The following is a 55,236-nucleotide window of genomic DNA, read 5'->3' on the forward strand; positions in this document are numbered from 1 at the left end:
CGCGATCAACAACCTGTTTGACTGCTTCAGTTTTAAACTCTTCAGGATAACGCTTACCGCTCATGGGCACCTCTCTTTAAGTCATCTTAAATGACTCTGAGGTGTCTGTTAAACGCGTGGCGATTCATTCATCAGTAATGTCGATTGAGACAGTAAGCCATCCTTCATCACTATGAATTGTAAAAAAGCTATATCCATTCACCCATACAGGACAATGTTCTCCTTTGCCATCAGTATACCAACCAGTAACTTTATTAGTGCCAAGTAATGTGAGAAGTTCCTTTGATGGTTCAACTTTAAAGCCTGAAGTAAGTTTTCTGTTTTTATTGAAAGGATTGAACTTGGCTTCACGAATGCGTTCAGGTGACAATTTTTTTGTTGTTTTCGCTGAGTGGTGGTTGGGGCATAAAAGCACTAAATTATCAGTCGCATGCTCTCTAACTTCAGCATATTCCTCAATGTGGTCATACTGAAAAAAAGGCATTCCACATATGGCGCAACCAAACCCGCATTGCTTTCTAACTTCTCTTTTGATTTCAGCTGGTATAGATGGTCTATTTTCTGACATGAGCTATTCCTTATAAATCAATCGCGTGAGTTGGGTTTGATACAGCCAATGGATTAAATTTGACAGCGTCTTCAAGATGATCCAGTGCAAAGTGCGCATATCGCATAGTCATTTTGATGTCTGTATGCCCAAGCACCCGTTGCAGGACCAGGATATTCCCGCCATTCATCATAAAGTGGCTGGCAAAAGTATGGCGCAGCACGTGGGTCAGTTGCCCGGCAGGTAACTCGATACCTGTCCGCTGCAGCGCAGAGCGGAACGCACCATAGCAATCACTGAACAAACGGCCATTTTTGTTATCAGGCAGAGCGTCATACAGGGCTTTGCTGACAGGAACGGTGCGGTTTTTTCGCCCTTTGGTATTGATATAGGTGATTTTGTACTTCGACAGCTGGCTTTTTTTGAGCCCTTCGGCTTCAGACCAGCGTGCGCCCGTGGCGAGACAAATCCTGACCACGTTTTCCAGATCCGGGTTGTCATGACGCCGACACTCGGCCAGTAACCGGGCGATTTGCTCCTGCGTCAGCCAGGCCATTTCCATCTCTTCCGTGCGGAAAGGGCGCATATTTTTCAGCGGATTTTCGCCTTTCCATTCCCCCAGACGATTCAGCTCGTTGAATACCGCCCGGAAGTAGGCCAGCTCAAGGTTAAGCGTGCGGGGGGAAACTTCTTTTACCCGGGCAGAACGGGCGTATTCACCTTTCAGTCGCTTTTCCCGGTAGCGGGAAAACATCTGCGCATCGAAATCCCTCGCGAGCGGTTCGCCCATACACTCAAAGGCATGGTGCATCGCCAGCTGGCGTTTAAGACCGTCTTTCAACGTAATGCCGTGAGCGCTATACCAGGCGTCAATCAGCGCTTTTAAGGTGCGGCGGTCCTCTTTTTCTTCCTGCCACGGGTTTTGAACGGTGTACTGTTCAAAGGCCAGCGCTTCGCCTTTGGTGGCGAATTTCTTTCTGATGCGCTTACCCTTTGCCCCGTTGGGGTAGATCTCGCAAAGCCAGCCACCGGCAGGATTTTTACGGACCGCCATCAGTTAACCTCGCTGTAGACACCCACCACACGGCCAATCGTTTTTATCTCCTCGATACCGCATTCAAATGGGATCTTTCCGCCCGCGACGTGGAGTTTTTTACCCGGCAGGAGCGTCAATTCGCGGATGCTGGTGGTGCCTTCAATCTCAACCAGCCACAGCCCGTCGGTTAACGATGCGTCTTTTTCAACAAAGTGAAGTTTTCCCTCAGCCCGGACGGCGATGCCGCGGGTGAGTTGTTTACTGAAGAAATGGGAGTCGATACTCAAAGTAGTATTTTCTTCCAGTCGACCATCACTAAGAGTGAATGACGCGACAGATACAGGATCGCCCGGCGCAGGCTGACCTTCAAACTGAGAACCTTGCCCGGTCATCAGCCAGCGCAGGCTGGCGCCCGTATCCAGGGCGCACTGCACGGCGAAGTCATAAGAGATAGTGCCGCGTGCGTAGCGGTTCTGCAGCGAGCTGGCGGCAATATTGAAGTGGCGAGCAAGCTGGATTTTTTGCGTAAAACCATATACCTGACAGATTCTATCGAGCAACTCTTCATTATTCACTTGAGAATCTAAAATCAAAATATATTCCTTTGGGTGTTTACTAATACTCAATTGGGTATTAGTATCATTGCAAATTCGGGCAATCAGCGGCAGACGTTGGCAAACAGAGGCTAAAGATTGCAGTCATTATCAAAATGGGAATCATGCAACATGGCTTCTGAAATCGCAATCATCAAAGTGCCAGCCCCTGTGGTGACGCTGCAGCAATTCGCCGCGCTGGAAGGTGTTTCTGAACGTACTGCCTACCGCTGGACGACAGGCGATAACCCCCGGGTCCCCATTGAGCCGCGCACTATCCGCAAGGGCTGCAAAAAAGCAGGTGGCCCCATCCGTATCTATTACGCGCGCTGGAAAGAGGAGCAGCTACGTAAGGCGTTAGGCCATTCCCGCTTCCAGCTTGTTATCGGTGAATAATTCACGTTGCGGGAAACGAAGCGAGGGGTGATATGGCGATAGAAGCAGCTCAGGCAAGCGTTCCGCTCAGCGTCGGGGCGCGTCTGTCCGGACTTAACCACGTGGCTGAACTGCGCGCCAGATTCTGGGGCAATAGCGAGAAAGAGCTGACGCGGTTTTTTGCAGAGCTGCGTGATAAGCGCGATCCCTGTTATGAAGAGAACACCCGCGCGCTGGCCGCCATCTTCTTCCTGGCGAAATTACCCGCTACCCGTCATGCGTGCGAGATCGGTGAACTGACGACTGACGAGAAAAGGGCGCTGATTACCGCCATGAACCATTTTCGTGCAGTCGTGAGCTTATTTCCCGAACGGCTGACCATGCCGATGTAACCCCAACCAAACGTAATGGCGTAAACCCGCCGGGCATTCTATTGCCTGAATTTAAGGAGAACGAGTAATGCGAAATAGCGAAAACCGCACGTCCCCGATCGAGGGAGACAAACTGGTACGTCTGCTGGCGCAGGCGAAGACCGAGGAGCGAAGAGCACGTGCGCTCGCGGTTTCACAGCGCCTTGAGGCGCTGGCCAGCCACATTTACAAAACCGGCATGAGCGGTGAAGACGTGGCTGAACTGCTGTGTCACGAAGCGGCCCGTTACGAGCGTGAATCCCAGGAGCTGCACTGATGGCGGATTTTATCGATCTGGTGCAGGAGCGTGAACTGGCAGAACGCGAGCGCCACATTAACAGCGCGCGCCGTCGACCTGTGTCGCCATCGCGTTTGCTCTGCGAAGCGTGCGATGCCCCGATCCCCGAGGCACGCCGTATTGCCGTCCCCGGCGTGGCCATGTGCGTTACCTGCCAGGAAATGACGGAGCTGAAAAACAAACACTATCGGGGAGGGTGAATTGGCTATCTCCTGTGCTTATCCGTGGAATGCGCCACGGACGGCCATTGCCAGCCCCTATCTCACACACTCTCAACTGCAGCGTCGCGATCGTCTGTTCGCGGCGCTGCTGCAAGCCAGAAAAGCCCTCTCTTTGCAGCCTGAATGCGTCCGTTCCGAAGTGTGGCGGATGGTTGACGCCATCGAACAACAGCAGGGCGCACCGCGAGCCAATACGTTTCTGATCCGCTTCTGTAAAGGAATATTACCCCGCCTGCAGCGGGTTGCTGAGCAATATAGCCGGGTCGGCGTGCACGAGAGCGTCTCCGCGGCGGTTTTTGATGGCCACTTCGACACGCCGCTGCGGCAATACCTTGCCTCGCGGATGGTTGATATGGTCGTCCGCTTCAACCGCCTTCCGGATATGTCCCGTGCGGATATCGATCTGCTGGGGGCTGACATCGCCCGCTTTATTCGCGCCGAGCTGGCAAATATGGACGATGCCGGCATGGGTGAATATCAAACGCTGCATGCCTGGTACCAGCGCGCCGGTGTCATTACCCGTCAGTTCAACGTGCTCCCTCCCCACTGGGAGCGCGTGTCAAAAACCGTCTTCTGCAAAGAGGACGTTGCCTCGGCGGTGATCCGTATGTTTTCAGAGGCCTGGTGGCGCGGTCGTCTGCGTCGGATGGCGGCCGCCTGGCGGGAGCATCTGCAGATCGCCATCGGTCACGTCAGCAAAAAGAAATCTGCCTATGCGAGCAAACGGTGCATCGCCGAGTGGCGCGAGCAGAAGCGCCGTACGCGTGAGTTCCTGAAGGGACTGGAGCTTGAAGATGAAGAGGGTAACCGTATCAGCCTGATCGAAAAATACGATGGCTCGGTGGCCAACCCCGCAATACGTCGCTGTGAACTGATGACCCGCATTCGCGGGTTTGAAAATATCTGCCATGAGCTGGGCTATGCAGGCGAGTTCTACACCTTAACCGCCCCCGCGAAGTATCACGCGACCGTGCAGGCCGGTTACCGTAACGGCAAGTGGAACGGCGCCAGCCCGGCAGATACACAACATTATCTCAACCGACTCTGGGCGCGTATCCGGGCGAAGCTGCACCGGGAAGGGATTCGTATTTTCGGGATCCGGGTTGCTGAACCTCATCATGACGGTACGCCCCACTGGCATATGCTGGTGTTCATGCGGCCGGAGGATACCGGGCGGGTTAGACGCATCATGAATGACTATACCTGCGAAGAGGATGCCTTCGAGTTACAACGCGACAGGGCAAAAAAAGCCCGTTTTCATGCCGAAGCCATTGACCCGGAGAAGGGCAGCGCTACCGGCTATATCGCCAAATACATCGCGAAGAATATCGATGGCTATGCGCTTGATGGCGAAACTGATGATGAAAATGGCGAGCTGTTGAAAGAGACCGCTCCCGCCGTTTCCGCCTGGGCGGCCCGCTGGCACATCCGTCAGTTTCAGTTTATTGGCGGTGCGCCGGTGACGGTCTACCGGGAGTTGCGCCGTCTCGCCGACCGCGAGACGGCGCATGGCCTGAGCGTGGAGTTTGCCGCCGTGCATGACGCGGCGGACGCCGGAGACTGGGCGGGGTATGTGAACGCCCAGGGCGGGCCGTTTGTCCGTCGTGACGATCTGCAGGTACGTACGCTCTACGAATCGAAGGAAGAATATAACCAGTACGGCGAGGAAACCGTCTGTATCCGCGGGGTCTATGATGCGGCCATTGGGGCCGGGTCACCGGTTTTAACGCGCCTCAAACAGTGGAAGATTGTACCGAAGCGGGCCGTTGACCTTAAGGGCGCCACCGCGCCCTCTTGGAGTTCTGTCAATAACTGTACGGCGGGTGATTTTACTCATCTGCACCGACACCGCGAGTTGCCCCCGCCCTACCTGGATAAGGCCAGTTCAATCCTTGAACGTACCGGGCATTTAAGGCATCAGGTCGCCGGAAGTATGCGCTAATCTCCATCGATATCATGCACATACCGCAAACAGGTCTGATTTTTTGCTTCACTCTTTTTATGATTACGTGCTACTGTATGTTTATACAGTATCTCGTGGTGGAGGTTGTGTGGACAGAGAGTTGAATGAGCAAGTCATGATTGAACGAGTCGAGATGATTGCGCGACTGACGACGGAAGGAACATGTCAGGAGAGAGATCGTGAAATTGCCCTGAATCTTATTGCTGAGATAGCGAGAGGGAATTTAATCAAAAACAACGCGTTTACCGTTGTTTTCTCGGCATCGCCTGTTCCAGAACGAATCAAAAAAGAAGGCAATGTGCGGGTCAATATTACCCTGGATAAAGATCAGCACATTGGCCCTTCCGTCGTGGAGGCCTTCCAGTGCGAACTCACCCGCAGAATAAGGCCTCTGTTCCCGTCAACGCGGGTGACGGTGAAAGAAGGCTCCATGACGGGCGTCGAGCTGCTGGGCATCAACGGCGAGGCCGAGCGCGAAGCGTTAGACAACATTCTTCGGGAAGTCTGGGAAGACGAGAGCTGGCGCTAGCGTCTGCCTTTTCCCGGGCAACAACCTTCATTCAGATTTGAGCCGCGTTCTGTCGTACGCGGACAGCCTGTTGTGTCCGCGATTGTCCATCCGCCTGCGGTAGCGGAAAGGACGCTGGCTCTGGAAACTCTACAGTACCTGGAAATCCGGATGTTGGAGCGTCTGATGAAGATCTATGCAATGCAGGGGGATACGCTTGATGCCATCTGTGCCCGTTATTACGGGCGCACGGCAGGCGTAGTCGAACCCGTTCTGAAAGCCAATCCTGGCCTTGCTGAGTATGGCGTTGTCTTACCCCATGGTACGGCAGTAGACATGCCAGAGGTCGATAGCGCACCCAGAAAAGAATCCGTGAACCTATGGGACTGAGTCTGGAGAAAGTCACCACGTTTATTGCCTACTGGCTGGCCGTGGCGCTGGCCTGGTTCGGGGCGATGTCTCCCGAAAAAGTGGCGCTGTACGTGGGAAGCCTCTGCGCCATTTTTACCGCGCTGACGAATTACTGGTTTAAGCGAAAAACCTGGCGCTATCTCAAATCTCTGGGCCTCGATAAGAAGAGTATTCGTGAACTCAATCATTAAGCGTTGCAGCGTCGCCAGCGTCCTTGCCCTGGCGGTGCTCATGCCTGACTTTCGATTACTGCACACCTCGCCTGAAGGGCTGGCGTTACTTGCCGATCTTGAAGGCTGCCGTCTTTCGCCCTACCGCTGTAGCGCGGGCGTATGGACGTCAGGCATTGGCCATACGGCAGGCGTTGTACCGACGCAGGCGATCACCGAGCGTGACGCGGCGGCGAACCTGATCGCCGACGTTCTGAAGGTTGAGAAACGGCTTGCCGCATGCGCGCCGGTGGAGATGCCACCCCGGGTTTATGACGCGCTGGTCAGTTTTGCCTTTAACGTGGGAACCGGTGCCGCCTGCCGTTCGACGCTGGTGGCGTTTATTCATCACAAACAGTGGCCGCAGGCCTGCGATCAGCTGACCCGCTGGGTGTATGTCAACGGGAAGAAGAACGCCGGGCTTGAAAACCGTCGGGCCCGTGAAAAGGCCTGGTGCATGAAGGGGGCGGGATGAAATCTCTCCTGCTGATGCTGGCTGTGCTGATGGCCATTATCCTGTGGTTTCGTCATGACAATCTGAACCTGTCCCGCTCCTTTGCCAAAGCCAACCAGATCGCCGCTGAACAAAAAAACACGATTAACGCGCTGAACCATCAGCTGGCCGTATCGCAACGGATGGCCAGAGAAAATGAAAACGCGCAGGTCAGGCTCCGCGATGCGCTTGCCGTTACCGCTGAGGAGATGGCAAGGCGCGAAGCGGCTATCGGGAGATTGATGAATGAAAATGAAGCACTACGCCGCTGGTATCACGCTCAGCTGCCTGATGTTGTCCGCAGGTTGCACACCCGCGCCGCCTGCGCCTCCGCCGCACATTGTTTACAACGCTTGCCCAAAGGTGAGCGCCTGCCCGATGCCGGCAAGTGAGCCTGTCACTAACGGCGATCTGAGCGCCGATATTCGAAGGCTTGAGCATGCCCTTATCGCCTGCGCCTTGCAGGTTGAAACCATTAAAGACTGTCAGGATAATCTCGATGCACAAACTCAAGAGCCTGCGTCAGGCATTAATTGACGCTGTACCACAACTGCGCGCAAACCCGGAGCGCTTACGGATGACCGTCGGCAGCGGTAACATCGATGCGCGTCTGGCGGCCTCGCTCTCGTTCGAAAAACAATATGAGCTGAAGGCGAACGTCAGCGGTTTTTCCGGTGACAGCGAGGGGATTTTCGTCCCGGTGCTGGCCTGGCTTCGGGAAAACCAGCCGGATATTTTTACCCTCGATGAGGGACGAAAAAAGGGGTATCTCTTTCAGGTTGTCTTCAATGACGATGAAACCTCAGATATCAGCTTCAGCCTGCAGTTAACCGAGCGGATACTGGTGTCTGAGAATGAAGGGACCTTGCTTGCCACCTATTCTCCGGAGCCGCTGCTGCCGGAACCCGTCACGCGTCCGATGGAGCTATACGTCAACGGTGAACTGGTCAGCCAGTGGGAGGCCTGACGTAACCGCGCTGATGGCCAGCCCACAGCCCTGTCGGCTGGCCATACTTGTTGTTTCATCCCGCATAAAACCCCGCCTCGTTGCTGCCGATCGCCCTGAGCGGCATTCTCTTCTTATGAATACGCTAACTTCCATGCACGGCATCGCTCGCGCGATCCGCAATCTTATTCGTCTCGGTGTTGTGACCGATGTCGACCTCAAACGAGGGCTCTGCCGCGTCCAGTCCGGGGGGATGAAAACCACCTGGCTGAACTGGCTGACCTGCCGCGCAGGCCGCTCGCGCGTCTGGTGGGCACCGTCCGAGGGTGAACAGGTCTTGCTGCTGGCTATCGGCGGTGAGCTGGATACCGCCTTCGTGTTGCCAGGCATTTTTTCTGACGACCATCCGGCGCCGTCTGAGTCGCCTGACGCGCTCCACGTCTCGTTTCCTGATGGGGCGGTTATCGAGTATGAGCCCGGCAACGGTGCGCTAACGGCGACCGGCATCAAAACGGCAACCATCACCGCATCGGAATCGCTGACCGCGACCGTTCCGGTGGTACAGGTGAAAGCAGAGACCCGTATCACGCTGGATACGCCTGAAGTGGTGTGTACCAACAAGTTAATTACCGCCTCTCTGGAGGTGCAGAAGGGCGGGGTGATGGCCGGAAATATTGAACATTCCGGCGGTAAATTCACCTCTAATGGGGTGCAGGTGGACAACCATGCCCACGGCAGTGTGCAAAGCGGCGGAAGCTGGACTAAGGGGACGCAATGACGGTGCGCTACACGGGAATGAACAGTCAGACCGGGCTCAGCATTTCAGAGGCGGAACATATCAGGCAAAGCGTGCGCGACATTCTGGTTACGCCAGTTGGCTCACGTGTTATGCGCCGGGAATACGGCTCCTTGCTGGCGGCGATGATCGACAGGCCCCAGAGTCCGGCGCTGCGCCTGCAGATTATGGCCGCATGTTATTCCGCGATCCAGAAATGGGAACCGCGGATCAGCCTGACGGCGATTGCTTTCGAACGGTCGGAGAGTGACGGGACGCTGTATGTCGATATCACTGGCACGCGACCCTCTTCCGATCGCTCCTTTTCTCTCACCATTTCACTGAGTTAAACGCTATGGCTATTGTTGATCTGAGCCAGCTCGCCGCGCCTGATGTCGTGGAGGAGGTGGATTATGAAACGCTGCTGGCAGAACGAAAGGCCACCTTTGTCTCACTCTTTCCTGAGGCGGAGCAAGAGGCTATCGCACGCACGCTGACCTTAGAGTCAGAGCCGATTGTGAAGCTGCTGCAGGAAAACGCGTATCGGGAAGTTATCTGGCGCCAGCGCGTCAACGAGGCCGCGCGAGCGGTCATGCTGGCCTACGCCACTGGCAGCGATCTCGACCAAATTGGGGCAAACGCTAACCTTCAGCGTCTGGTGATTACGCCTGCCGACGACACGACCTTCCCGCCCACGCCGGCTGTGATGGAGTCTGATACTGACTTTCGTCTGCGTATCCAGCAGGCGCCGGAAGGGCTGAGCGTGGCCGGTTCGACAGGCGCTTATCAGTTCCATGGCCGCAGCGCGGATGGCCGGGTGGCGGATATTTCCGTGATCAGCCCCCAGCCCGCGAACGTCACCGTTTCCGTGCTCTCACGGGAGAATAACGGCGTGGCGTCTGAAGAGCTGCTTACCCGTGTTCGCAATGCGCTGAACGATGAGGACGTCAGGCCAGTCGCCGATCGCGTGACCGTCCAGTCGGCCAAAATTGTCGACTACACCATTGCGGCCTCGCTGTTCCTCTTCCCCGGCCCGGAAAGCGAACCGGTGCTTAACGCGGCCAGAGCCCGGCTGCAGGCTTATATCACGGCGCAGCATCGGCTGGGACGCGATATTCGCAAGTCTGCCATTTACGCTGCTCTTCACGTTGAAGGGGTGCAGCGCGTGGAGCTGACCGCCCCGGCAGCCGATATCGTGCTCGATGAAACTCAGGCCTCATGGTGCAGCCACTACAGCGTAACCGTGGGGGGGAGCGATGAGTGATACCCGTCTTTTACCGGTTGGATCGTCGCCTATTGAGGTGGCGGCCGCGCGCGCCTGCGCGGAGATAGAAAAAACGCCGGTACCGCTGCGCCATCTCTGGAGCGCGGATACCTGCCCGGCGAATTTACTGCCGTGGCTGGCGTGGGCGTTTTCGGTCGATCGCTGGGACGAGAACTGGCCGGAGGCCACCAAACGGGACGTGATCCGCGCGGCATGGTTTATCCATGCCCACAAGGGAACCATCGGCGCCGTGCGCCGCGTCGTGGAGCCGCTTGGTTATTTGATTAACGTCACCGAGTGGTGGCAAACCAACGATCCGCCCGGCACCTTCCGCCTTGATATCGGCGTATTAGACACCGGTATCACCGAGGAAATGTATTACGAGATGGAAAGGCTTATCGCTGATGCGAAGCCTGCCAGCCGCCACCTTATCGGCCTGAATATCATCCAGGACATTCCGGGTTATCTCTTTACCGGTGCCCTGAGCTATGACGGCGACATCATTACGGTTTACCCCGGATAAGTGAGAGCATAATGACAGTGAAATTTAAAACGGTTATCACCAAAGCCGGTGCAGAAAAACTGGCTGCAGCAACCGTTCCGAACGCGAAGAAAGTGAACTTCACCGCAATGGCGGTCGGCGACGGTGGCGGTGCGTTGCCCGTTCCAGATGCCAGCCAGACAAAGCTGGTGAAGGAAGTCTGGCGCCACGCGCTGAATAAAATCAGCCAGGACAAGAAGAACAAAAACTACGTTGTGGCGGAGCTGCTGATCCCGCCTGAGGTGGGCGGTTTCTGGATGCGTGAGATGGGTCTTTATGACGATACCGGGACGCTGATTGCCGTCGGGAATATGGCTGAAAGCTATAAGCCCGCGCTGGCAGAGGGGTCAGGACGCGCGCAGACGCTTCGCATGGTTATCATGGTGAGCGATATTTCCTCCGTCGAGTTGACGATAGACACCTCAACGGTGATGGCCACGCAGGATTACGTCGACGGGAAGCTGACGGAGCATGAGCAGTCCCGCCGCCATCCGGACGCCACGCTGACCGCAAAAGGGTTCACCCAGTTAAGCAGTGCCACCGACAGCGCGTCTGAGGTGCTTGCTGCAACGCCGAAAGCGGTAAAGGCGGCGTACGATCTGGCGAACGGGAAATATACCGCAGCGGATGCAACCACGGCGCGTAAGGGGATCGTTCAGCTGAGTAGCGCCACTGACAGCGTGTCTGAGGTGCTGGCGGCAACCCCGAAGGCGGTGAAGACTGTGTATGATCTGGCAAACGCCAAGTACACCGCGGTGGATGCCACTACGGCGCGTAAGGGGCTTGTCCAGCTCAGCAGTGCGATTGACAGTGTGTCGGAGGTGCTGGCAGCGACGCCGAAGGCGGTTAAATCCGCAAACGACAACGCTACTGCAGCCAATATAAATGCCAGTGAGCGAGTCAGTAAAGCCGGTGACAGTATGACCGGAACATTAAATCAGGACGCTGTAGCACAGGCCACCTACAACTTAACGGCACTTTCCAACGCCACGACAGGCAATAAAAATTATCTTCGTAAAATGCGCGGCGGAGCGACGGACACTATCTGGCATGAAACCGTTCAGGGGGGCGAATACCGTCTGGCGACAGGCAGTACCGATTCGCAGGAGGAGCTGGCGATTAGCACTAATACCGGCCTGAGAGTGAGAGGTAATTTAACCTCACAACTTGGCGGATTTTATTCAGGGAATACGAAAAAATTCTCTTTTTATTCATCAAATACCTCTGACAAGAATGCAGCTCTGCGCCTCTGGGGAAATGTAGACCGCCCATCTGTAGTCGAACTGGGGGATGACACCGGCTACCATTTTTACTCTCAGCGAAATAAAGATGGCTCGCTATTGCTTCAGGCAAACGGCGCCGGACAATTTAGCGGTTATTTACGTTCAAACGGAGAAGTACAATCCATTTCCGCAAATAGTTATCGGATTGCATATGGAAACTACGGGTGTTTCTGGCGCAACGACGGTAATAATCTTTATCTGATGCTGACGAATAAGGGCGATGCTTACGGAAACTACAATTCATTGCGTCCATTACGGGTTAGCCTGGAAACAGGGGCATTACAATCTGAGACACCATTTACTGTAGGCAACACCATTTTCGCCACTAAGGAAATTACAGCGGGTTATGCCGGTGCACTTGCATGGGCAGAACAGTACAAAACAAAAGCAGCTTTTTTTAACTCATATTCGACAACCGGAGCGAGTGAATACCATCCAGCCTTAAAACAACAGGCAAGCATTGCCGGTGTCAATTCATGGGCTTTTTCAATGGGGTCTCTTGTCGCTGATACCGCTCTTTCATGGCATTTGCACATGAAAGGCAGTGGCGGTCAGGATGTCAATTATAAATGGGATACCAGTGGTAATTTTAGCGCGCCAGGCCAGCTCATTCCCGGAAGTTTTGCTAATTTCGACTCCCGTTATTATACCAAAGGGCAAAGCGATGCGGGTTATATGGCAAAAACCGGAGCATACACAAAAGCCGAAAGCGATGCTCGTTATAATCTGAAAAACACGGCCAGTAGGGCGGCAAGCGGTTGGGAGAAAGACAATACTACAGGAATTATGAAGCAGTGGGGGATTGCAACACGTACAGCGGACTCTACACGGATAACCTTCCCAACTGCGTTTCCAACTACTTGCGTCAGCGTGCAGCTAACACTGCTTTATACCAATGGGTTCCATGATCAGAATATTTATGTTCAAAATCCTGATGCTTCAGGTTTTACCTACATTGCTGGTAGTGGTGAAGTCAAAGTGTATTTCGAAGCGAGAGGTTATTAATATGGGATATGTTTATTGTCACGCTACGGGTGCTTTTTATAATGATGCTCTGGAGGCAGACTACCGTTCCGCCGGTTCGTGGCCGGATAATTATGTAACTGTGCTGGATGACGATTATGAATCATTGATGGCAGGGCAGGCTGTTGGGAAAATGATTGTTTCTGATAATAATGGTTATCCTGTTCTGACGGAACCACCGGAACCGACACACGAAGAACAAGTAAATCAGGCATCGTCACAAAAATTATTTTTGATGAAAACGGCGAATGAAATTATTACTCCGCTCGAGGATGCAGTCGAGCTCGGAATTGCCACCGATGAAGAAGCGGCCACGCTGCTACTCTGGAAGCGTTACCGCGTATTGTTAAACAGACTGGATCTCAGCAAAGCGCCAGATATTCAATGGCCAGAACGCCCGGCCTGACCCCAAGCCCTCCTCCCGGAGGGCTTTTCGTTTGTTGTGTAATCCTTTCCCCAACCCCAATACGTCGCATCCAACGCGCGCTCCACAGAAAATACCCTCACCACTAAACCACGGAGTTAAACGGATGGGCGACTATCACCACGGCGTGGAAGTCATCGAAATCAACGATGGCACACGCACCATTTCCACCGTCTCGACGGCAATCATCGGTATGGTCTGTACGGCCAGCGATGCTGACGAACAGACATTCCCTCTTAACGAGCCAGTGCTCATTACCAATGTACAATCCGCGATTGCGAAAGCCGGGAAAACAGGCACGCTGTCCGCTTCCCTTCAGGCGATTGCCGATCAGTGCAAACCGGTTGTCGTTGTTGTTCGCGTGGCCGAAGGTGTCGATAACCCGGAAGACCCGGAAGCCGCACAGAAAGAAACCATTTCTAACATCATTGGTACCACCGACGAAAACGGCAAATACACCGGCCTGAAGGCACTTCTCACCGCCAAAACGGTGACCGGCGTTAAACCACGTATTCTCGGCGTACCGGGGCTGGATTCGCAGGAAGTGGCGACCGCGCTGGCAGCAACGTGCCAGAGCCTGCGTGCGTTTGGCTATGTCAGCGCATGGGGCTGTAAAACCATTCCTGAGGCGATCAACTATCGCAAAAACTTCAGCCAGCGTGAGCTGATGGTTATTCACCCGGATTTCCTGGCATGGGATACCACCACGAACGCCACCAAAACGGCCTGGGCGACCGCACGCGCACTTGGCCTGCGCGCCAAAATCGACCAGACCACCGGCTGGCATAAAACCCTGTCCAACGTCGGTGTTAACGGTGTTACCGGGGTGAGCGCCTCTGTCTCCTGGGACCTGCAGGAACAAGCCACCGATGCCAACCTGCTTAACCAGGCGGGCGTGACCACGCTGATTCGCAATGACGGTTTCAAATTCTGGGGCAACCGTACCTGCTCTGACGATCCGTTATTCCTGTTTGAAAACTACACCCGTACCGCGCAGGTACTGGCCGACACCATGGCGGAAGCGCACGCATGGGCGATGGATAAACCCATTACCCCAACGCTTATCCGCGACATCATTTCCGGTATCAATGCCAAATTCCGTGAGCTGAAAACCAATGGCTACATCGTTGACGGCTCCTGCTGGTATGACCCGGAATCGAATGACGTGTCGACCCTCAAAGCGGGGAAACTGTATATCGATTACGACTACACCCCTGTTCCGCCGCTGGAGAATCTGACCCTGCGCCAGCGCATCACCGATACCTATCTGGCAGACCTGTCAGATTCGGTTAACAGCTAAGGAGCTGCAGCATGGCGTTACCACGCAAACTTAAATATCTGAATATGTTCAACGATGGCCTGAGCTATATGGGCGTTGTTGAGTCTGTCACCTTACCGAAGCTCACCCGCAAGCTGGAGAAGTATCGCGGCGGCGGTATGCCGGGCTCGGTCTCTGTCGACCTCGGCCTGGACGATGATGCGCTGGCGCTGGAGTGGACCATTGGTGGTCTGCCGGACGTTGCTCTGTGGGCGCAGTATGCCTCGCCAGGCGCGGACAGCGTGCCGCTGCGTTTTACCGGATCCTTCCAGCGTGATGATACCGGTGAAATCTCTGCGGTGGAGATCGTGATGCGTGGCCGTCACAAAGAGTTTGACGGCGGCGAGAACAAGCAGGGCGAAAGCGGCACGACCAAGATGTCCACCGAGTGCGCTTACTACCAGCTCACTATCGATGGCAAAGAGGTTATCGAGATTGACATCATCAACATGGTGCTGAAAGTCGACGGCGTCGATCGTCTGGCGGAACACCGTAAGGCCATCGGCCTGTAACCCTTAACCGGCCGCAGCTGCTGGCCGGTTACTTACCCTTTTGAGAGTAACGAAATGGAAAATATCAACGAGACTGTTATCAACGAAAGCGAAAACCCAAACACCGTCACGCTTGATAGCCCCGTTCTGCGCGGCGAGCAAAAAATCGAAAAAGTGACCGTCGCAAAACCCAATGCGGGCACTCTGCGTGGCGTATCGCTGGCGTCGCTGGCGCAATCTGATGTGGATGCCCTGATTAAAGTGCTGCCGCGAATGACCTCTCCCGCGTTGACCGAACATGAGATTGCACGTCTGGATGCCTCCGACCTGCTCTCTTTTGCCGGTAAGGTGGTCGGTTTTTTGTCACCGACTTCGGCTCGCTGAAATTTCCTGAAAACCTGTCGGTCGACGATCTGATGGCGGATATCGCGGTGATTTTTCACTGGCCGCCGTCAGAGTTGTACTCCCTGAGCGTGACCGAACTCCTCATATGGCGCGAAAAGGCGCTGCAGCGAAGCGGAAACCACCATGAGTAATAATGTCAGACTTCAGGCGCTGCTGGATGCAGTCGCCAGGGCAAGCCGACCGCTCAAAGCTATCCACAATGCCAGTCTCTCTCTTGAGGGAGAGATCGGTGAATCGCAGGCGGCGCTGCGCGCGCTCGATGAGCAGGCGGCCCGCGTCGATGGATTCAGAAAAACAAGCAGTCAGCTCACCATGACGGGGCAGGCGCTTGCCCTGGCGAGACAACAGACGGCGGCGCTGGCACGTGAACTGAAAAACACGCAAAACCCCACCCGTGTGCAGAACGATGCGCTGACGGCAGCCCGCCAGTCTGCCGCCGCCCTGAAGCTTGAGTACAACACACTGCGCCAGTCCGTCCAGCGTCAGCGCGGCGAACTTGCGCAGGCGGGGATTAATACCCGGACCCTGGCAGCAGATGAACGTCGTTTAAGAAAGAGCATCGGCGAAAAAACGCAGCAGCTCAACGGACAACGAGAGGCGCTCGCCCGGGTTAATCAGCAGCAGGAGCGGCTCAATGCCGTTCAGCGTCGCTACGAATCCGGCAAACGTGTTGCCACGCGTGTGCATCAGCTTGCTGGCACAGGCGTGAGCATGGCAAAGACGGGCTTTGACCAGACGTCCCGGTTTATGGCGCCGGGTATCAGTGCTGAAAAGCAGATGTCCGCTATTCAGGCCAGTCTTGGTCTGGAGAAGGGGGATGCCAGACTTGAGGCTATTCGTCAGCAGGCGCGGGACGTCAGTGCCGGTACGGGAACCTCAACGGAGGCGGTCACCCGGGCGCAGACCGAGCTGGTTCGTTCAGGATATGACGCCGATGGTGTGCTTGCGGCCACGCTTCCTGCGGTTAATCTCAGCCTCGCGGGAAATGTCGATGCCGCAAACGCCGCCGACATCATCAGCAATGCACAGACCGCGTTCAACCTGGCCAATACCGATGCTGAGCGTGTCGCAGACGTGCTGACCCGCGGATTTACCTCCTCTCACACCAGCCTTACCGAGCTGGGTGCTGCCGTGGCCTCTGTTGCGCCAACTGCCAGCGGCGCTGGCGTGAGCCTTGAAGAGACGACCGCGCTGCTTGGCATTCTGATGGAAAAGGGGATGAAAGGGAGCACGGCTGGCGCCGGGGTCAGCGCTGTGCTGAGCCATCTGCAGATGCAGAACGGTCAGGGTTCTGCCGCGCTGAGTGAACTGAACGTACAGACCCATGATGGACAAGGCAATTTGCTGCCTGCCGAGCAGATCCTTGAAGCCCTCTCCGCATCCTTTGAAAAGAGCCAGCTCGGTACCGCGCAGCAGATGGCGTACCTGAAGACCATTTTCGGTCAGGAAAACGCGCAAGGCGCTGCGGTACTGGTCTCCGCCGCGGGTAATGGAACGCTGTCTGAGAAACGTAAGCAGCTCCAGGGGGCAAAGGGCAGTACCGCGCGGGTAGCTGCCGTTCAGTCCGATAACCTTGCCGGTGATATAGGCAAGCTTCAGGCGGTGTGGAACGGCCTGAAGATGGATGTATTTGATAAGGCGGATGGCGCCCTGCGTACCCTGACCACCACCGCGACCGGGTGGATCAGTACGCTCTCTCTGTGGGTGAATGCCAACCCCGCACTGACGCAAGGCCTGGTCGGGGTTATCGTCGGCGCGCAGGCGTTTGCCGGCATAGTGGGCGGGTTGGGCATGGTCGTTGCGCCGATGGTGACCGGCCTGAACCTGGTCATTACCGCCGCCGGGATGTTAGGCACCGCCTTCAGCGTGGTCGGCGGCAGCATCATGGCGATCCTGGGTGCCCTCAGCTGGCCCATCATTGCCATTGGTGCGGCGATTGCGGCGGGTGCATTACTGATTTTTAAATACTGGGAACCAGTCAGCGCCTTCTTTACCGGGGTGATGGAAGGGCTTTCTGTGGCTTTTGCTCCACTGGGCGAGCTGTTTTCTCCACTTCTGCAGGCGTTTGGTTTCATCTCAGAGAAGCTGGGCGGGATCTGGCAGTGGTTCACCGACCTGATTACGCCAATCAAAACGACTCAGGAAACGCTCGACAGTTGCAAAAACGCGGGGGTGATGTTCGGTCAGATGCTCGGGGAGGCGTTGATGGCACCGCTTAATCTGTTCAACACTCTGAGCAGCAAGGCGACCTGGCTACTGGATAAACTCGGTCTTATCAAAACAAAGTCGGACAACATCGAGCCCGCTGCGGCTAACGCAGAGGCGGCTTCCTCTGCGCCGGGCAGTGCGTATATTCCGCCGACATCGACCTATGGTGGCTATCTGAAGTATCAGCCAGCGCTCGCCACTGGCGGACGCTCTTACGTCGATCAGAGCAGGAGCGAATATCACTTCACGCTGCAGGGAGATATGACATCCGGAGCGGACCTCAGCCGCCAAATTCAGGATGCCCTGGACAACAGAGACAGACAGAAAGCGGCGGACCAGCGATCCCACTTTATGTATGAGTAAGGAGAGAGAAAATGTTAATGGTGCTGGGGCTGTTTGTCTTTGAGCGACGAACCTTGCCGTATCAGTCAATGCAGTTTTCAAAGGATTACCGCTGGGCCTCTAACGATCGCATCGGGAAGCCCAAAGCCTGGCAGTATCTGGGTGAGGGCGATACATCCCATACGCTCTCCGGAACGCTTTATCCTGAAATTACCGGAGGGCGATTGTCCCTGAAAGCCATCGAACTGATGGCGAATGAGGGGCGTGCCTGGCCGCTGATCGACGGGACGGGCATTATTCATGGCATGTTTGTGATTGATAAGGTGACGCACACCCATACGGATTTTTACAGCGATGGTACGGCGCGGAAAATTGATTTTACGCTTTCTCTGAAGCGGGTTGACGAATCGCTGATGGCGATGTTTGGCGACCTGAGAACACAGGCTGAAGAGCTGGTGACCAGCGCGCGTACCGAAATTGGAGGGCTGCTGGGATGATCACGGAAATGAATATCCGGGCAGGGGAGAAAATCGCCCCCGATTTTATGCTCAAGCTTAATGGCCGTGATATTACGCAAAATTTTAGCCATCGCCTTATCCGCTTGACCATGACTGACAACCGAGGCCTGGAAGCCGATCAGGTGGACATTGAGCTGGATGATTCCGACGATCTGTTAGACCTGCCGGCTCGCGGCGCGTTTATAACACTATGGCTGGGCTGGCAGGGTACCCCTCTGGAGCCGAAGGGGAATTTCACGGTCGATGATATTGAATTTCGGGGGGCGCCGGACCGGTTAACCATTCGGGGGCGCAGCGCCGATTTTCGTGGCAAGCTCAACGTTCGCCGCGAGCAGTCATGGCATGACACCACCCTCGGCGCAATTGTTGATACCATCGCGCAGCGCAACCAGCTTAGCGCCAGCGTGGCGGCGGAATTTTCATCCATAGCCATTGCGCATATCGACCAAACTCAGGAGTCCGATGCTGCGTTTCTCTCCCGCCTGGCTGAACGCAATGGCGCGTTTGTCGCCGTTAAGGAAGGGAAGGTGCTTTTCATGAAAGCGGGCGGCGCCGTGACGGCCAGCGGCAAACCGGTTGCGTTGAAGGTGATTGAACGCGCCGATGGTGATAAACACAGCTTTTCCATCGCCGATCGCGAAGCATATTCCGGCGTGACGGCCAAATGGCTGCAAACGAGCGATCCTAAACAACAACACCCAAAGGTCAGCATCAATCGTCTGCCACCGGCGGCAGCGACAGGCGCGTTACCTCATCCGGATGCCGCAGCCGTATCCGGCAGCACGGAGCAAACGCCGCAGGAGACGTTGGTTGGCGCCGCCGATAACGTCTTTGAGCTGACCACTATTTTTGCCTCCGAAGCGCAGGCACTCAGAGCGGCTGAAGCCAAATGGCGTGCTTTACAGCGCGGGGTAGTGAAATTTTCTATCCAGCTGGCGCTGGGAAAAGCTGACCTTTTTCCCGAAACACCCCTTCAGGTGAAAGGCTTCAAGCGGGCGATTGACGAGCAAGCGTGGATCGTCAGCCGGGTCGTTCACACCCTTGACGGAAGAGGCTTTACGACGGAGGTGAATCTTGAACCTGACATTGCCGACGAAAAATTTTCCATCGAAAGCGAGTAGTACGCTTTTAATTTTACGCTTTTGGGGTATTATTAATTCACAAAAAGTGAATTAAACGGAGGCGGTATGTTTCATTGTCCTAAATGCAAGCACTCGGCACATGCGCGAACCAGTCGCTATTTGAGTGAAAATACCAAAGAGCGTTATCACCAGTGCACCAACGTTGATTGCAGCTGTACGTTTGTCACCATGGAGTCGGTAGAGCGCCTGATTGCAGCCCCTGGCATGCCGGAACGTGCCCGGGCGCCCTCGGTGAACCGCAGTTAACGATAGCCGCATCAGTCAAAAAAACCGCCTCGTGCGGTTTTTTTTATCTCTGTAAGAACTCAGCGATACCGCCATTTCATCGCCACTGAAAATTAAGCCAACAAAAAAGCCACTCATGTGAGTGGCTTAATCATATGATTGTAAAGCTAAAATTTGGTGGCCCCTGCTGGACTTGAACCAGCGACCAAGCGATTATGAGTCGCCTGCTCTAACCACTGAGCTAAGGGGCCGTGGCGGTGGATTATAATGTAACTCCCCGCAGCAATCCAGCCATTCACACCCGCCTGCTGTTTTTATAAACAACGCATAATCAATCCTTTATACTTCCATGATGATGTATCAATCGGGAGTAAATATGATCAACGATATTCTGGCCCCGGGATTACGGGTGGTGTTCTGTGGGATCAACCCCGGTAAATCCTCGGCGCATACCGGTTTTCACTTTGCTCATCCGGGGAACCGCTTCTGGAAAGTGATCTACCAGGCCGGGTTTACCGACCGGTTACTCAAGCCTGAAGAGGAGCAGCATCTGCTGGATACGCGCTGCGGGATCACCATGCTGGTGGAGCGACCAACCGTGCAGGCGAGCGAAGTCAACCTGCATGAGCTGCGCACTGGCGGGCGGGAACTGATTAAGAAGATCGAAGACTACCAGCCTGCCGCGCTGGCGATTCTGGGGAAACAGGCCTATGAGCAGGCGTTCAGCCAGCGCGGGGTGAAATGGGGGAAACAGGCCATCACCATCGGCGTGACGCAGGTATGGGTGCTGCCAAACCCGAGCGGACTTAACAGGGCAACGCTGGATAAACTGGTGGAAGCTTACAGGGAGCTCGACGAGGCGCTGGTGGTGCGGGGGCTTTAGGGGGCTCTGCGGCCTGATTCCCTCACCCTGGCCCTCTCCCACAGGGAGAGGGAATAAACAAAAAAAAAGCTCCCGATTGGGAGCTTTTTGCTGTTTACCTGGATTAATCGTCCAGGAAGCTACGCAGCACTTCAGAGCGGCTCGGATGGCGCAGTTTACGCAGCGCCTTCGCTTCGATCTGACGGATACGTTCGCGGGTAACGTCAAACTGTTTACCCACTTCTTCCAGCGTGTGGTCGGTGTTCATATCGATACCGAAACGCATACGCAGTACTTTCGCTTCACGGGCGGTCAGGCCAGCCAGAACGTCGTGCGTGGCTGCACGCAGGCTCTCGGTGGTGGCAGAGTCCAGCGGCAGCTCGAGGGTGGTATCCTCGATGAAATCACCCAGATGCGAATCTTCATCATCACCGATTGGTGTTTCCATGGAGATTGGCTCTTTGGCGATCTTCAGCACTTTACGGATCTTGTCTTCCGGCATCAGCATGCGTTCAGCCAGCTCTTCCGGCGTCGGCTCGCGACCCATCTCCTGCAGCATCTGGCGGGAAATACGGTTGAGCTTGTTGATGGTCTCAATCATATGCACCGGAATACGGATGGTGCGCGCCTGATCCGCGATAGAGCGGGTAATTGCCTGACGGATCCACCAGGTCGCATAGGTGGAGAACTTGTAACCACGACGGTATTCAAACTTATCTACCGCTTTCATCAGACCGATGTTGCCTTCCTGAATCAGATCCAGGAACTGCAGACCGCGGTTGGTGTATTTCTTGGCGATAGAGATAACCAGACGTAAGTTTGCTTCAACCATCTCTTTCTTCGCACGACGGGCTTTCGCTTCACCGATGGACATACGACGGTTGATGTCTTTCACCTGCTCGATGGTCAGGCCGGTCTCTTCTTCAATTTGCTGCAGCTTCTGCAGACCGCGATGCACGTCTTCTTTCACGTCGTGCAGTTTTTCAGACCACGGTTTGTTCATCGCGATAGCCGCGTTGAACCAGGTTTCGCTGGTTTCGTTGCCGGTGAAGAGGGTGATGAAGTTCTTCTTCGGCATTTTGCACTGCTCAACGCACAGCTTCATGATGATGCGTTCCTGGGTACGTACGCGATCCATCATCACGCGCATGCTGTTCACCAGGTAGTCGAACTGTTTTGGCACCAGGCGGAACTGTTTGAAGACTTCAGACAGTTTCAGGATCTCTTCCTGGGCAGCAGCGTGACTGCGACCTTTGGCTTTGATGGTGTCACGCGTCACTTCGTACTGAGTACGCAGCTCGGCGAACTTCTCACGCGCCAGTTCCGGGTCGATGCTGTTGTCATCATCGGCGCTGTCGTCGTCGCTCTCTTCTTCATCTTCGTCTTCGTCGTCATCCATCTCTTCCTGAGACAGTTCAGAACCGACGTGAGTGGCGGTTGGGGCCATATCTTCTTCAGCGTTCGGGTCGACAAAACCGGTGATCAGATCGGACAGACGCGCTTCTTCCGCTTCAACACGATCGTACTGCTCCAGCAGATAGGTGATCGCTTCCGGGTACTCAGCAACAGAGCACTGAACCTGGTTGATCCCGTCTTCGATGCGTTTTGCGATGTCAATTTCGCCTTCGCGGGTCAACAGTTCAACGGTACCCATTTCGCGCATGTACATGCGGACCGGGTCAGTGGTACGCCCGATTTCAGATTCCACGCTGGACAGTACCTGTGCAGCAGCTTCTTCCGCATCTTCGTCAGTGTTGTTGGAGGTTTCAGCCAGCAACAGATCATCGGCATCCGGTGCTTCTTCCATCACCTGAATGCCCATGTCATTGATCATTTGGATGATGTCTTCGATTTGATCTGAATCGACGATATCTTCCGGCAGATGGTCATTGACCTCGGCATAGGTCAGATAGCCTTGCTCCTTACCACGTTGGACAAGAAGTTTCAGCTGTGACTGCGGGTTTTGCTCCATAAGACGGTATCCACACTTAATTCGTTTGATTGGTGTCGGCGATGGTTTGCCAACCTTTAAAGCGAGGGCGTACTTATATTTTTGCCGCTGCCTCTCAGTGCGGCTGCCGGGGGCTTCCCGATCGATATTCGGCACTTAAGCCGTTAAATACTTTTGTCTTTTTGCTTATTTCTTCGCCAGTTCCTGGTTTATCATCCAGAGCTCCCGGCGTTCTTCGCTGCTCAAACCGTGTGTGCGCTCGCGAGCAATCAACTCTTCCTGGCGCAGCTCGAGCATCGAATCAAACATATGGTTGAGTGAGTCGGTGAACGTTTTTTCTGCAATGTCCTTATCTGCTATATCGTCCCACATCGACAATTTTTCAAGGGTAGCGGCCTCTTTTGTGCCGCGATAATGTTCTAAAAGTTGTCCGGTGGTCAGACCTGGCTGAGACAAACATGTGTTGACCAGTTCTGAAAATAAGCCAAGTCCGGGCAATTTTTCGTGGTTCAAACCCGCCAGCGATGGCACTTGCGGCGCAAGTTCGGGGTTTTGGACCAGTAACCCTATCAGTATACGCATGGTTGTGCGTTTTAGCTGAGGCGCGGGGCGAACCGTGCCGTTTTCAGCCTGTTTTGGCATTAAACGTTCAAGCTGGCTGTCATCCAGAATGCCGAGCTTGTTGCCTAACTCCTGACGCAGATAGATGCGCAGCGTTTCGCCGGGCACCTGGCTGATTAACGGCAGCGCCAGCGTGCTGAGCTGCGCGCGCCCGTCAGGGGTACTTAAATCAACCTGCGGCATCAGGCTGTTAAACAAGAACGTGGAGAGCGGCTGAGCCTGCTCCATCCGCGCTTCAAACGCCGCTTTGCCCTCTTTACGCACCAGCGTATCCGGGTCTTCACCGTCGGGCAGGAACATAAAGCGTAACTGCCGCCCGTCGGTCATATAAGGTAGCGCAGTTTCCAGCGCACGCCAGGCGGCATCGCGCCCTGCGCGGTCACCGTCGTAGCAGCAGATGACGTTGTTGGTCACCCGAAACAGCAGCTGAATATGATCGGCCGTGGTGGATGTGCCCAACGAGGCTACTGCGTAATTGATGTCATACTGCGCCAGCGCAACGACATCCATATACCCTTCGACGACGAGAAGGCGCGGAGGTTCCGCATTTGCCTGCTGCGCCTCATAAAGGCCGTAAAGCTGGCGGCCCTTATGGAAAATGTCGGTTTCCGGGGAGTTGAGGTACTTGGGCAGGGCATCACCCAACACGCGCCCACCAAACCCAATCACCCGGCCACGCTTGTCGCGGATCGGGAACATCACCCGTTCGCGGAAGCGGTCGTAGCTTCGTCCCTGGTCGTTGGTGACCAGCATGCCTGCGTCGATCAACGATTTACGATCTTCGCTATTGCCGCCAAAACGCTTTAACACGTTGTCCCAGCCGGGCGGGGCGTAACCAATAGCGAAACGCGCAATAACATCGTCGCTCAGTCCGCGCTTGTTCAGATACTGACGCGCAGGCTCAGCCGCAGAGTGCTTAAGAGACTGTTGGTAAAACGAATTCAGGCCATCCATCAGTTGATACAGCGTTTGACGCTGATGGCGCTCTATCTGGCTTGGTCCACTGCCCGCTTCATACGGCACTTCAAGGTTGTGCATCGCCGCCAGCTCTTCGACGGTTTCAACGAACTCGAGCTTGTCGTAGTTCATTAAAAAATCGACGGCATTACCGTGTGCGCCACAGCCGAAGCAATGGTAAAACTGCTTTTCACCGTTGACGGTGAAGGAGGGGGTTTTTTCGTTATGGAAAGGACAGCACGCATGGTAGTTCTTGCCCTGCTTTTTCAGCTTTACCCGCGCGTCGATAAGATCGACGATGTCGGTTCTTGCCAGCAGGTCATTGATGAAAACGCGTGGGATTCGTCCGGCCATATGCCCCAAAAGTTTTTAGCAACTCATAAACGAAAACAAGCCGCGCATTCCTTCCGGAAGCACGGCCTTACGACTATTACTCTGTCTGTCAATTGAGGACTGTCGCCCTCAACGGATTAGTACAGACGAGTACGGCGTGCGTTTTCGCGAGCCAGTTTCTTCGCGTGACGTTTCACTGCAGAAGCTTTAGCGCGCTTACGTTCAGTCGTTGGTTTTTCATAGAACTCACGACGACGAACTTCAGCCAGAACACCTGCTTTCTCGCATGAACGTTTGAAGCGACGCAGTGCTACGTCGAACGGCTCGTTTTCACGTACTTTAATTACCGGCATGTAACTCTCACCTTTGATAAATTCGGTTTGCCGCTGGCATCAACGCCAGCTTATTTCAAAATGGTGCGGAATTTTACTGCAAATGCTGCTGCTTTGTAAAGCACCGACGCGTTTTTGAAAGGGACTTTTATAAGGGGGAAGAGTATACACGAGCGGATGTCCTGGGGCGAACAAAGTTTTACATCAACCCGCCCAGGCTCTACACTGCGCGGTACTGAAACGAGGTAAAACAAGTCATGCGTGTACTGGGTATTGAAACATCCTGCGATGAAACCGGCATCGCCATTTACGACGACGAAAAAGGGCTTCTTGCCAACCAACTGTATAGTCAGGTGAAATTGCATGCTGACTACGGCGGCGTCGTGCCTGAACTGGCCTCTCGTGACCACGTACGTAAAACGGTTCCCCTGATTCAGGCGGCACTGAAAGAGGCCGGCTTGAACTCAACTGATATTGATGCCGTCGCCTACACGGCAGGCCCGGGTCTGGTCGGCGCGCTGCTGGTCGGTGCGACGGTGGGCCGTTCCCTGGCCTTCGCGTGGGATGTTCCGGCCATTCCGGTTCACCATATGGAAGGGCATCTTCTGGCACCGATGCTGGAAGAGAATCCGCCCGAATTCCCGTTTGTGGCGCTGCTGGTCTCTGGCGGCCATACCCAGCTGATTAGCGTGACGGGTATTGGCAAGTATGAGCTGCTGGGCGAGTCGATTGATGACGCCGCCGGAGAAGCCTTCGACAAAACCGCTAAGCTGCTGGGTCTGGATTACCCGGGCGGCCCGATGCTCTCGAAAATGGCGTCGCAGGGCACGGAAGGGCGTTTTGTCTTCCCGCGTCCAATGACCGACCGTCCGGGGCTGGATTTCAGCTTCTCCGGCCTGAAAACCTTTGCCGCCAATACCATCCGCAATAACGATGACAGCGAGCAGACCCGTGCGGACATCGCTCGCGCATTCGAAGATGCGGTGGTCGATACGCTGATGATCAAGTGTAAACGCGCGCTGGATCAGACCGGCTTTAAGCGCCTGGTGATGGCGGGTGGCGTCAGCGCTAACCGTACGCTGCGTGCGAAGCTGGCGGAGATGATGCAAAAGCGTCGCGGGGAAGTGTTTTATGCGCGCCCGGAATTCTGTACCGATAACGGGGCGATGATCGCCTACGCCGGGATGGTGCGCCTGAACGCTGGCGCAACGGCGGATCTGAGCGTCTCTGTACGCCCACGCTGGCCGCTGGCGGAGCTGCCGGAAGCTTGACCGACGCTCCCGTCTTAGCGGCGGGAGACGTTTACATCCCGATCTCAAACATCTGGTTCTTGATGATCAAAGAGTAAAGCTGGCAGTCGTTTTGTACGTCCAGCTTTTCCATCGCCCGGACCTTATGTGCGCTGACCGTTTTGATGCTTAAATGCATAAACTGTGCAATCTCCTTCAAATTTAACCCCTTACATATCAGGCGTAGCACGTCAATTTCCCGCGGAGAGAGTTTCTCCACGTCCGTCTTTTCATGACGGAAAAGCATATTCACCAGCTGGTTTTCGATATAAATCTCGCCTTTCAGGACCGTGGTAATCGCCTGGCTTAAGGTTTTCTCGTTGATATCACGTGATAAGTACGCTCTGACTCCTTCCTTTAGCGCCTGACGGATAAGCGTGGCGTTTGCATAAGGCGAGAGCAGGATAATATTAAGCGCAGGATAGGTCTGTTTAAGCCATCTCAAGAGCTTCAGCCCGTCCATTCCCCCGAGCGGAGGGCGGCTGAGGCTGGTTGTCAGCGAATAGCCAAGAATAGCGATATCCGGATTATGCTGGCCAAGAAGCGACTGAAGTTCAGCGGAGGCCGCTGCCTCACCGATCAGAACGCACCTCTGATCCATGCCAACGGCGGGTAACGAGAGGGACTGCATCATGGAGGATAAGCCGCGTCGAATTAACGAGGATTCTTCAGCGATAACGATTTTAATGTCCATAATGATGCGTCGTATTAACCCTTTCATGAAATGGCGGGGCCAACGGCGGTTGGAGCACCTCGCAAGATATAATGTTATTAAAATTCATTTTGCGGTAAAGTCGCAGCAGCAACGAGAATATTTTTAACGCCGACGGCTCTTGATTATTTCATAATGATTAAGCTTTACGTTTTTTGTATCTAAGTGTATCGTTGCATTGCGAAATATAAATTTACGCAGTATGGAATTTTCTTAATTATTTAGAGAAAACTCTGTTCATCAGAGTAGGCCACTCTTATTCTTCGCGGTCCGTGTGTCAGTGATACTGAAAAAGGAAAAATTTCAATTCACACAGGAACCGTGATTATCATGAAAAAAAGCGCTTTATCTCTTTTTATTTGTGCAGCAATTTCATTCTCTGCTGCGGCTGAAACTCTGGTGCAAAATGAATTTGCACAGGATAATGCCACCTACACCGCAATTGTGCTCAAGCTAAAACCGACGACAGGTCTGTTAAAAGCCACAAACAATAAAATTACCTTGAGCGACGCTTCCCTGACAACAACAAATATGTTCCGTCCGACCAACTTGCGTAGTTCTACTCAATCCTCTGAATTGACGGAGCTTAATAAACGCTATGGTTTTGACCGTTATCTGCGCATTGAGTTACCGAAAGATAAAAGTCAGGATAAAACATATATTAACCATATTATCACCGAGCTTGAACAAAATCAGAACGTAGAGTTTGTGTACCCGGAAGCCGAGCCGGTATCGCTGGATGACACGGCCCTTACGCCACAGTTAAAGTCCTCACTGAATGATAATTTAACGTCTGCTGCCGTTCCGGATTTCCGCAATAAGCAGGATTATCTCAAAGCACCGGATGTTAAGCGCACCGGTTATTATATGGGGGGCGTCAACCGTGACAGTGTTGATCGCTATGCAGGCAGTGCGGGTGAAGGGGTAACGATTATTTCGGCGGAGATTGATGCCTGGAATACCAGCCATGCCAACTTACCGCCGATGAGCCTCAGCTCTGGCAAGACGACGTATGTTGCAAGCCATGATCACGACACCGCTTCAGTGGGGATTATGGCGGCGAAAGATATGGGCACCGGTATTCGCGGTTTAGCCTGGAAAAGCCGGATGGGGTATGCGGCCTCCGCGAGTAATAACCTCTATAATTTAATCCCCCAGCTAAAAGCGGGTGATGTGGTGCAGATCGGGATACAAGTTGCGGGGGGTTATCCATCGGGTTGTCAGAAGGATTGCTGGGTCGCAATGGAATCCCAGACCGCCTATTACGATATTATTAAGGCGCTGACCGACAAAGGTGTTCACGTTATTGAGGCAGCAGGTAACGGGAATATCAATATGGACAGCCCAGGGTTCCGGGGGGAGTATGACGTGAATGTCCGGGACTCCGGGGCTATTCTGGCGGGTGCGTTTTGTGCGAAAGACGGTAAAAAAGCGTCGTTCAGCTCCTATGGCTCGCGCATTACCAGTTCTGCCTGGGGCTGCTGGGATGTGGTGACCACCGGTTATGGCGATCTGTATAAAAACGCTGGCGTTAACGATTCCTATACCGCGACTTTTGCCGGAACCTCTTCCGCGAACCCGATTATTGCGGGTGTGGTAGCAAGCCTGTCAGGCATCGCCAAAGCCAACGGTATTACCGTGACACCGCGTCAGATGCGTCAGATTCTGGCGGAGACCGGTACGCCGCTGGCGAACGGGGATTCGGCAAAAGTGGGGACACAGCCTGACATGGAGCGCGCGGTAGCCCGTATTATGGCGCTGAAAGACGGTAACACCCCTGTCGCTCCGGCCCCAACCGCTGCGGCAGGCGCGGATTACACCATGGTCTCCCCGACCACGGGCGTGAGCACCTACCCGCTGGATGGCAGCAAGAGCCTGAATGCCAAATCCTATAACTGGAGCGTGACAAAAGGGGCGGAAACTTTCTCGCTGGAGGCGAACCTGAACGGCACGCTGGTGAAGAGCGTGGATAGCGCGCATGCCTATGCCGTTATTCCTGCCAACAGCGAAGGAGAAGCGGTCTTCACGCTGACCACAACCGGCGCGGATGGCCGGACCGCGACGGACAGCATGACCATTAAGGTCACTAAGCCGGCGGTACCCGCGAAAGACGACACCCCGGAAAAAGATGACACGCCGGTAAAACCTGCCGCACCGGCCTATAACGCCAAAATCGCTTACCCGACCAAATGCACCAAAGTCTCTTACAACGGTAAAATTTGGTTCAACCAGTGGTATGTCAACCCGGGTCAGGAAACCCCGGGAACCGGCGGCCAGTGGGGCGCGTGGCGCGAGCAGGGTTCTTCCAGTAACAGCTGTAAATAACCCTCACGGCCTGGCATTGCGCCAGGCCTTTTTTCAGATCCGCAGCATCCCTTTCTCTTCCAGAAACGCAATAATCGTTGCCAGACCGTCACCCGCTTTCAGGTTGGTAAAGGTCCACGGACGCTCGCCGCGCATGCGGTTAGTGTCGCGCGCCATCACCTCCAGCGAGGCACCCACGTACGGCGCGAGATCGGTTTTGTTGATCACCAGAAAATCGGATTTGGTGATCCCCGGCCCGCCCTTGCGCGGGATCTTCTCCCCTTCGGCGACGTCGATAACGTAGATCGTCAGATCCGCCAGCTCCGGGCTGAAGGTGGCGCTCAGGTTATCGCCGCCGCTTTCGACGAAGATCAGATCCAGATTGCCGAACTTCTCGCTGAGCGCTTCCACTGCGGCCAGGTTCATCGAGGCATCTTCGCGAATGGCGGTGTGCGGACAGCCGCCCGTCTCTACGCCCACAATGCGCTCCGGCTCAAGCGCGCCCGCTTCGGTCAGAATGCGTTGATCCTCTTTGGTGTAGATATCGTTCGTCACTACCGCCAGATGATACGTGTCGCGCATCGCCTTGCAGAGCGCTTCCAGCAGCGCGGTTTTGCCCGAACCGACCGGGCCGCCCACGCCAACGCGCAGGGGATGTTTGTAATCAGCCATGTTGCATCCTCAGGAACGGAATAACCGTGAATATTGTGTTTCGTGGCGGGCAGAGGCGATGGCGGAAAGCGGCGTCGCCGCGCCCAGTGCCTCATCGTCACGTAAAAATGCCTGTTCAAACCCGGCGGCAAAATGGTCGCTGAGTTCAATAATCAGCTGTTGTGCGGCCTGTTGCCCAAACGGTACCAGCTTGACGCCAGCCATTACCGCGCTCTCAATCCAGCTGTAGCCCAGACTCAGGGCCAGCTCGTGCGCGCTAATACCCCAACGCACGCCAAGCCACGCCATGCCGCTGAGCTGGCTTTGCATAAACAGCGGCTGCCAGAGGGGCGGGCAGTCCGGCTCCCAGCTTTTGATGAGCCGCGTAAAGGCGGCGCCGCGATTGCGTTCTTCTTCCCGCAGTTCACGGGTTTCCCGGCAGGCGAGCAGGTATGACGTCCAGCGTTTTGCTGCCGCCAGATCGCCCTCTTCACAGGCCCGGTAGAGCCGGGCAAATAGCGGCAGGTCGACGCAGAAAAAGCTCTGCTCCATCTGCAGGGTTTGCCAGTTTTTGAACGCCTCTGCGTCGGTAACCCAGCCTGTCTCGACGGCCCACTCCAGCCCCTGCGACCAGGTAAACGACCCGACCGGCAGGCTGCTACTGGAGAGCTGCATCAGACGCAGCCGTTGGCGGGCGAGTTCCATCAGCTCATCAGCGCCAGCAGGGCAGAGACGATAAGCCCACCGCCAAAGGTTTTACGCAGTCCGTCGTGACGGCGCAGCAGTAACCCGGCGGCGAAGCTGGCGCACAGCACCGTGGAGCTGGCCAGCATAAAGCCGCTGGTGAAGAGCCAGAAGCTGTGGCCGGACATCTCCACCCCGTGCGCCCAGCCGTGGAACATCGCCAGGGCAGGCACCGCCAGCAACAGACGATTTTCAGTTTTAAACATCATCACGCCGCAGACGCCCAGCGAGGCGATAATCAGCATCTCCATGCCGCTAAAGCCGCCGAGCAGGCTGCCCGCAATGGCACCGACAAGCATCATCCCGAGGGTGGCAAAAGGCAGCAGCAGCTTGCGGCCGCTCAGCGCGGAGAGCACGCCCGCACCGGCGAGCATCAGCAGGTGATCAAGTCCGGTCAGCGGGTGGAAAAAACCAGCATGGAAGCTGTCGGCACCGTGTCCCGGATGTGCCAGTGCAGGCAGGGAAAAGGCCAGCAGTAACAGGGGTAAATACTTACGCATGATTAATCCTTAATGTGAATGAGCGTGAGAGTGGCTATGGCTGTGGGCCTCGCTGGTGTAGGCCCCCGCTTCAGGTTCAAACGGCAGGCTGGCGAAGGTGACCGCCAGCCCAAACTGGCGCAGCATGTCGTCGAGGACGTGATCGTGGTGATAGCGCAACTCGCCGGGCATGATTTGCAGCGGCACGTGGCGGTTGCCCAGGTGATAGCAGGCGCGGGCGAGGAGGAACGGATCGTCGCAGCGCACCACGGAGACGGACTCCGGGGCGGCAATCACTTCGATGACTTCGCTGCCGTCTTCGTTACAGAGCAGGTCGCCGCCGCGCAACAGTACACCGCGCGGCAGCATGAGCCCGGCTTCGCGGCCGTCGTTCAGCGCCACGCGGGCGCGGCTTTTCACCCGCACGTCAATCGGCAGCGTGACGCTGGCGGTAATCGGATGCGCATGGTCCAGGCGTTGGGTTAAATAGATCATCATCACTCCTCAAAACAGAAAATAGCGTTGCGCCATCGGCAGAACGTCAGCCGGTTCGCTGGTTATCAGTTCGCCGTCGACGCGCACTTCATAGGTTTGCGAATCGACGGTGATATTTGGCTGCAGGCCGTTGTGGATCATGTCGGCCTTTTTCACCGTGCGGCAGCCTTTGACCACCGCCGTGGCGCTCTGCAGGTTGAGCTGTTGCGCTATCCCCTGCGCGGCCGCAGCCTGCGAGACAAACGTCAGCCGGGTGGCGTGACGTGCGGCACCCAGTGCGCCAAACATCGGACGATAATGGACCGGTTGCGGCGTGGGAATCGAGGCGTTGATATCGCCCATCGGAGCGCAGGCGATCATCCCACCCTTGACGATGGTGGCGGGTTTCACGCCAAAGAACGCCGGGGACCAGACCACTAAATCCGCCAGCTTGCCCGCTTCGATGGAGCCCACTTCATGGGCGATACCGTGCGTCAGCGCCGGGTTAATGGTGTATTTGGCGATGTAGCGCTTCACGCGAAAGTTGTCGTTATCGCCAGTCTCTTCCGGCAGTGCGCCGCGCTGCACCTTCATGCGGTGCGCCACCTGCCAGGTGCGGAGAATCACTTCGCCCACGCGGCCCATCGCCTGGGAATCAGAGGAGGTCAGCGAGAATGCGCCGATATCGTGCAGCACATCTTCCGCAGCGATGGTTTCCCGGCGAATACGCGATTCGGCAAAAGCCACATCCTCGGCGATATCCGGGTCGAGGTGATGGCAGACCATCAGCATATCGAGATGTTCATCGATGGTATTGACCGTATAGGGCAGGGTCGGGTTGGTGGAGGAGGGCAGAATATTCGGGTGCGCACAGGCGGTAATAATATCCGGCGCGTGGCCGCCACCGGCCCCTTCCGTGTGGAAGGTATGGATGGTGCGCCCGCCGATGGCCGCCAGCGTGTCTTCGACGAAACCGGATTCGTTCAGCGTGTCGCTGTGCAGCGCCACCTGAATATCCATCTCTTCCGCCACTTCCAGCGAGCAGTTGATGGCCGCAGGCGTCGCGCCCCAGTCTTCGTGGATCTTAAGCCCGATGGCCCCGGCGGCTATCTGCTCGCGCAGGGCATCCGGGTTAGAACCGTTGCCTTTACCCAGCAGGCCGATATTCACTGGCAGGGTATCGGCAGCCTGCAGCATGCGGGCGATATACCACGGCCCCGGCGTGCAGGTGGTGGCGTTGGTCCCTGCCGCGGGACCTGTACCGCCGCCGATCATCGTCGTGACGCCGGAAACCAGCGCCTCTTCGGCCTGCTGTGGGCAGATCCAGTGGATATGAGTGTCGATCCCGCCAGCGGTGACGATCTTTCCTTCGGCGGCGATCGCTTCCGTGGCGGCACCGATCGGGATCGTCACCCCGGGCTGAATGTCCGGGTTACCGGCTTTGCCAACGGCAAAGATCCGCCCGTTCTTCACGCCGATATCCGCTTTCACGATCCCCCAGTGATCGACAATCAACGCGTTAGTCAGCACCAGATCCACGCAGTCATCCGCGGTCATCTGCCCCTGGCCCATACCGTCGCGGATCACTTTCCCGCCGCCGAATTTGACCTCTTCGCCGTAGACGGTGAGATCGTTTTCGACTTCGATCCACAGCTCGCTGTCGGCTAAACGCACTTTATCGCCGGTGGTGGGGCCGAACATATCGGCATAAGCCTGGCGCGAAATCTCAGCCATTTTTCACTTCTCCCATCACGTCACCCCGGAAACCGAAAATGCGCTGCGCCCCGGTGACCTTCACCAGCGTCACTTCGCGCTTCTGGCCGGGTTCGAACCGCACCGCGGTGCCTGCCGGGATATTCAGTCGAAAGCCCCGGGTGGCTTCCCGGTCAAATTTCAGCGCCGGATTCACCTCGTAAAAGTGATAGTGCGACCCTACCTGGATAGGTCGGTCGCCGTGGTTTTCGACGATGATATGCCGGGTTTCTCGCCCGACGTTGAGGGCAATATTGCCGGACTGGATCTGGTATTCGCCTGGGATCATCACGCGCTCCTTACACGATCGGGTTATGCACGGTGACGAGTTTTGACCCGTCCGGGAAGGTGGCTTCCACCTGAATATCCGGGATCATCTCCGGTACGCCTTCCATCACCTGATCACGCGTCAGGACGTGACGGCCCGCTTCCATCAGCGAGGCGACGGTTTCGCCATCGCGCGCGCCTTCCATAATGAAGGCGCTGATCAGCGCGACCGATTCCGGGTAATTGAGCTTTACCCCGCGCGCAAGGCGGCGTTCGGCAACCAGCGCGGCGGTGAACAGCAACAGCTTGTCTTTTTCTCTGGGGGTCAGTTCCATAACGTTTCTCTTATGTCTGCCAGATACGCGGCGAACAGGCGGTTTTGGTGGTGAGAAGCGGGCGAAGCGACTGCCAGATATCGCGCATCACCCGCTGGCAAATCAGGTTGTCATGGGAGAGAAAACGCACCGACAGCAGATCGTCAGTGAGCGTCGCCCCGGCAAAGGTATTCAGTGGTGCGAGCAGCTCACGCGCCGTGTCGAGGTGCGTGTCTCCGGCCGGATAGAACAGCAGCGTGCCGAGCCACGGCTGCCCGGCAACAGGGGTAAGATCGCCGTCGCTGATATGCTGACGCTCAATCAGACGTGGCTCGTCATCCACCCAGACCTCAAGGCGGCTCTCCAGCGTGCCGTGGCTGAAGGTCTCGCCGATCACCGGGCGACCCAGACAGTACAGCTCCCACGCCAGCAGTGTGCTGGAGGCCTTCAGGTGGAAGACGGAGCGCAGCGCGGCATTGGCGCCGGGAAAGATAATGGTGTCCTGCGGCAGCCACTCCAGCGTGGACGCCTCATTGAGATAAAAGTGCTGGTTAAGGCGGGCCTGTGGGCCGCTGCTGCGATAGAACTTACTGGCGCCGGGCATGGTGATAAGCGCGTGGCTATTGGCGTCCAGACTTACGGTAATATCCAGCCTGTCACCACCCACCACACCGCCCGGCGGGTGCAGCAGATAAAGGTGGCAGGTTTCCCCTTCGGGGTAGAACGGACGCTGTACCGTGAGCGGCCCGACGTGGTGCGCGGCATGGAGGAGGGTTTTCTCAGGCGTGTGGCAAAACCGCAGGTCAAGCGAGGCCTGCCAGCCTTTGTACGAACTATCAGTGACCTGAGTTGCTAACATGGTGCTTCCATTCGCGCGCCCGGGAGATACGTTTCAGTATGCCCTGGCGGAAATGAAGGCTGTCATATGAGTCGCTTATGGATAAGACTTTGTCGTTCCCGGCGCGCGCAGGCGCGGCGCTGCCGGGATAAATGAGGGGCGCTGCGCTTTATTCAGGATCTTTTTTCTTTCGCTTGAGCTTCGTCCAGATTTTGGTCTCCTGACGTCGCCACAGACGCTGAATATTATCGTGATGACGCAGCAGGATAAGGCAGGAGAGCATCGACACCGGGAAGGTGAACTGGGGTTTAAACCACCAGACATAGAATGGGGCGATCAGCGCGCTGACGATGGCGCCCAGCGACGAATAGCCGCTCAGAAGAATAGTCAGCAGCCAGGTGCCTGCCATTACGCCGGTGAGATCCCAGCCGATGGGCGCGATGGCACCAAAGGCCGTCGCGACGCCTTTGCCACCTTTAAAACCGAAGAATACGGGCCAGATGTGGCCGACACAGGCGGCAATGGCAATAAGCCCCAGCCAGAACGGGGTCACGCCCAGCGCATACGCGCCCCAGACGGGTAACATCCCTTTCAGAACGTCAAAAATCAAAACCGCTACGGCTGCTCCCTTGCCGCCAATTCGTAGTACATTGGTCGCTCCCGGATTCCCGGAGCCACTTTCGCGCGGGTCAGGTAACCCGGCAATGCGGCAGACCAGAATGGCGCTGGAGATTGAGCCGCAAAGGTAGGCGAGGAGAATCATTCCAGGCGCGATTGCACTCATAACGCTGTTCCGTTTTGAAAATGTATCTGTATTCTCAGCATCTGTGGATAATACGCATAATTCACCGGAAGTGGTATCCGGTTTAGCCAAAAAGCAGGCAGGTCGTGATGGATATTGTATTTATAGAGCAACTTTCGGTAATCACCACTATTGGTGTTTACGACTGGGAACAGACCATCGAGCAGAAGCTGGTGTTCGATATCGAAATGGGCTGGGATAACCGCAAGTCGGCAAAAAGTGACGACGTGAATGACTGTCTGAGCTATGCCGACATCAGTGAAACAGTCATCGCCCACGTTGAAGGGCAGCGTTTTGCGCTGGTGGAGCGCGTGGCAGAAGAGGTGGCAGAGTTACTGCTGACCAAATTCAACTCGCCGTGGGTGCGCATTAAGCTGAGTAAGCCGGGCGCGGTGGCGCGTGCCGCCAATGTGGGGGTCATCATCGAGCGTGGCACAAATCTGAAAGGAAAGATTTAACGTCATAATAGCTAAACCATTTTAGGTTATATCGGTCTTAAAGCTGTATCTTTCACGGTAGCTGTTGGGGCGACCGTTTTTTTTATATTTTTTTAGGGGTTTATAGATGAGCGATATGCACTCGCTGCTGGTGGCGGCAATTCTGGGTGTGGTCGAAGGATTGACGGAGTTTTTGCCGGTTTCCAGTACGGGCCATATGATTATTGTTGGCCACCTGCTGGGTTTTGAAGGCGATACCGCAAAGACGTTCGAGGTGGTCATTCAGTTGGGGTCCATTCTGGCTGTGGTCGTGATGTTCTGGCGTCGTCTGTTTGGGCTGATCGGCATCCACTTCGGGCGTTTGCCACAGCGTGAAGGAGAGAGCAAGGGCCGCCTGACGCTGATTCATATCCTGCTCGGGATGATCCCGGCTGTGGTGCTGGGGCTGGTTTTCCACGACACCATCAAATCGCTGTTTAACCCGATTAACGTGATGTACGCGCTGGTGGTCGGTGGTTTCCTGCTGATTGCGGCGGAAGTGCTGAAGCCAAAAACGCCGCGCGCAGAAGGTCTGGACGATATGACGTATCGCCAGGCCTTTATCATTGGCTGCTTCCAGTGTCTGGCGCTGTGGCCGGGCTTCTCCCGTTCAGGAGCAACGATTTCCGGCGGGATGCTGATGGGTGTAAGCCGTTACGCGGCATCTGAGTTCTCGTTCCTGCTGGCGGTGCCGATGATGATGGGCGCCACCGCGCTGGACCTCTACAAAAGCATTGGTTTTCTCACCACGGGCGATATTCCGATGTTCGCCGTGGGCTTTATCACCGCCTTTATCGTGGCGCTGATTGCCATTAAAACCTTCCTGCAACTGATTAAGCGTATCTCGTTTATCCCGTTCGCGATCTACCGCTTTATCGTCGCGGCTGCGGTTTACGTGGTCTTCTTCTGACCGACTGCCCTCAGTCTTTTGGCTGAGGGCAATGCTTTTCCTTCCACTCTGATACCGCCTGAATCCGCCGTTTCGTCAGCTCTTCGCGAATTTCCGGGCCTTTAAATCCTGCTTCGACGACCTCTTTGGTTGGCACGGCTTTGGCCACCTCCCACGCGGCGCGCAGCAAACGCCCCTGCGGATAGTCGCACGCTTCGAACCCGGTGCGCCCGCGCACGTCAGCCTCGCTGGTGAGCGCGATCTGCTCGACGCGCTGGGGTTTACGCCAGGCGTCGATGTTATCGAACAGCTTAACGATGGTGGCCGGTTTCAGGATCGGGAAGGTGTGGATAAGGTCGTGGAATTCAGCCACCAGTTTCGCCAGATCGCGGATCTCGTTCGGCACCCGCAGGCGCTGGCACAGCCCCTCGACCAGCTTCACCCCAGCCGGGCCGTGCCCGTGGTGACGAGGCCAGAACTCTTTTGGCGTTAAGCCTTTGCCGAGATCGTGGCACAGCGTTGAGAAGCGCACGTCCACCTCCGGGCTGAGCATGGCCGCCATACTGAGCGTCATCAGGGTGTGCACACCAGTGTCGATTTCCGGGTGCCATTTCGCCGGGGCGGGTACACCAAACAACGCGTCTATCTCCGGGAACAGCACCTTCAGGGCGCCGCAGTCGCGCAGCACCTGGAAAAAGACCTGTGGATTGCGGGTGGTGAGGGCGTTCTCCGTCTCTTTCCAGACGCGTTCTGGCGTCAGGTGTTCAAGCTCACCCGCCTCGGTCATGGCGGTCATCAGCGCCATCGTCTCATCGGCAATACGGAAACTGAGATGGGCGTAACGTGCGGCAAAGCGCGCCACGCGCAGCACCCGGAGCGGATCTTCCGAAAACGCCGGGGAGATGTGACGTAAAAGACGGTTGCGCAGATCGTCCTGGCCGCCATAAGCATCAACGATCTGGCCGTTCTCGTCCTGCGCCAGCGCGTTGATGGTGAGATCGCGACGCAGGAGATCCTGCTCCAGCGTGACGTCGGGCGCGGCATAGCAAGTGAAGCCAGTATAGCCGGAACCGGATTTACGCTCCGTACGCGCCAGGGCGTACTCTTCCCGGCTTTGCGGATGGAGGAACACGGGAAAATCGCGGCCTACCTGCTGGTAGCCCGCGTTAAGCATCTCTTCGGGGGTGGCGCCTACCACCACCCAGTCTTTATCTTTGACCGGCAGACCTAACAACGCATCACGTACCGCACCACCGACCAGATAACTCTTCACGCCCTACACTCCCGTTTTCTCTTTTGGCAAGATAATACGTAAGTCTGGCAGAGAAGACGAATTAGTTCATCCAGCGGTCTTTACGTTTACGGCTTGGGATCAGGTGTGGCAGAACAAGACCCAGCACCAGGCCGACGCCCAACACGCCACCGCCATACATAAACCACTGCATGATGATGGTGCGCTGTTTGTCATCGAGCTGCAGATTAGCGGCATTCACCTTCTTCTGCGCCACAATCAGCTCATTTTTCAGTTTCTGGTTCTCTTCTTTCAGACCGTTAATCACGCTGTCGCTCTGCGCGACTTTCTGCTGCATTTCAGCGGTGCGCTGGTTCCAGGTACCGTCAATGTTGTTCAGCTTGTCGGTGAGGGTTTTCACCTGGTTTTCCAGATCCGGCACGCGGGTGCGCAGGCTTGGCACGGTACTCAGCTCTTTCAGGGGGATCCAGGAGGTACGGCCGGAACTGTCGCGAACCTGACCATAATTGGTCTCGGTGTTGGTCTGTAACAGGGTGACTTCCTCGCCGGCATTTACCGTACCCACGAGGCGATAATTATCTCCGGGGCCGCTACGTACCCAGGTGTTCAGTTCGTCAGAAACGTAACGCTTTTCTTCAGCGTGGACCGCAGTCGCGGCGCTAAAAGCGAGTAAAGTAAGTCCAATCAGGCGTAATTTAAGCATATCAGTCGTTATTTTCATAAATAGTGGAACGATAGTAGTGGCATCAGTGTCTCTACGCAAAGGATTCGTCATCAATCAGAATCATCTGTGTCCCGATCGCCGCCGCTGCAAACTTTTTACGCCCGTCAAATTGGTCATTGCGTGGCAATTTGGCGCAAAATACTATGTACTGACAAACAAATGGCGAGGAAGTTCGCCTTCATCGACGCGTCTGTGACGCACGCAAAAGTACAAGGCTATGGCACAAGAGATCGAATTAAAGTTTATCGTCGAAAAAGACAGCGTTGACGCGCTCCGCCAGCATCTGCAAACGCTGTCCGGCGAACACCATGAACCCGTACAGCTGCTCAATATCTATTACGAAACGCCGGACAACTGGCTGCGTCGTCATGATATGGGCTTGCGCATCCGCGGCGCGAACGGGCGCTACGAGATGACGATGAAAATCGCCGGTCGCGTTGTGGGCGGTTTGCATCAGCGCCCCGAATACAATATCGACATCAATCAGCCAGAACTTGAGCTGGAACGTTTTCCGGCAGAAGTGTGGCCAAATGGCGAATTGCCATCCACCCTGGCAGCTGAGGTGCAGCCGCTGTTCAGCACCGATTTCTGGCGCGAGAAATGGCTGGTAACGGAAGGCAAAAGCCGCATTGAAATCGCCCTTGATTTGGGCGAGGTGAAAGCGGGGGAATACCAGGAGCCAATTTGCGAACTGGAGCTTGAACTGCTGGAAGGCGAGACGAACGATGTGCTGAAGCTGGCGCGTAAGCTAGTGAGTCAGTCAGGCTTGCGTCAGGGCAGCCTCAGCAAAGCCGCCCGCGGATATCATCTGGCCGCCGGGAATGCGCCACGGGCGCTGAAAGAGACCCCTGTGTTACGCGTAGCCCCAAAAGCCAGCGTTGAGCAGGGCATGGAGGCGGCTCTGGAGCTGGCGCTTTCGCAGTGGCAGTACCACGAAGAGCTCTGGGTGCGTAATGTGAAAAACGCAAAAGCCCACGTCCTGGCCGCCATCGGTCTGGTTCGTCATACTCTGATGCTGTTTGGCGGCATCGTGCCTCGCAAAGCAAGTGCTCACTTACGCGATCTGCTGACGCAAACTGAAACGCTGATGCTCTCTGATGTGTCTGCGCAAACGGCGATCTACAGCCCGCAAACCGCGGCCGCCAAACTGGCGCTGACCGAGTTTCTGGTGACGCGCGGCTGGCGCACTTTCCTGGACGCGAAAGCCCAGACAAAAATCGCAGAAAACTTTAAACGTTTCGCGGATATCCACCTCTCCCGCCATGCCGCAGAGCTGAAAACCACCTTTGCTTATCCGCTGGGTGACCAGTACGGCGACCAGCTGATCCGTCTGACGCGCAACATCGACTGCATGCTACTGCTGTCGGGTGCCTATGATGACGTCAAAACGCAGGCGTGGCTGGAAAACTGGCAGGGGCTGAAACATGCCATCGAAACCCGTCAGCATATTGAGATTGAGCATTTCCGCAACGAGGCCATTTCGCAGGAGCCATTCTGGCTGCACAGCGGAAAACGTTAATTCTGGCAAGGAACCCCTATAATGCCGCTTTCTTCGCAGTTACAGCAGCAGTGGCAGACCGTTTGCGAACGTCTGCCTGAGTCATTACCGGCGTCATCGTTAAGCGAGCAGGCAAAGTGCGTGCTCACGTTCAGTGATTTTGTGCAGGAAAGTATTACTGCTAACCCGGACTGGCTGGTGGAGCTTGAAAACGCCCCGCCGCAGGCTGACGAGTGGCGGCATTATGCAGGCTGGCTGCAAAGCGCGCTGGCTGAGGTGGCGGATGAAGCCACGCTGATGCGCGTTTTGCGCCAGTTTCGCCGCCGGGTGATGGTGCGCATAGCCTGGGCGCAGTCGCTTGAGCTGGTCAGTGAAGAGAGCACGCTCCAGCAGTTGAGCGAGCTGGCGCAGACGCTGATTGTCGCTGCGCGAGACTGGCTCTACGCCGCCTGCTGTAAAGAGTGGGGCACGCCGTGCAGCGAGGAAGGGGTTCCTCAGCCGCTGTTGATTCTGGGGATGGGTAAGCTGGGCGGCTGCGAGCTGAACTTCTCCTCCGATATCGACCTGATTTTTGCCTGGCCGGAGAACGGCTCCACGCGCGGAGGCCGTCGTGAACTGGACAATGCCCAGTTCTTCACCCGTCTTGGCCAGCGTCTGATCAAGGCGCTGGATCAGCCGACGCAGGACGGTTTTGTCTATCGCGTGGATATGCGTCTGCGTCCGTTTGGCGACAGCGGCCCGCTGGTGCTGAGCTTTGCGGCGCTGGAAGATTACTACCAGGAGCAGGGGCGCGACTGGGAGCGTTACGCGATGGTCAAAGCGCGGATCATGGGTGACAGCGACGACGCTTACGCCAACGAGCTACGCGCCATGCTGCGCCCGTTTGTGTTCCGTCGCTATATCGACTTCAGCGTGATCCAGTCCCTGCGTAACATGAAAGGGATGATCGCCCGTGAGGTACGCCGTCGTGGGCTGAAAGATAACATTAAGCTCGGCGCGGGTGGCATTCGTGAAATCGAGTTTATTGTCCAGGTCTTCCAGCTTATCCGCGGTGGTCGCGAGCCGTCGCTGCAATCCCGCTCGTTGCTCCCGACGCTGTCAGCGATTGAGCAACTCCATCTCCTGCCAGAGGGGGACGCGCAAACCCTGCGTGAGGCATACCTGTTCCTGCGTCGTCTGGAAAACCTGCTGCAAAGCATCAATGACGAGCAAACCCAGACCCTGCCGGGGGATGACCTGAACCGGGCGCGTCTGGCGTGGGGCATGCGCGTGGACGACTGGGCCGCACTGACCGAACGGCTGGAGGCGCATATGGCAGGCGTGCGCCGTATCTTTAACGAGCTGATTGGCGATGATGAAAGCGAATCGCAGGACGATACGCTCTCTGAACACTGGCGTGAACTGTGGCAGGATGCCCTGCAGGAAGATGACACTACGCCCGTGCTGGCGCACCTGAGCGACGACGATCGCCATCGGGTGGTGGCGCTGATCGCCGATTTCCGCCTTGAACTCAACAAGCGTGCCATTGGTCCGCGTGGTCGCCAGGTGCTGGATCACCTGATGCCGCACCTGCTGAGCGATGTCTGTTCCCGTGCCGACGCCCCGGTGCCGCTTTCCCGCATGATGCCGCTGTTGAGCGGCATTATTACGCGTACCACCTATCTTGAACTGCTGAGCGAATTCCCGGGGGCGCTGAAGCACCTGATCACGCTCTGCGCGGCGTCACCGATGGTGGCCAACAAGCTGGCGCGTTACCCGCTGCTGCTGGATGAACTGCTCGATCCCAATACCCTCTATCAGCCGACGGCGACCGATGCCTACCGCGATGAGTTGCGCCAGTATCTGCTACGCGTGCCGGAAGAAGATGAAGAGCAGCAGTTGGAAGCGCTGCGCCAGTTCAAACAGGCCCAGATGCTGCGCGTCGCGGCGGCGGATATTGCCGAAACGCTGCCGGTGATGAAAGTGAGCGATCACTTAACCTGGCTTGCGGAAGCGATCATCGATGCGGTGGTGCACCAGGCGTGGATCCAGATGGTGGCGCGTTACGGCCAGCCGAAGCATCTTGCTGAACGAGAAGGCCGCGGTTTTGCCGTGGTGGGCTACGGTAAGCTCGGCGGGTGGGAGCTGGGATACAGCTCCGATCTGGATTTAATCTTCCTGCACGACTGTCCGGCCGACGTGATGACCGACGGCGAGCGAGAAATTGACGGGCGCCAGTTCTATCTGCGTCTGGCCCAGCGCATTATGCACCTGTTCAGCACCCGCACGTCATCGGGCATTCTGTACGAAGTGGATGCCCGTCTGCGTCCGTCCGGCGCGGCTGGTATGCTGGTGACCTCAACGGAATCCTTCGCCGATTATCAGAAAAACGAAGCCTGGACGTGGGAGCATCAGGCGCTGGTGCGCGCCCGCGTGGTGTATGGCGATCCGCAGTTAAAAACGCAGTTTGATGCCATTCGTAAAGCGGTGATGACCACCCCGCGTGAAGGCAGTAAGTTGCAGACCGAAGTGCGCGAAATGCGTGAAAAGATGCGCGCGCATTTGGGCAATAAACACCGCGATCGGTTTGATATTAAAGCCGATGAGGGTGGCATTACCGACATTGAGTTTATCACCCAGTATCTGGTGCTCCTGCACGCGCATGACAAGCCGAAGCTGACCCGCTGGTCGGATAATGTGCGCATTCTGGAGCTGCTTGCGCAAAACGACATCATGGATGAGCAGGAGGCGCAGGCCTTAACCCGCGCCTACACCACGCTGCGCGATGAGTTGCACCACCTCGCCTTGCAGGAACAGCCGGGCCACGTGGCGCTCGACTGCTTTACCCGTGAACGCGACCAGGTGAAAGCGAGCTGGCAGAAGTGGCTGGTGGAACCGTGCGTAACAAAACAAGTGTGATATCATCGCGCGCAAATTGTGAATCTTTCTGGAGTCAGGAATGAAAGTAACACTGCCAGAGTTTGAACGTGCTGGAGTTATGGTTGTCGGCGATGTAATGCTTGATCGCTACTGGTATGGGCCGACCAGCCGTATCTCCCCGGAAGCACCGGTACCGGTCGTTAAGGTCGATACCATTGAAGAGCGTCCTGGCGGCGCGGCAAACGTGGCGATGAACATTGCTTCTCTGGGCGCGCATTCGCGTCTGGTGGGCCTCACCGGTATCGACGATGCGGCGCGCGCGCTGAGCAAGTCGCTGGCGGACGTGAACGTGAAGTGCGATTTCGTTTCTGTTCCGACGCACCCGACCATTACCAAGCTGCGCGTGTTGTCGCGTAACCAGCAGCTGATCCGCCTCGACTTTGAAGAAGGGTTTGAGGGTGTGGATCCTGAGCCGCTGCACGAGCGCATTAATCAGGCGCTGGGCAATATCGGCGCGCTGGTACTGTCTGATTACGCCAAAGGGGCACTGGCAAGCGTACAACAGATGATCCAGCTGGCGCGTAAAGCCAATGTGCCGGTACTGATCGATCCGAAAGGCACCGACTTTGAGCGCTATCGCGGCGCAACGCTGCTGACGCCTAATCTCTCTGAGTTTGAAGCGGTGGCGGGCAAGTGCAAGTCGGAAGCGGAGATCGTCGAGCGCGGCATGAAGATCATCGCTGACTTCGAGCTGTCTGCACTGCTGGTGACCCGCTCCGAGCAGGGAATGACGCTGCTGCAGCCGGGCAAGGCGCCGCTGCATATGCCAACCCAGGCGCAGGAAGTCTATGACGTGACCGGTGCCGGTGATACGGTGATTGGCGTACTGGCGGCAACGCTGGCAGCGGGTAATTCCCTCGAAGAAGCGTGCTACTTTGCGAACGCCGCGGCGGGCGTGGTTGTCGGTAAACTTGGGACCTCTACCGTTTCGCCAATTGAACTGGAAAACGCCGTGCGCGGCCGCGCCGATACCGGTTTTGGCGTCATGACGGAAGAAGAGCTGAAAGTGGCCGTTGCCGCCGCGCGTAAACGCGGTGAGAAAGTGGTGATGACCAACGGCGTATTCGACATTCTGCACGCGGGCCATGTCTCTTATCTGGCGAATGCACGCAAGCTGGGCGATCGTCTGATTGTGGCGGTGAACAGCGATGCCTCGACCAAACGTCTGAAGGGCGAAACGCGTCCAGTGAATCCGCTGGAGCAGCGTATGATTGTGCTCGGCGCGCTGGAAGCAGTGGACTGGGTTGTGCCGTTTGAAGAAGACACGCCTCAGCGCCTGATTGCCGGCATTCTGCCTGACCTGCTGGTGAAAGGCGGCGATTACAAACCGGAGCAAATCGCGGGCAGCGAAGAGGTCTGGGCCAACGGCGGTGAAGTGATGGTGCTCAACTTTGAGGACGGGTGTTCAACCACCAACATCATCAAAAAGATCCAGAAAGACAGTCAGTAAAAAACGGGCCAGTTGGCCCGTTATTTCACCCTCTCCCCGTGGGAGAGGGCTGGGGTGAGGGCATCAGGCCGCACTTAGGCCTGGTCATCCACCGGCGGTATCGCTGGTGCCGGCTTCACTTCTTCCGGGGTATTGCGGTTTTCCAGCTCGGTAAGACGCTGTTCCAGCAGCGCCAGCTTTTCACGGGTGCGCAGCAGAACCTGTGTCTGCACGTCAAACTCTTCGCGGCTCACTAAATCAAGGCGAACCAACTGCGCCTGCAGCGTCTGGCGGATTTTCTTCTCAACGTCATCACCAAATTCACGAATGCCTTTTGGCATGGACTCATGAACCTGACGCGCAATTTGCTCAATTTTCTTCGGGTCAATCATAGTGGCTTCCCTTGATAAGACGGTGTTGATGAACATTGTAGCGCGTCATGCTCCAGGATAAAGCAGATTTGTTTGAAGCTTATGCATTGCCCAGGTTAATCAATAGCGTTATAGTTATCTCGCTTATTCTCAGGGCGGGGCGAAATTCCCCACCGGCGGTAAATCAGCGTCATGCTGAAAGCCCGCGAGCGCTTTGGGTGAACTCTCAAAGGTCAGCAGATCCGGTGTAATTCCGGGGCCGACGGTTAAAGTCCGGATGGGAGAGAGTAACGATCCAGTCGGGCATGGGCCCGCTCACGTTATCTTTTTGCCGCTTATACGGCGCTCCTAAGACTGCCCTGATTCTGGTAACCATAATGTTAATGAGGTTTTTTTACCATGAATCAGACGCTACTTTCCTCTTTTGGCACTTCAACTCAACGTGTTGAACATGCACTGGATGCCCTGCGCGAAGGCCGCGGCGTGATGGTGCTTGACGATGAAAACCGTGAAAACGAAGGCGACATGATTTTCGCCGCCGAAAACATGACCGTTGAGCAGATGGCACTGACCATCCGTCACGGCAGCGGCATCGTATGCCTGTGTATTACCGAAGACCGCCGTAAGCAGCTCGAGCTGCCGATGATGGTCGAAAACAACACCAGCGCCTTTGGTACCGGCTTTACCGTGACCATCGAAGCCGCGCATGGAGTGACTACCGGTGTCTCCGCGGCTGACCGTCTGACTACCGTCCGTGCAGCAATTGCCGATGACGCCAAGCCATCCGACCTGCACCGTCCTGGCCACGTCTTCCCGCTGCGTGCGCAGGCGGGCGGTGTGCTGACCCGTGGTGGCCACACTGAAGCGACCATCGATCTGGTGACGCTGGCAGGCTTCAAACCTGCAGGCGTACTGTGTGAACTGACCAACGATGACGGCACCATGGCGCGCGCACCAGAGTGCATTACCTTTGCACGCCTGCACAACATGCCGGTCGTGACAATTGAAGATCTGATCGAGTACCGTCAGGCGCACGAGCGCAAAGCCAGCTGAACGGTGCACGAATGAAAAAGCCGGGGAAACCCGGCTTTTTTGTCTCTAGTGGTAGTTAATTTTAAACAGCACGACCGTTTCAAAAGGGCCAGAATCGATACCCTTTCCCTCTGCACGTGAAAGCTCAGCGGTGTACGTGGTCTCGAAATGCAGCACCGAACCGGTAAAATCAGCGTACTCGTCATACTGATTGAAGGTGTAGGGCTGTGTGCCGTTAAGAATGCGCAGCTTCAGGCCATTACCAATCAGCAACGCCGTATCACTGGCCGTCAGCTCGCTATCGGTATAGAACGACGAGTCAATCTTAAATCCGTCTGAACACTGCGCATCCTGTACTTTACTGGTTTTAACCGAGAACGTTCGCGTACGCGTGCCCTGATTGACGATGTCACGTGCGCTGAAGGTGCCAAAGTCGATCTCCTGATTCTCAGGGTAAATACTGAACGTCGCTCCGCAGTCCAGTACCCTGATGTTTTCCAGCCCGTTAATGTGGTATTTGAGGTTTTTGGCATCAGGAAGCGCATTTACGCCGCCTTTGCCGTCAAACTGCACGACGATGTAATCACCAAGCGTGCTGACGTAGCCCTGAGGCGGTATCGCTTTGAGCTTAACGTACAGCCTGAAGCGTGCCGCAAAGGTTCGTGAGGTATGTACATCCCACGCATTCCCCGAACAGATGTATTTCTCCCAGCCCATCGCTTTTAGCTGTTCGGCCGTGTATTTGCTCAGGCTGTTGTTGTCCAGACACTGACGGGTATCCACGCCGTAGGTTTGCCCGATGGCATCGTAATCCGCACCCTCGTAGGTAACACCGAGCTCGTAGTAAGGATCCGACACCGACGGATAAGGGTTCACCCAGGCGAAGACGTCTTCGTTCTCATGGTTTGACGCGGTATTTCTGTCGCAATACACGGGGATTTTGATATCGCTGGATTCCCAAATCTTTTGCCCAACTTTTGCTGTGCTGGGGATTGAGAATTCTGACACCGTTTTGGTTTGCTCCACCGGACCATTTTGTGTGCCAAGGTAGCAGTTCAGCGCCAGCGCCTGCTTAAGGGGACACATCACCAGCATTAAAAGGAAAAGCTTAGCGAGATGTCGCATTTTGCCCTGCCTTGCGCGGCGTTAGCGTGCATGGTGCTGACCCGGTACAGGTTAAATTGACCTTGCGTAGCGCACCATAATCATCAATATAACCTATGCTGTAGCCCGTTCCTTCTGTTTCACTCAGCGTCAGCGTACTGGTCGCAAACGGGCTAATCATCAGGCTGTCGAAGCCTGGCATCATGGTTTTTCCGTTATTGCTCAGCCACGCCAGCGTAATGAAATAGGGCGTTGGGTTTTTCAGGCGCATGGTTTTGCCCGACAGCGTCACCGACAGCTGCATTTCCGTCTCTTCACCTGATTTTTTACGAATGCTTTCCGGCCGCCAGAACAACTTTATGCGGCTCTGCATTGCCACCTGCATGACGCTGCGCTCCTCTTTCAGGCTCCCGCTTTTGGGCGGCACTTCACGCAGATTGAAATAAAACAGCGTTTCCCGATCCTCCGGCAGCTGTTGCGTCGCGGCCTGTTTCACGATCCGCACCTGTGACGAGGCGCCGGGTTCAATGCGCTGTATAGGCGGCAGGACCATAAAATGGGTGTCCTCTTTGCGCCCGTCCCGATCCTCCACCCAGGCGAGGGCAAGGTAGGGAAGCGATTTGCTCTGGTTTTCAATGGTCAGGCTGCTGGCTTTATCGCTTTCGGCAAAGACGATGCGCGTCCTGTCCAGGTTAATTGCCGCCTGCGAGACACCGGAGCCACAAAACAGGAGTGCTGCTAAATAAACGTATGATTTCATAGTGATAAGTTACTGGCAGGGCAGCATCAGCTGCGTGGTGTTGTCGAGAGAGGCTGGCAGGGAGAAATGACACTGCTGATCGTCTCCCCAGGTGACGATAAAGTGCTGTTCAGCTTTTACCGCCCCCAGCCAGATGTGTCCGTCCTGGGCGATAATGCCCACCTCTTTGCCTGAATCCTGCTCACGCACCTGGGCGCCGAGAGGCGGCGTGCCGCTGGCGGTACGCACGATCCCGGCAACATCCTGACCCTGACGGGAGGCAATCAGCCGATAACCGATTGCACCCTCGGTCCAGGTGGAGCGAATGACGTGGTTATCGACATCGACACCCTCTGGCAGGTTATTCAGATTGACCTGTACGCTGGCGGGCATATAGCTCGAAAAGGCGGGCAGGACGCCAATACCAAACATGTTGGTGGCATCGCGGGACATATTCAGCGGTATATTGCCGATCCCTTCCGTGCTGACCATCACACGCGGTTCGTTGCCGTAGCTCCGGCGATGAAGCGACGCCCCGTGGGCGGTTGCCGTAAACGAGCCGTTCCAGCTCGCGCTGATGGAACGGTAGTCATGGGCCTTGTAGCTTCCGGAAAGGTTCAGATCTCCCGTCCCGGCATAGTGCTGATAATTCGCGCTGACTTGCGCCCCGGCGTCAGTTTTTTCGCTCTCGGTACCAGCGGATATCCCCCAGGTATTGTTACTGTCTGAAGAGTCATACCAGGAGAGCGTTTGACGCGTCGTGTCGCTGTTTCTCAGATCGTAATTGAGGCGATGATCCGGATCGAGGGGGATGCTTAAAGAGAAGTAAACCTGCGTATCATCGCCTTGATCCTGATAATGTGTTTTGCTCCATGAGGCCGTCACGCCAAGATTTTTCCAGCGACCAAGGTCGAAGTTGTATCCTGCCGTGAGTGTGCCGGTGGTGGAGGGGGCTCTGTCCCACCAGGTCTGGCGCAGCAGACCAAGGTAAAGGTTTAGCGACAGGGCGGGGATGTACTGGCTGGCAGTGATGCTTAGCGTCTGTTTTTCCGTTTCCGCGTGATCCCGGTCTTTTTCAAGAAAGCGGGCATAGCTGAGAAAGCGGCTGTCGGAGTAGCGGTAGCTGGCAAGCGTGAGCTGACTCCCGGTGGTATCGAAACGCTTGCTGTAGTTGATGCGGTAACTGTATCCCGTCTGCTTTGCTTCCCCCTCGTGCTGGCTGCTGGCCTGGGTGACATCAAATGACAGCGCGCCCAGCATATCCATGTTCTGCCCGATACCACCCGCCAGCGCGCGGTAATCATTACCGCTGTTCAGGATCCCACCGTACAGGGAGGTTCGGGACAGTACGCCCCAGGAGAATTCGCTGCTTAAAAAGGCCTCGCTTTCGACATGATGCGAGCTGTCCTGACGGGGTTTACCGCCCGCCAGCTTATAGCGAACCTGGCCTTTTCGCGTCAGGAAAGGCACAGAGGCAGCAGAAACCTGAAAGGTGCTGGTATGACCGTCTTCTTCGGCGACGGTGACGTCCAACGTTCCCTGTACGGACTGGTTTATATCCTGGATGACGAAAGGGCCCGGTGGGACTTTGGTTTGATAGATAATTCTGTCTGCCTGGCTGACGGTCACGGTGGCATTCGTCTGAGCAATACCAGAAATTTGTGGCGCGTAGCCGCGCAGAGACCAGGGAAGCATACGCTCGTCGCTGATAAGTGAGGCTCCGGTGTAGGAAAATCCGTCGAAAATATCCGACTGAAAATCTGACTCACCCAGCGTGAACTTTGAGCCAAGTGCAGGCAGAGGGCGAAAAAGGTAGGCGCGAGAAAGGCGGCCGTCGCTCTGCGACCTCCCTTCCGTACGGTTAAGGGCGTACTGATAATCTCCCCGCAGTCGCCAGGCGCCCAGGTTGGCGCCAGCGGTCCCGTAGGTATTGACGTTATCGCTGCTTGACCCCTCATCTGGCTGATAGCGGCTGGCAAACAGATTGTAATCCAGCAGCACGCCTGAGACACCGTTGTCCCAGGTCGCGGGCGGCGTCCAGTTGGTGGAACGGTACTGTAGCCAGGCCTGAGGTAGGGTGACTTCCAGCGTTTGCGTCGCCTGAATAAACTCGAAACGAACCTGCGGCAGCGGGGAAAAGTCGACACAGCCCGCGTTAACCGTCAGCATGCTGCGGTATTTATCGTCCAGACCAAAAGTGTCCGCCAGATCGGACGGAATGCAGACTTCCGTTGTATCGTCTTTTATATACCAGGCTAACTGCCAGCCGCTAGCGAGTGACGTATTATTAATTGCAACGTTAACGAAATAATGACCCGGCGCAACGTGGTTCTTATCTTTGAACTGGGATAAATCAACATTGCCGCGCTGATCTTTATCAATAGCGTTAATATTAAATTCAACGGCGGCCAGTGGAAGAGGCGTAAGAAAGCCAGCAATGATGATCGAAAATGCACTGTATTTCATCATTCAGCTCTCAAATAAAATTACGGCAATGGCTGGCAAATATATTGCCAGCCGAAATATAATTAACGGTATGGGCTTATTTATACAACAGGACGTAATTCGCGGTAGATTCGACCTGGCCTGCCGTTGCTGTTTTACCATCGACCACTTCCATCTGCGCTTTGAAGTGCAGCGTCTGGGTCGCTGAACCCGCAGAAAGATCGACAGTTTGAGCCGTACCAAGTGTGATAGGGGACTCTGCATTATCCAGCAGACGAACGCCCACGTTCTGCGCGCCGCCCGCATAGGTATTGCTCATCAGGCTGGTATCGGTTGCGTCGGTAGCGGTGCTGCTGAAGGTTACGTCCACTTTGGTGACGGGTGTTGCGGTTTCATCTGCAGCGTCAAGCTGGCAGTTTTCCAGGTTGATATCAACCGGTACCGCCGTGGATTTTTTATTCACATTCATCACCGCCGTGGTGAACTGGCCAAGTTCAATCTCTTTATCAATACTGTCTGGTGCAATATTGCATGGTGCGTCAATAATAACGCCCTTAAAGGTGATTTTACCGGAGCCCTGATCGCTTGCCAGTGCATTGCCAGAGATAAAAGAGCCTAAAGCAACCGCCAAAAGTGTTTTTGAAATATTTCGCATGAAATATCCTTGTTATGAATAATAATTAAGAGATATTGATGTTTGAGGCGGTTGTATTCTAAAACTAATTGTAACAATACGTGATTAAAAAATAATTAAAGACTCTTTAAGTATGCGTTTATTAATTATTGAAGTGAATGGCTTACGTAGAAAAAAGAGGGCGAGGGGCTAAATAAGCAGACCAAAAGAAGATGCTGGTCTGCTTTTTGATCAATTATTGATAATTTATTTTGACAATAATGTCTTTACTGAATGGTCCAGGAATAACGGCTTCACCAGGTTTACGGGTTAGCTCCGCCGTATAGTCATGCGTCAGCGTCGTCTCCGTATCATCAGGGTGATAGGTTGCAAAAGGAAGATACTGGTTGTACGTCACGTCGCCATTGGTTTTATCAATGAGACGCATGAGTAAACCATTTCCCATGTCCAGATGCGTATTATCGTAGAGCGTATCGGTGGTGTAAAAGCTGGTCGTCACGTCAAATTGTTCTGAACAGCCAGCAGTGGCATCCCGGATTGTCGAAATGCTAAACGGTGAGGTGACGGCGTTGGCGTTGACTGCGCTCTCCGTAAACTGGCCAAAATTCACAATCTGATTTTCAGGGTAGATCCGGATATCCACACCGCAGTCCAGGAAGTGAATATTTGACAGCCCGGTAATGTCGTAATGCAGGTTTTTTGCTTTCGAAAGCGTGTTGATTCCGCCTGAACCGTCAAACGTCAGTACGGTGACGGAGGGAAAGGTATAGTCAAACTGCTCTTTTGGTATCGCTTTTAGCTTCACGTAGAGACGAAAACGCACGGTAAACGTGACGTTTTTCTGAATTGTGACGCCATTGCAGGCTGCTTCTTGATACTGTTTCCATTTGTCATCCTGCTTATCAAGGCAGGCTCCCGTATCAATTTTGATATCGGGGATGTCATAGTCAATACCGTTATAGGTTACGCCAAACGCCAGATAAGGGTTGTTAGTCATCAGGCTATCGGTGTTATGAAAACTGTCCAGGATATAGGCATAAACGTTTTCACTCCAGGGATCCTGCGAGACAGGTTTTGTACTGTCGCGGGTGGCGTTATCGCAATATACCGTCACCAGCAAATCGCCGCTTTCCCAAATTTTTTGTCCGGCTGGGGCGTTGGCTGGGACCGTGAACGTCGGGAGCGTTGTTGTGACCAGACTTTTGCCGCCTTTTGAATCTTTGTAACAGTCCATCGACCATGCGGAGGATGAGAACAAACATAAAAGGGCAATCACCGCGAGATATATTTTTTTCATCATTATCCCTTATTCACCGGTTTGCTCTGGCAGGCAGGCTGCACCGCGTTACAACTCACCTTAAACATTTCCAGACCGCCATAATCGCTGATATAGCCGACCTGAAATTCAGCGGGCAGCTTAGCCAGTGACTGGCTGGCCTGACCAAACGGCTCAATCATTACGCTCTCTGCGCCCGGCAATAAGGTTTTACCGTTCAGTCCGATATAGCCCACGGTGATGTAATAGGGGCTGCTGTTTTTAAACTGCAGCGTACCCGAGGCGCGGGATATAACCACCTTATCCAGCGGAACAAACTGGCCCTCCTTCAGCTCAATGGCTTTTGGCCGCCAGAACAGTTTAAGCCGGCTTTGCATGGCAATTTGCATCACGTTCTTCTGCTCGGCTTTAGGGGGGATTTCCCGCATGTTGTAATAAAACAGCGACTCTCGATCGGCTGGAAGTCGGCTGAGGTTTTGCTGCGCCATCAGGCGAACCTGCGCCTGTTCTTCAGGCTCGATACGCAACAATGGCGGAACAGGAGAGATAAACTCGCGCGTTTTTTTACCCTCTTTATCCTCAATCCACGACTGAGCCAGATAAGGATCGGTTTTACTCTGGTTTATCAGTCTGACCGACACGCTTTTTGCGGAGGCGTTGAAAATGATGCGTGTTCTGTCGGGCGATACGGTGGCCCAGGCAAAGCTGCACGTGCCAAGGAAACAGATAAGTCCTTTTGAAATCATCGTGATGTTCATTTTATTCATCCTGAATTAATGCACTGTTTTACAAGGTAAAAATATAGCGTCACCGTTAAGATTACTTTGGTTCGGCGGCGTGATTTCACACGCTTTGTCAGACCAGGTGAGACGTAACGTACTGTTTTCCTGAATCCCGCTGAGATAAACGAACCCTTCTTCGGCAACCAGACCGACCTCTTTACCCGTAGCGCTGTCGACGATACTGACGCCCAAAGGAGGGAACTGACCGTTTTCCTGTCGAATAATGCCGACAATCTGGTAGCCCGTGGTGGCGTTCAGCTTGCTGTAACCAATGGCACCTTCCGTCAGCGTGGTGCGAATAACGGAGGTTGCTATATCCACGCCATCAGGCAGCGTGTTGCTGTTAACGCGCACCGTGGAGGTGGTGTAGTTGCTGAGTGAGGGGACGACAGCAATACCAAATGCGTTAGTGCGCGTGCGCGAACTGTTGACCTCAATTCCGTCAACGCCATCGGCATCGATCATCATGCGGGCGTTATTGGCCGGGCTGTAATCATGCAGGGCTACGCCATGTCGCGTGGCGGTGATCGAGCCGTTCCAGCCCGCGCTGATCGAACGGTATTGATTGGGCTGAACGCTTCCTGAAAGATTGAGGCGTCCGTAAGGAGAATAGTGCTGGTATCCGCCGCGCAATGATGGTTCGCCTTCGCGCAAATCGTCTTCCGTCGTAGAGGCCGAGAGATTCCACGTATTGTTGCGATCGGAGGCGTCATAGTAAGAAGCCATATGAGACGCGCTGTCGCCGCCCGATCGCTGGTAGCTGTACATAATGCTACGACTTTGCTCCAGCGGGAGGGTGAAGGCGAAATAGACCTGGTTTTCGTCGCTGTCATCCCAGCGCACGCGGCTTAGCGCCAGCGATGCGGATAAACCTCTTAAGTTGCCGATATCAAAATTGCGGCTCAGCGAAAAGGAGTAGTTTGTGTTGCTGCTGTTGTCCCAGTAGGTGTTACGGGTGACGTTGAGATAGGTATTTAATGCCAGCGAATCAAGGTACTGGTTGAAGGAGATAACGTAACTCTCTTTTTCGTTTGTCGTTGAGGTATCTCCGTCCCGGGAGGCGAGATATTCACTCATTGAGACATATTCTTTATCCGAGAATCGATAACCTGCGAAGGTGATCTGGCTGCCGGTCGCCTCAAAACGTTTTGCGTAGTTGGCACGATAGCTATACCCACGCTGTGTCTCATTTTTTCCCTGATGGAGCGTGGCCTCGGCGCCCGTCACATCAAAAGAGATCGAGCCGAACGAATCCAGGTTGAAGCCGATACCGGTGGTCATGGCCTGATAATCATCAGCCGTCAGCAGGGTGCCGCCATACAGTGACACATTACTCAGCCAGCCCCACGAGAGTTCACCTGTCCAGAAAAGCGGGTTATTGATGTCGTTATGGCCCGTAGCGGTGGGCTTACCGATGGATGTTTTATAGCGCACCTGGCCTTTTCGGGTCAGGAAGGGAATTGAGGATGAACCCACCTGGAAGGTGGTTTTGCGCCCATCTTCCTCTTCGACCACTACGTCCAGCTGTCCCTGGTAGGTTTCACCCAGGTCTGAAATGGTGAACGGCCCCGGCGCGACGGTTGTTTGATAAAGAACGCGGCCAGACTGGGAGACGGTCACTTTGGCATTGGTCTGCGCGATGCCGTTAATTTGTGGTGCATAACCCTGTAAATCAGGCGGCAGCATACTTTCATCACTTTCCAGTGAGGCACCGGTAAAGTGGAAGGTATCAAAAATATCTGAGCTTAAATCATATTGCCCCAGCGTCATTTTTGATGACAGCGAAGGGATAGGGCGGTAGAGATAGGTCCGTGCCAGACTGCTGTCGCTGCCTGTAGACTCACCGTGACGAAAGTTTTGGTTATATTGATAATCTGAACGCAGACGCCACGCGCCGAGGTTAAACCCGAGCGTGCCGTAGGCGCTGATATTCTGGCTGTCGTCGCCCCCGTGGGGATCGTACTGGCTGCCATAGAGATTATAATCAAGTAAAACACCCGCAATGCCTTCATCCC

At 55.4% G+C, this 55,236-nt stretch carries 61 protein-coding genes, 1 tRNA gene and 1 riboswitch (1 of these 63 only partly in view); of the genes, 35 read left to right on the forward strand and 27 right to left on the reverse strand.

The features are described 5' to 3' along the window. Positions 1–124: 124 nt before the first annotated feature. The 3 genes from APU11_RS27365 to APU11_RS22315 are packed head-to-tail and all read right to left on the reverse strand — an operon-like array spanning position 125 to position 2,176. Positions 125–568 carry an HNH endonuclease signature motif containing protein gene (locus APU11_RS27365; protein ID WP_072200493.1) on the reverse strand — a complete coding sequence of 148 codons (444 nt, stop codon included), beginning with the start codon at positions 566–568 and terminating at the stop codon, positions 125–127. 10 nt (positions 569–578) lie between these two features. Beyond that, on the reverse strand, positions 579–1,601 hold the full coding sequence (locus APU11_RS22310) for a tyrosine-type recombinase/integrase (RefSeq protein ID WP_058651381.1): 1,023 nt from the start codon (positions 1,599–1,601) through the stop codon (positions 579–581). Further along, on the reverse strand, positions 1,601–2,176 hold the full coding sequence (locus APU11_RS22315; protein WP_014833351.1) for a phage repressor protein CI: 576 nt from the start codon (positions 2,174–2,176) through the stop codon (positions 1,601–1,603). Before APU11_RS22315 ends, APU11_RS22310 begins: the two co-directional genes overlap by 1 nt. Before the next feature lie 132 nt (positions 2,177–2,308). On the opposite strand from APU11_RS22315, the gene APU11_RS22320 reads away from it, so the two are divergent. The 26 genes from APU11_RS22320 (at position 2,309) to APU11_RS27385 (ending at position 19,990) form a co-directional block, all read left to right on the forward strand. Further along, the gene (locus tag APU11_RS22320) at positions 2,309–2,572 is read left to right on the forward strand and encodes a hypothetical protein (RefSeq protein ID WP_014833350.1); all 264 of its coding nucleotides are present in this window, start codon (positions 2,309–2,311) and stop codon (positions 2,570–2,572) included. 32 nt (positions 2,573–2,604) lie between these two features. Beyond that, positions 2,605–2,943: a DUF5347 domain-containing protein gene (locus APU11_RS22325; protein WP_058651380.1), complete on the forward strand. Its 339-nt coding sequence runs from the start codon at positions 2,605–2,607 to the stop codon at positions 2,941–2,943. A 67-nt stretch (positions 2,944–3,010) separates the two neighbouring features. Next, on the forward strand, positions 3,011–3,238 hold the full coding sequence (locus APU11_RS22330) for a DUF2732 family protein (protein WP_038420649.1): 228 nt from the start codon (positions 3,011–3,013) through the stop codon (positions 3,236–3,238). Then, complete coding sequence (locus APU11_RS22335) at positions 3,238–3,459, forward strand: TraR/DksA family transcriptional regulator (protein WP_023619962.1); 222 nt, start codon at positions 3,238–3,240, stop codon at positions 3,457–3,459. Before APU11_RS22330 ends, APU11_RS22335 begins: the two co-directional genes overlap by 1 nt. 1 nt (position 3,460) lies before the next feature. Continuing rightward, positions 3,461–5,422, forward strand: a complete 1,962-nt coding sequence (locus tag APU11_RS22340) for a replication endonuclease (RefSeq protein ID WP_058651379.1) — start codon at positions 3,461–3,463, stop codon at positions 5,420–5,422. A gap of 109 nt (positions 5,423–5,531) precedes the next feature. Continuing rightward, positions 5,532–5,972: a DinI-like family protein gene (locus APU11_RS27790; protein ID WP_023619960.1), complete on the forward strand. Its 441-nt coding sequence runs from the start codon at positions 5,532–5,534 to the stop codon at positions 5,970–5,972. A 165-nt stretch (positions 5,973–6,137) separates the two neighbouring features. Continuing rightward, positions 6,138–6,341, forward strand: a complete 204-nt coding sequence (locus APU11_RS22350; RefSeq protein ID WP_028027926.1) for a tail protein X — start codon at positions 6,138–6,140, stop codon at positions 6,339–6,341. Beyond that, positions 6,332–6,553 (forward strand): HP1 family phage holin, encoded by a 222-nt coding sequence (locus APU11_RS22355; RefSeq protein WP_020689436.1) that lies wholly within the window; start codon positions 6,332–6,334, stop codon positions 6,551–6,553. Before APU11_RS22350 ends, APU11_RS22355 begins: the two co-directional genes overlap by 10 nt. After that, positions 6,537–7,046 (forward strand): lysozyme, encoded by a 510-nt coding sequence (locus APU11_RS22360; RefSeq protein WP_045902659.1) that lies wholly within the window; start codon positions 6,537–6,539, stop codon positions 7,044–7,046. The genes APU11_RS22355 and APU11_RS22360 overlap by 17 nt, the downstream gene beginning before the upstream one ends. Beyond that, on the forward strand, positions 7,043–7,456 hold the full coding sequence (gene lysB / locus APU11_RS22365) for an Rz-like lysis system protein LysB (protein ID WP_058651378.1): 414 nt from the start codon (positions 7,043–7,045) through the stop codon (positions 7,454–7,456). Before APU11_RS22360 ends, lysB begins: the two co-directional genes overlap by 4 nt. Further along, complete coding sequence (gene lysC, locus APU11_RS29035; protein ID WP_181870577.1) at positions 7,356–7,601, forward strand: Rz1-like lysis system protein LysC; 246 nt, start codon at positions 7,356–7,358, stop codon at positions 7,599–7,601. The genes lysB and lysC overlap by 101 nt, the downstream gene beginning before the upstream one ends. Further along, a complete protein-coding gene (locus APU11_RS22370; protein WP_058651377.1) occupies positions 7,564–8,031 on the forward strand; it encodes a phage tail protein in 468 nt (155 codons plus the stop codon). The genes lysC and APU11_RS22370 overlap by 38 nt, the downstream gene beginning before the upstream one ends. A gap of 115 nt (positions 8,032–8,146) precedes the next feature. Then, on the forward strand, positions 8,147–8,788 hold the full coding sequence (locus tag APU11_RS22375; protein WP_038420637.1) for a phage baseplate assembly protein V: 642 nt from the start codon (positions 8,147–8,149) through the stop codon (positions 8,786–8,788). After that, positions 8,785–9,135 carry a GPW/gp25 family protein gene (locus APU11_RS22380; protein WP_020689441.1) on the forward strand — a complete coding sequence of 117 codons (351 nt, stop codon included), beginning with the start codon at positions 8,785–8,787 and terminating at the stop codon, positions 9,133–9,135. Before APU11_RS22375 ends, APU11_RS22380 begins: the two co-directional genes overlap by 4 nt. Positions 9,136–9,140: 5 nt before the next feature. Further along, positions 9,141–10,049, forward strand: coding sequence for a baseplate assembly protein (locus APU11_RS22385; RefSeq protein WP_038420635.1), 909 nt, complete (start codon positions 9,141–9,143; stop codon positions 10,047–10,049). After that, positions 10,042–10,572 carry a phage tail protein I gene (locus APU11_RS22390; protein WP_058651376.1) on the forward strand — a complete coding sequence of 177 codons (531 nt, stop codon included), beginning with the start codon at positions 10,042–10,044 and terminating at the stop codon, positions 10,570–10,572. The genes APU11_RS22385 and APU11_RS22390 overlap by 8 nt, the downstream gene beginning before the upstream one ends. A gap of 11 nt (positions 10,573–10,583) precedes the next feature. Next, positions 10,584–12,878 carry a phage tail protein gene (locus tag APU11_RS29040; RefSeq protein ID WP_058651375.1) on the forward strand — a complete coding sequence of 765 codons (2,295 nt, stop codon included), beginning with the start codon at positions 10,584–10,586 and terminating at the stop codon, positions 12,876–12,878. Between the two features lies 1 nt (position 12,879). After that, on the forward strand, positions 12,880–13,302 hold the full coding sequence (locus tag APU11_RS22400; RefSeq protein ID WP_065180195.1) for a tail fiber assembly protein: 423 nt from the start codon (positions 12,880–12,882) through the stop codon (positions 13,300–13,302). Between the two features lie 124 nt (positions 13,303–13,426). Continuing rightward, positions 13,427–14,620, forward strand: a complete 1,194-nt coding sequence (locus tag APU11_RS22405) for a phage tail sheath protein (protein WP_038420628.1) — start codon at positions 13,427–13,429, stop codon at positions 14,618–14,620. 11 nt (positions 14,621–14,631) lie between these two features. Then, entirely contained in the window at positions 14,632–15,150 is a 519-nt protein-coding gene (locus APU11_RS22410; RefSeq protein WP_014833332.1) for a phage major tail tube protein, read from the forward strand. Between the two features lie 54 nt (positions 15,151–15,204). Next, on the forward strand, positions 15,205–15,513 hold the full coding sequence (locus APU11_RS22415) for a phage tail assembly protein (protein WP_038420626.1): 309 nt from the start codon (positions 15,205–15,207) through the stop codon (positions 15,511–15,513). Further along, positions 15,510–15,665, forward strand: a complete 156-nt coding sequence (locus APU11_RS22420) for a GpE family phage tail protein (protein WP_306173136.1) — start codon at positions 15,510–15,512, stop codon at positions 15,663–15,665. Before APU11_RS22415 ends, APU11_RS22420 begins: the two co-directional genes overlap by 4 nt. After that, the gene (locus tag APU11_RS22425; RefSeq protein ID WP_060578724.1) at positions 15,658–18,105 is read left to right on the forward strand and encodes a phage tail tape measure protein; all 2,448 of its coding nucleotides are present in this window, start codon (positions 15,658–15,660) and stop codon (positions 18,103–18,105) included. The genes APU11_RS22420 and APU11_RS22425 overlap by 8 nt, the downstream gene beginning before the upstream one ends. Positions 18,106–18,116: 11 nt before the next feature. Further along, positions 18,117–18,581: a phage tail protein gene (locus APU11_RS22430; RefSeq protein WP_014833328.1), complete on the forward strand. Its 465-nt coding sequence runs from the start codon at positions 18,117–18,119 to the stop codon at positions 18,579–18,581. Continuing rightward, entirely contained in the window at positions 18,578–19,723 is a 1,146-nt protein-coding gene (locus APU11_RS22435; protein WP_058651373.1) for a phage late control D family protein, read from the forward strand. Before APU11_RS22430 ends, APU11_RS22435 begins: the two co-directional genes overlap by 4 nt. A 66-nt stretch (positions 19,724–19,789) precedes the next feature. Continuing rightward, the gene (locus APU11_RS27385) at positions 19,790–19,990 is read left to right on the forward strand and encodes an ogr/Delta-like zinc finger family protein (RefSeq protein ID WP_014833326.1); all 201 of its coding nucleotides are present in this window, start codon (positions 19,790–19,792) and stop codon (positions 19,988–19,990) included. Between the two features lie 154 nt (positions 19,991–20,144). Here APU11_RS27385 and APU11_RS22440 read toward each other — a convergent pair. Next, positions 20,145–20,220, reverse strand: a tRNA-Ile gene (locus APU11_RS22440). Positions 20,221–20,345: 125 nt separating this feature from the next. Between APU11_RS22440 and mug the strand changes: the two genes are divergently transcribed. Continuing rightward, on the forward strand, positions 20,346–20,852 hold the full coding sequence (gene mug / locus APU11_RS22445) for a G/U mismatch-specific DNA glycosylase (protein ID WP_020689452.1): 507 nt from the start codon (positions 20,346–20,348) through the stop codon (positions 20,850–20,852). A 103-nt stretch (positions 20,853–20,955) separates the two neighbouring features. Here mug and rpoD read toward each other — a convergent pair whose 3' ends face one another. The 3 genes from rpoD to rpsU form a co-directional block, all read right to left on the reverse strand. After that, positions 20,956–22,803: an RNA polymerase sigma factor RpoD gene (gene rpoD / locus APU11_RS22450; RefSeq protein WP_013098777.1), complete on the reverse strand. Its 1,848-nt coding sequence runs from the start codon at positions 22,801–22,803 to the stop codon at positions 20,956–20,958. Between the two features lie 165 nt (positions 22,804–22,968). Beyond that, complete coding sequence (gene dnaG, locus APU11_RS22455) at positions 22,969–24,714, reverse strand: DNA primase (RefSeq protein WP_014833324.1); 1,746 nt, start codon at positions 24,712–24,714, stop codon at positions 22,969–22,971. 116 nt (positions 24,715–24,830) lie between these two features. Then, complete coding sequence (gene rpsU / locus APU11_RS22460) at positions 24,831–25,046, reverse strand: 30S ribosomal protein S21 (protein WP_001144069.1); 216 nt, start codon at positions 25,044–25,046, stop codon at positions 24,831–24,833. 236 nt (positions 25,047–25,282) lie between these two features. Between rpsU and tsaD the strand changes: the two genes are divergently transcribed. Beyond that, a complete protein-coding gene (gene tsaD, locus APU11_RS22465) occupies positions 25,283–26,296 on the forward strand; it encodes a tRNA (adenosine(37)-N6)-threonylcarbamoyltransferase complex transferase subunit TsaD (RefSeq protein WP_013098775.1) in 1,014 nt (337 codons plus the stop codon). Positions 26,297–26,327: 31 nt separating this feature from the next. On the opposite strand, the gene APU11_RS22470 is transcribed toward tsaD, so the two are convergent. Further along, positions 26,328–27,008: a response regulator transcription factor gene (locus APU11_RS22470; RefSeq protein WP_029883055.1), complete on the reverse strand. Its 681-nt coding sequence runs from the start codon at positions 27,006–27,008 to the stop codon at positions 26,328–26,330. 348 nt (positions 27,009–27,356) lie between these two features. On the opposite strand from APU11_RS22470, the gene APU11_RS22475 reads away from it, so the two are divergent. Then, positions 27,357–29,351: a serine protease gene (locus APU11_RS22475; RefSeq protein WP_058651372.1), complete on the forward strand. Its 1,995-nt coding sequence runs from the start codon at positions 27,357–27,359 to the stop codon at positions 29,349–29,351. A gap of 33 nt (positions 29,352–29,384) precedes the next feature. On the opposite strand, the gene ureG is transcribed toward APU11_RS22475, so the two are convergent. From ureG to plsY, 9 genes are all read right to left on the reverse strand, one after another. Further along, entirely contained in the window at positions 29,385–30,002 is a 618-nt protein-coding gene (gene ureG, locus APU11_RS22480; RefSeq protein WP_013098772.1) for an urease accessory protein UreG, read from the reverse strand. A 9-nt stretch (positions 30,003–30,011) separates the two neighbouring features. Beyond that, entirely contained in the window at positions 30,012–30,686 is a 675-nt protein-coding gene (locus tag APU11_RS22485) for an urease accessory protein UreF (RefSeq protein WP_013098771.1), read from the reverse strand. Then, a complete protein-coding gene (locus APU11_RS22490; protein ID WP_058651371.1) occupies positions 30,686–31,225 on the reverse strand; it encodes a HupE/UreJ family protein in 540 nt (179 codons plus the stop codon). The genes APU11_RS22485 and APU11_RS22490 overlap by 1 nt, the downstream gene beginning before the upstream one ends. A gap of 9 nt (positions 31,226–31,234) precedes the next feature. Continuing rightward, on the reverse strand, positions 31,235–31,699 hold the full coding sequence (gene ureE, locus APU11_RS22495; protein ID WP_058651370.1) for an urease accessory protein UreE: 465 nt from the start codon (positions 31,697–31,699) through the stop codon (positions 31,235–31,237). Positions 31,700–31,708: 9 nt separating this feature from the next. Continuing rightward, positions 31,709–33,412 carry an urease subunit alpha gene (gene ureC / locus APU11_RS22500; protein WP_058651369.1) on the reverse strand — a complete coding sequence of 568 codons (1,704 nt, stop codon included), beginning with the start codon at positions 33,410–33,412 and terminating at the stop codon, positions 31,709–31,711. Then, the gene (locus tag APU11_RS22505) at positions 33,405–33,719 is read right to left on the reverse strand and encodes an urease subunit beta (protein ID WP_040021813.1); all 315 of its coding nucleotides are present in this window, start codon (positions 33,717–33,719) and stop codon (positions 33,405–33,407) included. Before APU11_RS22505 ends, ureC begins: the two co-directional genes overlap by 8 nt. Positions 33,720–33,729: 10 nt before the next feature. Next, positions 33,730–34,032: an urease subunit gamma gene (locus tag APU11_RS22510; protein ID WP_003862556.1), complete on the reverse strand. Its 303-nt coding sequence runs from the start codon at positions 34,030–34,032 to the stop codon at positions 33,730–33,732. A 10-nt stretch (positions 34,033–34,042) separates the two neighbouring features. After that, positions 34,043–34,870: an urease accessory protein UreD gene (locus tag APU11_RS22515; protein ID WP_058651368.1), complete on the reverse strand. Its 828-nt coding sequence runs from the start codon at positions 34,868–34,870 to the stop codon at positions 34,043–34,045. Between the two features lie 148 nt (positions 34,871–35,018). Beyond that, positions 35,019–35,633, reverse strand: a complete 615-nt coding sequence (plsY, locus tag APU11_RS22520; protein ID WP_014833311.1) for a glycerol-3-phosphate 1-O-acyltransferase PlsY — start codon at positions 35,631–35,633, stop codon at positions 35,019–35,021. Between the two features lie 107 nt (positions 35,634–35,740). Here plsY and folB point away from each other — a divergent pair, with 107 nt between their 5' ends. After that, positions 35,741–36,109 carry a bifunctional dihydroneopterin aldolase/7,8-dihydroneopterin epimerase gene (gene folB, locus APU11_RS22525; RefSeq protein ID WP_013098764.1) on the forward strand — a complete coding sequence of 123 codons (369 nt, stop codon included), beginning with the start codon at positions 35,741–35,743 and terminating at the stop codon, positions 36,107–36,109. Between the two features lie 106 nt (positions 36,110–36,215). Next, entirely contained in the window at positions 36,216–37,037 is an 822-nt protein-coding gene (gene bacA, locus APU11_RS22530) for an undecaprenyl-diphosphate phosphatase (RefSeq protein ID WP_014833310.1), read from the forward strand. 10 nt (positions 37,038–37,047) lie between these two features. Here bacA and APU11_RS22535 read toward each other — a convergent pair whose 3' ends face one another. After that, on the reverse strand, positions 37,048–38,289 hold the full coding sequence (locus APU11_RS22535) for a multifunctional CCA addition/repair protein (protein ID WP_023620520.1): 1,242 nt from the start codon (positions 38,287–38,289) through the stop codon (positions 37,048–37,050). A 61-nt stretch (positions 38,290–38,350) separates the two neighbouring features. After that, a complete protein-coding gene (locus APU11_RS22540; RefSeq protein WP_013098761.1) occupies positions 38,351–38,971 on the reverse strand; it encodes a TIGR04211 family SH3 domain-containing protein in 621 nt (206 codons plus the stop codon). Positions 38,972–39,209: 238 nt separating this feature from the next. Here APU11_RS22540 and APU11_RS22545 point away from each other — a divergent pair, with 238 nt between their 5' ends. From APU11_RS22545 to hldE, 3 genes are read left to right on the forward strand one after another with little or no spacing between them, the layout of a single operon-like run. Further along, positions 39,210–40,511, forward strand: a complete 1,302-nt coding sequence (locus APU11_RS22545; protein ID WP_013098760.1) for an inorganic triphosphatase — start codon at positions 39,210–39,212, stop codon at positions 40,509–40,511. Between the two features lie 18 nt (positions 40,512–40,529). Beyond that, positions 40,530–43,388, forward strand: coding sequence for a bifunctional [glutamate--ammonia ligase]-adenylyl-L-tyrosine phosphorylase/[glutamate--ammonia-ligase] adenylyltransferase (gene glnE, locus APU11_RS22550; RefSeq protein ID WP_094915927.1), 2,859 nt, complete (start codon positions 40,530–40,532; stop codon positions 43,386–43,388). Between the two features lie 40 nt (positions 43,389–43,428). After that, a complete protein-coding gene (gene hldE / locus APU11_RS22555; RefSeq protein WP_013098758.1) occupies positions 43,429–44,859 on the forward strand; it encodes a bifunctional D-glycero-beta-D-manno-heptose-7-phosphate kinase/D-glycero-beta-D-manno-heptose 1-phosphate adenylyltransferase HldE in 1,431 nt (476 codons plus the stop codon). A 74-nt stretch (positions 44,860–44,933) separates the two neighbouring features. On the opposite strand, the gene ubiK is transcribed toward hldE, so the two are convergent. Beyond that, positions 44,934–45,230, reverse strand: coding sequence for a ubiquinone biosynthesis accessory factor UbiK (gene ubiK, locus APU11_RS22560; protein WP_013098757.1), 297 nt, complete (start codon positions 45,228–45,230; stop codon positions 44,934–44,936). A 121-nt stretch (positions 45,231–45,351) separates the two neighbouring features. Beyond that, positions 45,352–45,502, forward strand: a riboswitch (FMN riboswitch). Positions 45,503–45,608: 106 nt separating this feature from the next. On the opposite strand from ubiK, the gene ribB reads away from it, so the two are divergent. After that, complete coding sequence (gene ribB, locus APU11_RS22565) at positions 45,609–46,262, forward strand: 3,4-dihydroxy-2-butanone-4-phosphate synthase (RefSeq protein ID WP_008502964.1); 654 nt, start codon at positions 45,609–45,611, stop codon at positions 46,260–46,262. Between the two features lie 45 nt (positions 46,263–46,307). On the opposite strand, the gene APU11_RS22570 is transcribed toward ribB, so the two are convergent. From APU11_RS22570 to APU11_RS22600, 7 genes are all read right to left on the reverse strand, one after another. After that, positions 46,308–47,366 (reverse strand): type 1 fimbrial protein, encoded by a 1,059-nt coding sequence (locus tag APU11_RS22570; protein ID WP_020689466.1) that lies wholly within the window; start codon positions 47,364–47,366, stop codon positions 46,308–46,310. Further along, entirely contained in the window at positions 47,350–48,105 is a 756-nt protein-coding gene (locus tag APU11_RS22575; protein WP_058651366.1) for a molecular chaperone, read from the reverse strand. Before APU11_RS22575 ends, APU11_RS22570 begins: the two co-directional genes overlap by 17 nt. 9 nt (positions 48,106–48,114) lie before the next feature. After that, positions 48,115–50,553: a fimbria/pilus outer membrane usher protein gene (locus APU11_RS22580; RefSeq protein ID WP_058651365.1), complete on the reverse strand. Its 2,439-nt coding sequence runs from the start codon at positions 50,551–50,553 to the stop codon at positions 48,115–48,117. A 73-nt stretch (positions 50,554–50,626) separates the two neighbouring features. After that, positions 50,627–51,184 carry a fimbrial protein gene (locus APU11_RS22585; RefSeq protein WP_038420606.1) on the reverse strand — a complete coding sequence of 186 codons (558 nt, stop codon included), beginning with the start codon at positions 51,182–51,184 and terminating at the stop codon, positions 50,627–50,629. Positions 51,185–51,398: 214 nt separating this feature from the next. Further along, a complete protein-coding gene (locus tag APU11_RS22590) occupies positions 51,399–52,460 on the reverse strand; it encodes a pilus assembly protein (protein ID WP_058651364.1) in 1,062 nt (353 codons plus the stop codon). 2 nt (positions 52,461–52,462) lie between these two features. Next, positions 52,463–53,197, reverse strand: a complete 735-nt coding sequence (locus APU11_RS22595) for a fimbria/pilus periplasmic chaperone (RefSeq protein ID WP_020689471.1) — start codon at positions 53,195–53,197, stop codon at positions 52,463–52,465. A gap of 15 nt (positions 53,198–53,212) precedes the next feature. Further along, positions 53,213–55,236, reverse strand: the 3' portion of a protein-coding gene (locus tag APU11_RS22600; protein WP_060578725.1) for a fimbria/pilus outer membrane usher protein. The gene runs 499 nt beyond the window's last position; the window shows 2,024 of its 2,523 coding nt (coding positions 500–2,523); its start codon lies beyond the right edge, outside the window; it ends in the stop codon at positions 53,213–53,215.

The sequence above is a fragment of the Enterobacter sp. 50793107 genome, assembly GCF_001463365.1.
GTDB classification, from domain to species: Bacteria; Pseudomonadota; Gammaproteobacteria; order Enterobacterales; family Enterobacteriaceae; genus Enterobacter; species Enterobacter cloacae.

What these genes read in the sequence shown, in the direction of transcription:
- APU11_RS22320 (WP_014833350.1), top strand. Translation starts at nt 2,309, where the DNA reads ATGGCTTCTGAAATCGCAATCATCAAAGTGCCAGCCCCTGTGGTGACG.
- hldE (WP_013098758.1), top strand. Translation starts at nt 43,429, where the DNA reads ATGAAAGTAACACTGCCAGAGTTTGAACGTGCTGGAGTTATGGTTGTC.
- APU11_RS22505 (WP_040021813.1), bottom strand. Translation starts at nt 33,719, where the DNA reads ATGATCCCAGGCGAATACCAGATCCAGTCCGGCAATATTGCCCTCAAC.
- lysC (WP_181870577.1), top strand. Translation starts at nt 7,356, where the DNA reads ATGTTGTCCGCAGGTTGCACACCCGCGCCGCCTGCGCCTCCGCCGCAC.
- APU11_RS27385 (WP_014833326.1), top strand. Translation starts at nt 19,790, where the DNA reads ATGTTTCATTGTCCTAAATGCAAGCACTCGGCACATGCGCGAACCAGT.
- lysB (WP_058651378.1), top strand. Translation starts at nt 7,043, where the DNA reads ATGAAATCTCTCCTGCTGATGCTGGCTGTGCTGATGGCCATTATCCTG.
- APU11_RS22385 (WP_038420635.1), top strand. Translation starts at nt 9,141, where the DNA reads ATGGCTATTGTTGATCTGAGCCAGCTCGCCGCGCCTGATGTCGTGGAG.
- APU11_RS22485 (WP_013098771.1), bottom strand. Translation starts at nt 30,686, where the DNA reads ATGGAACTCGCCCGCCAACGGCTGCGTCTGATGCAGCTCTCCAGTAGC.
- dnaG (WP_014833324.1), bottom strand. Translation starts at nt 24,714, where the DNA reads ATGGCCGGACGAATCCCACGCGTTTTCATCAATGACCTGCTGGCAAGA.
- APU11_RS22355 (WP_020689436.1), top strand. Translation starts at nt 6,332, where the DNA reads ATGGGACTGAGTCTGGAGAAAGTCACCACGTTTATTGCCTACTGGCTG.
- APU11_RS22595 (WP_020689471.1), bottom strand. Translation starts at nt 53,197, where the DNA reads ATGAACATCACGATGATTTCAAAAGGACTTATCTGTTTCCTTGGCACG.
- APU11_RS27365 (WP_072200493.1), bottom strand. Translation starts at nt 568, where the DNA reads ATGTCAGAAAATAGACCATCTATACCAGCTGAAATCAAAAGAGAAGTT.
- APU11_RS22545 (WP_013098760.1), top strand. Translation starts at nt 39,210, where the DNA reads ATGGCACAAGAGATCGAATTAAAGTTTATCGTCGAAAAAGACAGCGTT.
- APU11_RS22400 (WP_065180195.1), top strand. Translation starts at nt 12,880, where the DNA reads ATGGGATATGTTTATTGTCACGCTACGGGTGCTTTTTATAATGATGCT.
- ureG (WP_013098772.1), bottom strand. Translation starts at nt 30,002, where the DNA reads ATGGCTGATTACAAACATCCCCTGCGCGTTGGCGTGGGCGGCCCGGTC.
- APU11_RS22435 (WP_058651373.1), top strand. Translation starts at nt 18,578, where the DNA reads ATGATCACGGAAATGAATATCCGGGCAGGGGAGAAAATCGCCCCCGAT.
- APU11_RS22430 (WP_014833328.1), top strand. Translation starts at nt 18,117, where the DNA reads ATGTTAATGGTGCTGGGGCTGTTTGTCTTTGAGCGACGAACCTTGCCG.
- folB (WP_013098764.1), top strand. Translation starts at nt 35,741, where the DNA reads ATGGATATTGTATTTATAGAGCAACTTTCGGTAATCACCACTATTGGT.
- APU11_RS22350 (WP_028027926.1), top strand. Translation starts at nt 6,138, where the DNA reads ATGAAGATCTATGCAATGCAGGGGGATACGCTTGATGCCATCTGTGCC.
- ureE (WP_058651370.1), bottom strand. Translation starts at nt 31,699, where the DNA reads ATGATCTATTTAACCCAACGCCTGGACCATGCGCATCCGATTACCGCC.
- APU11_RS22475 (WP_058651372.1), top strand. Translation starts at nt 27,357, where the DNA reads ATGAAAAAAAGCGCTTTATCTCTTTTTATTTGTGCAGCAATTTCATTC.
- ureC (WP_058651369.1), bottom strand. Translation starts at nt 33,412, where the DNA reads ATGGCTGAGATTTCGCGCCAGGCTTATGCCGATATGTTCGGCCCCACC.
- ribB (WP_008502964.1), top strand. Translation starts at nt 45,609, where the DNA reads ATGAATCAGACGCTACTTTCCTCTTTTGGCACTTCAACTCAACGTGTT.
- APU11_RS22405 (WP_038420628.1), top strand. Translation starts at nt 13,427, where the DNA reads ATGGGCGACTATCACCACGGCGTGGAAGTCATCGAAATCAACGATGGC.
- APU11_RS22510 (WP_003862556.1), bottom strand. Translation starts at nt 34,032, where the DNA reads ATGGAACTGACCCCCAGAGAAAAAGACAAGCTGTTGCTGTTCACCGCC.
- rpoD (WP_013098777.1), bottom strand. Translation starts at nt 22,803, where the DNA reads ATGGAGCAAAACCCGCAGTCACAGCTGAAACTTCTTGTCCAACGTGGT.
- APU11_RS22390 (WP_058651376.1), top strand. Translation starts at nt 10,042, where the DNA reads ATGAGTGATACCCGTCTTTTACCGGTTGGATCGTCGCCTATTGAGGTG.
- mug (WP_020689452.1), top strand. Translation starts at nt 20,346, where the DNA reads ATGATCAACGATATTCTGGCCCCGGGATTACGGGTGGTGTTCTGTGGG.
- APU11_RS22330 (WP_038420649.1), top strand. Translation starts at nt 3,011, where the DNA reads ATGCGAAATAGCGAAAACCGCACGTCCCCGATCGAGGGAGACAAACTG.
- APU11_RS22425 (WP_060578724.1), top strand. Translation starts at nt 15,658, where the DNA reads ATGAGTAATAATGTCAGACTTCAGGCGCTGCTGGATGCAGTCGCCAGG.
- APU11_RS22575 (WP_058651366.1), bottom strand. Translation starts at nt 48,105, where the DNA reads ATGAAATCATACGTTTATTTAGCAGCACTCCTGTTTTGTGGCTCCGGT.
- tsaD (WP_013098775.1), top strand. Translation starts at nt 25,283, where the DNA reads ATGCGTGTACTGGGTATTGAAACATCCTGCGATGAAACCGGCATCGCC.
- APU11_RS22310 (WP_058651381.1), bottom strand. Translation starts at nt 1,601, where the DNA reads ATGGCGGTCCGTAAAAATCCTGCCGGTGGCTGGCTTTGCGAGATCTAC.
- APU11_RS22380 (WP_020689441.1), top strand. Translation starts at nt 8,785, where the DNA reads ATGACGGTGCGCTACACGGGAATGAACAGTCAGACCGGGCTCAGCATT.
- ubiK (WP_013098757.1), bottom strand. Translation starts at nt 45,230, where the DNA reads ATGATTGACCCGAAGAAAATTGAGCAAATTGCGCGTCAGGTTCATGAG.
- APU11_RS29040 (WP_058651375.1), top strand. Translation starts at nt 10,584, where the DNA reads ATGACAGTGAAATTTAAAACGGTTATCACCAAAGCCGGTGCAGAAAAA.
- bacA (WP_014833310.1), top strand. Translation starts at nt 36,216, where the DNA reads ATGAGCGATATGCACTCGCTGCTGGTGGCGGCAATTCTGGGTGTGGTC.
- APU11_RS22370 (WP_058651377.1), top strand. Translation starts at nt 7,564, where the DNA reads ATGCACAAACTCAAGAGCCTGCGTCAGGCATTAATTGACGCTGTACCA.
- APU11_RS22410 (WP_014833332.1), top strand. Translation starts at nt 14,632, where the DNA reads ATGGCGTTACCACGCAAACTTAAATATCTGAATATGTTCAACGATGGC.
- APU11_RS22325 (WP_058651380.1), top strand. Translation starts at nt 2,605, where the DNA reads ATGGCGATAGAAGCAGCTCAGGCAAGCGTTCCGCTCAGCGTCGGGGCG.
- rpsU (WP_001144069.1), bottom strand. Translation starts at nt 25,046, where the DNA reads ATGCCGGTAATTAAAGTACGTGAAAACGAGCCGTTCGACGTAGCACTG.
- APU11_RS22540 (WP_013098761.1), bottom strand. Translation starts at nt 38,971, where the DNA reads ATGCTTAAATTACGCCTGATTGGACTTACTTTACTCGCTTTTAGCGCC.
- plsY (WP_014833311.1), bottom strand. Translation starts at nt 35,633, where the DNA reads ATGAGTGCAATCGCGCCTGGAATGATTCTCCTCGCCTACCTTTGCGGC.
- APU11_RS22515 (WP_058651368.1), bottom strand. Translation starts at nt 34,870, where the DNA reads ATGTTAGCAACTCAGGTCACTGATAGTTCGTACAAAGGCTGGCAGGCC.
- APU11_RS22570 (WP_020689466.1), bottom strand. Translation starts at nt 47,366, where the DNA reads ATGCGACATCTCGCTAAGCTTTTCCTTTTAATGCTGGTGATGTGTCCC.
- APU11_RS22470 (WP_029883055.1), bottom strand. Translation starts at nt 27,008, where the DNA reads ATGGACATTAAAATCGTTATCGCTGAAGAATCCTCGTTAATTCGACGC.
- APU11_RS22490 (WP_058651371.1), bottom strand. Translation starts at nt 31,225, where the DNA reads ATGCGTAAGTATTTACCCCTGTTACTGCTGGCCTTTTCCCTGCCTGCA.
- APU11_RS22415 (WP_038420626.1), top strand. Translation starts at nt 15,205, where the DNA reads ATGGAAAATATCAACGAGACTGTTATCAACGAAAGCGAAAACCCAAAC.
- APU11_RS22585 (WP_038420606.1), bottom strand. Translation starts at nt 51,184, where the DNA reads ATGCGAAATATTTCAAAAACACTTTTGGCGGTTGCTTTAGGCTCTTTT.
- APU11_RS22375 (WP_038420637.1), top strand. Translation starts at nt 8,147, where the DNA reads ATGAATACGCTAACTTCCATGCACGGCATCGCTCGCGCGATCCGCAAT.
- APU11_RS22580 (WP_058651365.1), bottom strand. Translation starts at nt 50,553, where the DNA reads ATGATGAAATACAGTGCATTTTCGATCATCATTGCTGGCTTTCTTACG.
- APU11_RS22335 (WP_023619962.1), top strand. Translation starts at nt 3,238, where the DNA reads ATGGCGGATTTTATCGATCTGGTGCAGGAGCGTGAACTGGCAGAACGC.
- APU11_RS22590 (WP_058651364.1), bottom strand. Translation starts at nt 52,460, where the DNA reads ATGAAAAAAATATATCTCGCGGTGATTGCCCTTTTATGTTTGTTCTCA.